This is a genomic window from Streptomyces sp. NPDC006368, assembly GCF_040612535.1.
Taxonomy (GTDB): domain Bacteria; phylum Actinomycetota; class Actinomycetes; order Streptomycetales; family Streptomycetaceae; genus Streptomyces.
Genome location: NZ_JBEXQK010000006.1, coordinates 1 through 56,580, shown reverse-complemented (window position 1 = coordinate 56,580; position 56,580 = coordinate 1). Strand labels below are relative to the sequence as shown.

Genomic DNA, 56,580 nt, shown 5'->3' with positions numbered 1-56,580 from the left:
AACCCGTAGCCGAACGTCCCGCCGTACGGATCGACACCAGCAAGCCGCACCCTGCGCGCATGTACGACTGGTTCCTGGGCGGCAAGGACAACTACCCGGTCGACGAGGAGATGGCCAGGCAGCTCCTCACCATCGACGCGCGCGGACGCGACATGGCGCGGGTCAACCGCGCCTTCATGCACCGGGCCACCCGCTGGCTCGGCGCCCGGGGAGTCCGTCAGTACCTGGACATCGGCACCGGCATCCCGACCGAGCCGAACCTGCACCAGATCGCGCAGGAGGTCGCCCCCGAGTCGCGGATCGTCTACTGCGACAACGACCCCATCGTCCTCGCACACGCCGAGGCGCTGCTGCGCTCCACCCCCGAGGGCGCCACCGAGTACATCCAGGCCGACGCCCGCGAGCCCGAGGTCATCCTCGAACGGGCCGGCAAGGTCCTCGACTTCACCAGGCCCGTCGCCCTGTCCATGCTGGCCCTGCTGCACTTCGTGGACGACGAGGACGGCGCGTACGACCTGCTGCACCGGCTCGTCGAGCGGCTGCCGTCCGGCAGCTACCTCGTCCTCTCCCACGTCACCGGCGACTTCGACCCGGAGGGCGCCGCGAAGGCGCGCGCCATGTACCAGGGACGCGGCCTCACGCTCCGGCCCCGCTCCCGCGAGGAGTTCGCCCGCTTCTTCGACGGCCTGGAGCTCGCCGAGCCCGGGGTCTCCCTCACGGCGGAGTGGAACCCGGAGCTCGGCGAGGCGATCGAGGTGAGCGGCGACGGCCCGATCCCGGGCTACGCCGGCGTGGCCCGCAAGCCGTAGCCGCGCGGCCCGGAGGCCCTAGCGGTCCGCCGGGGGCACCAGCGTGACGAGGAACCTCTTCGCCGCGCCGGTGTTCCCGGCGGCGTCGATCGTCCGGTACTCCACGGTGTGGGTGCCGTACTCCGGTGTCGCGTCGTCCCACGGCACCACGCGCGCGTGGCCCAGCTTTCCGTACACCAGGCCGTCGATCTCCGTGCCGCTCGGCGTGAACCGGAACGGCGCGTCCGCGTCCGTCGGCCAGCCGTAGTACGTGTACCAGCCGTCACCGTCCACCCGGAACTGGGCGACCACGTACCCGTCCTGGTCGTCCCGCGCGGTGAGCCTCATCGTGAACGCGCCGTCGTGGACGTACTCGACGGGACGGCCCGGCCGGTGCACCGTGCGCAGCGGCTTCGACAACTCGTACGAGGCCGAGGCCGGCGTCGCGTCGACCGTCCACCGCAGCTCGCTCCCCGCCCCGGACGCGCCCGCGATCCGGGCGGTCAGCGTGTGCGTGCCGGAGCTCAGCCGCAGCGCCGACAGATCCAGGTCCCGGTCGTTGCCCGGGTTCGCCACGGGGCGGCCGTCCAGCCACCACCGGACGGCGAGCGTCCGGTCGGCCGGGTGCGTGGTGTCCGCGTACACCACCGACCAGGCGCCCACGGGCGCGTCGGTCGCCGTGTGCCCGGTGAAGCGGGCCGCCACGGGCTCCGGCCGCGTGACCACCGACGTGTCGACCGTCCAGGTGACGGTACGGGTCAGGGCGGCCGAGCCGCGCACCGCCGGGTCCCGTACGAACGGCGTCGGATCGGTCACCGTCGCCGTCAGCGTGTGTCTGCCGGGCGCCAGGGGCAGCCGCCGCAGATCGACCGTACGGGCGCCGTCCGCCGACCGCACCGGACGGCCGTCCAGGCGCCATGTCACGGCCAGTTCACCCCCGAGCGGATGGAGGGTGTCCACCCACACCGTCCGGTCGGCACCGATCGGCGCCGTGTGGGGCGTGTGCCCCTGCACCAGGTTCACCTTCGACGCGATGGCCTGGACCATGACCTCGCGCCCCACTTGGTCGAAGGCGTACCCGAGCGTCTTCATGAGGGAGTGCTTGCTGGGCCGCCACACGCCCTTGGTGCTGTACAGCCCGCCCTCGTGCCGTCCGATGACGCCGCCCGACTCGCTCCTCTCACCCAGCCACCGCCACCACTTGGCCCGCCGGTCGCGCATCTGGCGCTCGGTGAGCACGGTGTGGTGCGCGGACGACGGCTCGCCGCCCTCGTACGTGCCGCCGGGGACACCCCGCCCGTAGTAGTCGTACTCGTCCTGCAACCTGCCCAGCGAGTGGCCGATCTCGTGCGGGGTGATGAGCGAGGACAAGGCGTTCCCACCGGACGCGGTGGCGTACGTGCCGCCCGCACCGCCGTAGGTGTCGCTGTGGGCGAGGGCGACGATCTGCCGGTTGGCGGGCGTCGAGCCGGGGACCAGGTCGGCGAGCGCGTTCGCCGCGCCGCTGTCGACGGTGAGCAGCCGCTGCACGCTGCCCGCGTCACAGCCGCCCCAGAAGCCCATGCCGAGCGGGGTGTCGCGGCGCGGCGCGTCCAGGCCCGGGTCGCAGTCCACGCCCGACTCGGGCGACGCGACTTCCACCGCCCACACGTTGATGTACGAGCGGTACGACGCGAACGGCTCGATGCTCCACAGCACGTTGAGGTGCTTGTCGACATCGGCCCGGAACGCGGGCAGTTCCCCGGCGGTGTAGCCGTCGCCCAGCAGGACGAGGTTGAACCGCTTGTCGGCGGGGCCGGTGGTCTGGAGGGGGACGACCGTGGCGGCTTCGGTGACCGAGAGGCGTTCCCCGGCGGTGGCCGGTCCGGCGCCCACCGGGGTGGTGGCGAAGAGGCACGCCGCGCCGATCAGCGCGGCGGCTCTTCGCAGGCGTGTGCCAGGAGAGTGCGTGCCATGAGCAACCATGGAGCCGGAGCGTACGGTGCGCCCAAGGTGCCGTAAAGACAGCCCCGTTGGCCCCGTTGCCTAGGATTTCGCCAAATACGCCAGCCCCGGATGCGCGTCCACGTACGCGTCGAGCAGACGCCGCGCCACCGTGACCGAGTCGACCAGGGGGTGCAGGGCGAACGCCCGTACCGCCGCCGCCCGCGACCCGCCCTCCGCCGCCGTCATCACCTCGCGCTCGACCGCCTTGACCGCCGTCACGAGACCGGCCGCGTGATACGGCAGCGGCGCCACCACCACCGGATGGGCGCCGTTCGCGTCGACGCGGCAGGGCACCTCGATCACCGCGTCCGCGTCCAGCACCGACAGCGTCGTACGGTTGCGGACGTTCAGGATCAGGGTCGCGCGCTCGTCCCGCGCGATGGCGCGCATCAGCGCCAGGGCCACCTTCTCGTAACCGCCCGACTCCAGGTCCTCCTCGGCGCGTTCGCCCACGCCCGCCGCCGCCCGGTTGGCCGCCATGTACGTCGCCTCCCGGTCGGCGAGGGTGGCCCGCCAGCTCCCCAGGGAGGGGGAGCCGTAGAACCCGGCCTGCTGTTCGCGCAGGTACGCGCCCCGGGTCCGCTCCGCCTTCCGGTACGCCTGTACCGCCTCCCGGTTGAAGTAGTAATAGTGCAGGTACTCGTTCGGGATGGCGCCCAGGGACCGCAGCCACTCCGCACCGAAGAGCTTGCCCTCCTCGAAGGAGCCCAGCGCCTCCGGGTCCGCGAGCAGACGCGGCAGCACATCCTGCCCGGCCACCCGCACGCCGCGCAGCCACCCCAGGTGGTTGAGCCCCACGTAGTCGAACCACGCCTCGTCCGGGTCGGCGCCCAGCAGTCGCGCCACGCGCCGGCCGAGGCCCACGGGGGAGTCACAGATGCCGATCACCCGGTCGCCCAGGACCCGGGACATGGCCTCGGTGACCAGGCCCGCCGGGTTGGTGAAGTTGATGACCCACGCGTCCGACGCCACCTCGGCGACGCGGCGGGCGATCGCGTCCGCGACCGGCACGGTCCGCAGCCCGTACGCGATGCCGCCCGCGCCCACCGTCTCCTGCCCCAGCACGCCCTCCGCGAGCGCCACCCGCTCGTCGGCCGCCCGGCCCGCGAGGCCGCCGACGCGAATGGCCGAGAACACGAAGTCGGCACCGCGCAGCGCCTCGTCGAGGTCCGTGGTGGCCGTCACCACGGGTGCGTCCGGCACCCCGGCGGCCTGCTCGCCCAGCACCCGGGTGATCGCCCCGAGCCGGTCCGCGTCCACGTCGTACAGGGCCACCCGGGTGATCCGGCCCTCCGCGCGGTCCCCGAGCAGCGCCCGGTACACCAGCGGCACCCGGAAGCCGCCTCCGCCCAGAATCGTCAGCTTCATGCCTGTCACGCTACGTGCGACCGGGGAGTGTCCTCTCGCCGGCCTTCCGGACCGGCGTGACGCTTGAACCCCCGATGCGAGACGATACGTATCGTCTCGATGGGGAGGGTGCTCTGCGGCCGCCCCGACAGGGTGCTCAGCGCCACCCCGGTCGGCACCGGCGCGCTCAGTGAGGCGCCCTTGGTCCACGCGGATGGCACCCGCACCGGCGTGCGGGACCTGCCGGGCGCCGCCCCGGGGATCCCCGCGGAGTGGGCCCGGCCGGTCGAGGACCGCGGACTCGGGGCGGAACTCGACCGGAGGGTCCGGCACCGGTCCTTGCTGAACGGCGACACCATCCCGTTCGACCCGCGATACCCCCGGGAACTGGAACGCCGCGTCATCGCTCACGCGGGGCGGTACGACACCTCGGGCGCGCACGCCCGGGCCGAGCGGACGGGCAGGGAGCGGACGGGCGCCCTCGCGGGCACCGAAGTCCCCGTGCTCGTGATCGCGGCCCCCGCCGCACCCGCACCATCCGGCTCAGGTGGTGGGAGGAGGCTCGGCGCTCGTGGAGATCCCGGGCATGGGGCACGCCTGCCCCGCGAGGTGCTCACCCCGCTCGCCGAAGCGATCCTCGTCCACACCGCCGCGTCTCAGCCCAGGTCGAGCGCGTTGCGCAGACCCAGCCGGTAACGGGTGCGGTCGTGCCGCTTCAGCGCCTCGATCTCCGGAGCCCGGAACAGGGGCTTCACGGCGCACCGCGCCGCGTCCGAACCGGTGCGATCGAGCAGGGCGTTGACGGCCTGCCGGGCGGAGGCGTTGGCGCCCTCCATCGTCGCGAGGTCGATGTCGACGGCCACGTAATCGCCCGCCAGGAAGAAGTTCGGGATCGCGGTGGCGGCCGACGGGCGATGGTGGAAGGTGCCGACCGGGTGGATCAGCAGCTCGTCCTCGTTCGTGGGATGAGGGGTGCCCAGGCCGTCCACCCCCGGGTCCAGGTACCACGAGTGCAGGGAGCCGTCCTTGAGGGCGGAGTGCCCCGTGTCGTTGAGCGCCGCCTTGAGCTGGGCCCACACCTCGCGGGCCACCTGCTCACGCGTGCACTGCTTCGCGGTCTTCCCGTACAGGATCCCGGGCCTGTCCCACTCCGAGATGTCCACGGACAGGCAGTCCACGGCGACCCCGTCACCGTAGTCGGCGGGGAAGTCCCGGTCGGGCCAGTGCCGGGCCTGGGCGATCGCGGTCAGCGACCAGGGGGAGTCGATGCAGTTGACGTGGCCCTGGACCAGCGGCGGGCGCTCGGTCAGATAGAACTGAATGCCGGTCATCCAGTCCGTCCGGAGCCGGTCGCACCGCGCGAGCTGAGGGTCCGCCGCACGCAGCGCCGCGCCCCAGGTGCGCCGGGCGTGCTCGACCGGGAGCGCGCAGATGTAGTGGTCCGCGGTGACGCGTTCGCGTACGCCGGCTGGGTCCTCGACCACGGCGCCGGTGACACCGCCGTCCGCGTACTCCACCTCGCGCAGGGTCCAGCCGATCCGGAATTCGACGCCCAGGGACCGCAGGTGCGCCTCCCACGGGTCGATCCACGCCTCGTTGGTGGGCGCGTTCAGAACGCGGTCCGGCGGGCCGTCCGCGCCACGGCCGAGGGCGTTGAAGACGAACGCCTCACCGAGCGTGCCGACCGTGCGGGTGCTCGCCTCCTCGGCCTTCGTCGCCACGATGTTGCGGGTGATCCCGATCGCGAGGATCCGCCGGTACGTCTCCGACATCTGCTCGGCGCGCACGAAGTCCCACCAGGGCGTGTGCTCCCACACCTGGTCGCGGCGCTCGTCGCAGCTGGTGAGGAAGACCAGCGCGCGGTTGACGAAGTACGCCGTCTCGTGGGGCGGGAGCCCGGAGGCGGTCTCGACGAGCGAGGTCAGGGCACGGCGGATCTCGTCGAGCGTGAGCCGGGCGGGCTGGTGCCCGGGCCACGGGATGGGCATTCGCAGGTCCTCGCGGCCGGTCCGGGCGAACATCATCTCGCGGGGGGCGACGAGGTTGTCGAAGACGCCGTTGGCGTTGCCGGGGTACGGGATGCGCCGCATCGTGTCCGGCAGGTTGTGGTAGATGCCCGGGATGAACCGGAAGCCGTGCTCGGCGGGCAGCGGTCTGCGCCCGCCCTTCGCGCTTCCGGGTACGTCGAAGCTGCGGGCTTTGCCGCCGAGCGCGCGCCGCTCGTACACGGTCACCCGGAAGCCGCGCTCGGCGAGCTCGTGGGCGGCGGTGAGTCCGGCGACGCCGCCACCGAGGACGGCGACGGAGGTGCCGGACCGCCCCTCGCCGGTGCCGCCCGTGCCGGCGCTTGCCGCGGTGGCGGGCGCGGCCGGCAGGGCGCCCGCCCCGACGGCCCCGGTCACGGCGGCGGCCCCCGCCACGAAGGTGCGTCGCGTCGTACCCGTACGGTGCATGCCCACCCCTTACCCCCGGTAACGGTCACGTCGGTCGCAGGAGCATAGGGCCGCACCGTCCGCCCCCGGAACCGCCCCCGCACGCCCCGCCGCACAATGGCCGGTTTCCGCCCCGCACGTCCCGCTGCCCTGCTCGCCCCGCCGCCCCCGCCGGTCACGCCCCCGGTCACGCCCGCCCGGGTGGGGAAGGGGGTGCCAGCCAGGCGGCGACCGCCTCGGCGATCGGCTGGCCCGTCTCCACCTCCACGAAGCCGAACTGCCCGCCCTGGTTGCACTCCAGGAACCACCACACCCCCTCGGCGTCCTCGGCGAAGTCGAACGCGGCGTACGCCAGACCGGCCAGGTCGGTGTAGTCGCGGACGCCCCGGGCGATCCGCTCCGGCACCTCGGCCGGCTCCCAGAGGCGCCCCGTCTCGCCGTAGCGGCCGTCGACCTGCCCGGGGGCCGACAGCTTCCGCGCCGCGAACAGCCGGCCGCCGACGCAGGTGAGGCGGATGTCGGCGCGCTTGGGGACGTACTGCTGCAGCAGGGTCGGGCCGGCCGCCACCCCGGTGAAGTCCGTGCCGGGATCGAGCAGCGTCGTGGGCAGCGCGACCGGCGGCTCGGCGCGGGGCGGCCCGGAGAGTGACTTGACGACCACCTGGCCGTACTGCGCCGCGAACTCCTCGGCCACCCGGGGGAAGGTCGTGATGACGGTGGGCGGCACGGCGAACCCGCTGTGGTGCGCGAAGCGCAGTTGCCACGGCTTGTGGCGCGCCCGCGCCGCCGGCTGGGGGTGGTTCATCCAGCGCGCGGTGGTCGAGTACAGCATCCCGTACAGCGCCTGCCCGGTCTCGGCGCTCAGCCACGCCGACGGCTCGGGCGCGTGCGCGGCGGGCTCGCCGGGTCTGCGCATCCATATGGAGCTCAGGGCACGGGAACTCACCATGCGCCCCTGCGTGGACAGGAAGCAGTGGAAATCCCCCTTGACGTACTCGGCCGACATGTCCGCTTCACCGGGCAGGTCGGCCGGATCGAGACGCACGAGCGGAACACCGCGCTCATGCAGCTTGCCCACCACCATGTCCGCCGTGATGTCCTGCGGGCTGGTCAGGATCAGTACGGTCATCGGTGCGCCGGCCGGTCAGTCGTCGAAGTGCGTCTGGGAACCGGCCTTGGACGTGGTGGTGCCGGCGGCCAGGAGGACCGCGACATCGGCGATGGCCGGGCGCCCGTCGGGCAGCACGTTCAACTGGAGGGCCGGGTCGTAGGCGTACAGCTCCGCGACGTCGTCCGAAGCCTCCTGCGGGCGCGCGTAGGTCTGCACGAACGGGTGCATGGATTCCCCCTCAACACTTCGTCAACAACAGCGGTCATGTGACAGTACGCAGCCAACGCGTAGGGATCTCACTGCTCGGTGTTGCGACGGGGGCGTGTATGGATCCCCCTACCGATAACTGCCCAACCCGAGCGGCCGGTTCCCGGGAGACGGTCCCTTCCTTCACGCCGCCGCGCCCTCCTTCATACCGCCCGCGCCCGGCCGGGTGGTCGGCCGACCCTCGCTTCGCGGCAGAATGGGGCGCATGTCACGCCGTACCGCCCGCACCTCCCGCCGCGCCCCCCGCCCCGAGCCGGCACCCGCCGTCCGCGCCGACACGCCCTGCCCCTGCGGGCTGGACGCCGTGTACGCCGCCTGCTGCGGGCGGTTCCACGCGGGCCGGGCCCTCGCGCCGACCGCCGAGCTGCTGATGCGCTCCCGCTACAGCGCCTTCGTCGTCCGCGACGAGCCGTATCTGCTGCGCACCTGGGCGGCGCGCACCCGGCCCCGGAGCGTGGACTTCGACCCGGGCACGCGCTGGACCGGGCTGGAGGTGCGGGAGACCACCGACGGGACCCTCTTCCACACGACCGGCACCGTCACCTTCGTCGCCCGCTGCACCCACGGCGGCGAGCCGGGCGCGCTCCACGAGCGCAGCCGGTTCGAGAAGGAGGACGGCGCCTGGGTCTACGTGGACGGGACCTTCACCGAGTGACGATCAGCCCGGGGTTGTAGGCGCCGAGCAGCTTGTTCGCCCTGGCCAGCGTCGCCAGCGCGTGCTCGCGGTCCGCCTGGTCCTCCTGGCACATGGGGAAGCGGAAGCGGTGCACCTCGCGCGCCGCGCACTCGGCGTCGACCTCTGCCTGCAGGATGCCGATCGGCATGCACGACCCGATCAGGGCGGCGACGCGATCGGGGATCGGGACGGGGACGAGGGGCGACGCGGTCACATGAGGTCCTTTACTGCTACTGCTGGGCTGCTTGTGGCAGCCGTCCGGTGCTGTGCTCCCTCCATGAGTAAACAGGACGCGGATCCCGGTTTCCCCGCGGGTTTGTATCTGTGCTGCAACCGTTTTCGCCCCGGAGGCCGCGACGGCCGCGCGATCCCATGATCCGGAACGGCCGGTGCCCGTGGCGCCACGGGGCGTACCGGACCATGCGCCCCATGACCGTCTTTCGCGGTTGAGGGGGAGGCGTCGACGACCGGCATCCCCGGCCGGCCGTAGAACCGGTGATACAGATCGATGACCCGCCTTTCCTACGAACGGCGGACACGCTCATCGGCAGTCGCGCGGCCATCGGCCGGCTCCGGCGTACAGCGCCTCGATGTCCCCGGCCGTGAGGCGACGGCGACGGCAGGCCGCAGGCGGGTCAGCGGGGCTCGCCGTGGGCGCCCCGGACCCGGCGCAGACCCCGCAGGCCGCGCGTGTCACGCAGGTGCAGCGCCCGCAGGACGGCCTCCATCGCGAACCTGGCCTCCGGGTCGGTGAGCCGGCCGCCGAACCGGGCCTCCAGGTTCCGCATCCGGTAACGCACCGTCTGCGGGTGCACATCGAGCAGTTCCCCCATGTGGGCGGCCGTGCCACGGGTGTCCAGCCAGATGCGCAAGGTGTCGATGAGCCGCGACCTGCGGGTCGGGGTGAGGCCCGCGAGCGGCGCGAGCTCGCGCTCGGCGAGCTGGTCGACGAGCGCCGGGTCGGCGAGCAGCCAGAGGGTGACCAGATGGTCGGCGCAGAAGGTCAGCGGGCGGTCCTCGATGACGTCCGCCTCGATGAGGTCGAGGACGCGCCGCGCCCAGCGCAGGGAGTCGGCGGCGGAGGAGGCCGGGACGGTGAGACCGACCGCGGCGCGGGTGGTGGGGAGGGCGGCCCTCAGCATCCGCGCGCGCTTCTCGTCCACCGCTCCGGGGACCAGCAGATGGGGGTGCGGATCGCCCGGGTCGTACAGGAGGTCACCGTCCGCCTCGGAGGCGGACAGCTCCGCGGGGGAGCGCAGCGCGACGAGGGTGACCTGCTCGGGCAGGGGCCAGCCCGTCTGTTCGCACAGCTCCGCGATGGCGGTACGCGGCACGGGGGGCCCCGAGAGGATCAGGTGCAGCAGCCGTCTGCGTAACATCGCCGACTGCCCGTCCGCCTGAGCCCGCACCTCCAAGTACCCCTGGCGGGACAGGGCTTCGAGCTCGTCGACGTACGCGAAGAGCGCGTCGGCGAAGCTCAGCATCAGGGACGGGGAGAAGTTGTAGCGGCGGCCCACCTTCTTGGCACGCCTCAGCGCCACCCGCGCGCCCAGGCGGTACGCGCCCTGGAGGTATTCCAGGCTGCGCCCTTCGTACGCCTCGAACCTGCCGAACCGGCGGCACACCTCGTCGCGCAGCGTCGTGGGCGCGGAGGGTGAGGCTACCCGCTCCGCGAAGGTGGCGATGTTCTGCTCGACGCCGTGCCGCACGGCCGGGCCGTACGGGCCGTTGAGCAGCCGCGCGTACTCCGGGTAGGCCCGGGTGACCTCGATGCCGATCTCCTGGATGAGGCTGGGCAGTTCGGGCCGGATGATGGCGGCGAACTCCGCGGGGAGCGGCCCCAGCGGCTCGCCGGCGTCGGACGGCTGGGTGGTTCTGGGCATGCGGGTGTCCCCTCCTTCTCCGGGCGTCCCGGTGGGGGGTGCGGTTGGGCGCGCATGGGGGGAAGCGCTTCCACGGACGGACAGAGTCGAGCACTTCGTGGGTGCCGAACATAGACCAGGATCCGTTGAACGCGCATCAGTTCGGACGGCCGCCGCACGCGTCCCGCCGATATCTGGCCGAAGCGCGACCATGGCCCCGTCGCGGCGGTGACCGAGAGAGGGGCGAAGGGGCGCGCATGCTCACTTCCGGATAAGAAACCCCGGCGATCTGTTGCGGAGGAGACAAGAAAATACCCGCCGGTAAGCATGCCGGGGAAAACTTACGGGCGAGTATTGCGTGCCCGGTTACTCGCTCGTAGCGTCAATCGCGCAAGGTGCTCGACCTGGTGGCCGTCAGAGATAGGCCCCGCGTTCCGTGAAATGAGCCGCTACCGCTTTCCGTTCCGCGTACGAGCCGCTCGCGCGGGTCGGGAAGCGGTCATCAGGTACGCCCGAATCCCCCAGGAGGGAACAGCCCGTGCGACGAATTACCAGAGCCGCCGCAATTACCGCCACCGCGTTTCTGACCGCTGCCGGAGTGACCGCCACCACCGCCTCGGCCGCTCCGGCCGGTGCGCTGGCCTCGTTCACCGTCAGCAACCCGGCCGCCGACGACGCCTTCACCGCCGCGAACGTCACCGGTGTCAACGCCGTCCTCACCAACGTCACCACCGGCGCGACCATCACCTGTTCCGTGTACGGTGCGGCGGGCACGGCGGTGGACGGTGTCTACGCCACCGGCGCCGGACTGGCCACCATCAACACGGCCACGTTCGGCACCTCCGCCACCAAGTGCAACGGCCCGCTGGGGTCGAAGTGGGTGTCGTCGTCGGTCCAGCCCATGAAGCTCAACGGCGTCACCTACAGCGCCGGCGTCACCAAGGGCACGCTCACCGGCATCAAGGTGAACCTCACCGGCACCAGCCTGCTGGGCACCTGCACGGCCACGATCGAGGGCACCGCAAACACCGGCAGCTACACCAACGGCTCCGGTGTCCTGGAGATCGTGCCGGACGCGACCCCCGCGCTCACCGTGACCAGCGCGGCCGGTGCGTGCGCCGGTCTGATCAGTACCGGGAACAAGGCCAAGTTCGGCGCCAAGTACAAGGTGTCGCCGGTCATCACGGTCACCAGCCCGTAGGCGTTCCACGGGCGTGCCCGCGACGGGTCGTGCGGCCGGGGCCACCGGCCGCACGATCACGCGCGGGCCCGCCCACCACGTCTCGGACGGCAGCGGACGATGTGGGGTGGACCGATGGGACCGATGGGACCGACCGGGTCGGCGGGCCCGATGGGCTCGGTGGGAAACAGCAGTACGGGCGGCAGGCGTGTACGGCGGAGGGTGCCGGCGCGAGCGGCCTCCGTGGGTGCCGCCGTCCTGGTCGCGGGGCTCGTCCCCGGCACGGGCGTCGCGGTGGACGACGGGGCCCGGCCGGTGGAGGCGTCGTTCGCGTACCGGTGCGACCTGCCGGGCGGCCCGCAGCGGGCCGACGTACGGGTCGCGGCCGTGTTTCCCCGGCAGGTCGCGGTGGGACGGCCGGTACGCCCCGCGGACGTGCGGGTCGCGGTACACCTGCCGGCGCGGGCCGTTGCCGAACTGACAGGTCCGGGGGCCGCGAGCACGAGCGGAGCCGTAGGCATGACCGGGCGGGTGACGCAGGGCGACGACACCGCCGAACTGCCCTGGTCCCAGTTGACCGCCGCCGACAGCGCCATCCCGCCCTCGGGCGCGCACACGGTCGAGGCGACCGGCGCGGTGCCGACCGTGACCGCGTCCGCCAGCGGTGTCCTCACCTTCTCGGCCGGGCCCGTCACCCTGGACCTGCTCCTGCGCAAGGCCGACAACACGCCCACCACACCCCCCGGGCTCTCCGTCGGATGCGCGCCCGAGGCGAACCAGGACATGACCATCGCGCGGGTCACCGTCCGGCCCGTCCCCGGTACGGGCGGTCACCCCTCGCCCCCGGCGGTGGACGACCCCTCGGGCGGCACGGACGACGGCAGCGGCGATGGACCGGGCGACGGGGCGGGAGACGGTTCGGGCCACGGCCCCGGCGACGGCGGCGCGCGGCCGGGGCCCGACACGACACCACCGGACCGGGCCGGGAAGGAGCCGGGCCGCACGGCGGGGCGGGCCGACGAATGCGTCGAGAATCCGCCCACACCCCAGGAACCCGTGGCCAGCCACGGATATCTCGCCGGCTACGCCAATGTACGGAAACTCGGCTCCGCCATGTTCGTCAAGGATCCCGGTTTCATGAAGGTGAACATGGCCAAGGCGACCCAGATCTATCAATGCCCCCGGGACGACGGGCTCATTTTCACCATGTACAGCGACGCCACTTTCGACCACAAGGGGAAGCCGCAGTTGCCACCCGCGCGATCGACCTTCCTCACCTTCGGGTTCATGCCGACGACGGCCACCGTGGAACTCACCCTGGACGCCCCCTTGGAGATCGCCACGGGCAGCTACTTCTCACCGGAGGGCCAGTTCTCCGAGGTGACGAAGGCGACCGGAAAGCTATGGGTCCGGCTCTACGACGTCGACGTCAACGGCACCCCGCTGGACGTCGGCCCGGCGTGCCGCACGGCCCGGCCCATGGAACTGACCCTGACCGGCCGGGGCTCGTACGACGCCGAGGGCCGACCGCACGGATACACCGTGGTCACCGGCGGCCCGCTGACCGGCACGGCCACCATCCCGGAGTTCACCGGCTGCGGGGCCACCGAGGACCTGGACCGGCTGTTCACGGCGTCCCTGTCCGGAAGCGGCAACCACACCCGGATGACACAGGGTGTGCTCTGCTCACCCGGCCAGCCCCAGTACTGCCCCGATCCGCCCAAGCCCAAGCCCGAACGTCGCTGAACCGCTCGCCCACCGTGGCGCTGCGGGGGAGGCGGCGAGGTGGCGGGACGGGACGGCGCGTGACACGTGAAGCGTTCCGCCCGCCCCCCCACGGCGCGTACGCATCCGGGAGGTCCCCCCGCCCGGATGCCCCGTCGGGAGCCCGGCGCGCCACCGGCCCCTGCCTGCCGGGCCGGGCTCTCCCAGGGCCTCGCGGCACCGCCCCGGGCCGTGAGGCCTCTGCGAAACGTCCACCGGGCCCGCCGGAATCACGCACCCCGGCGACAAAGCCCAACGGCGGAATTGTCACTCGTTGACAAACCCGCCGGGTAACCGGAGAACCGCTGACGGAACGCTTGTCCGAACCGTCGGAGTGAACGTAACGTGCGCTGCCCGGTGCACTTTTGTCACTTCCTCAGCAAGAGCCGTGTCTGGAGTTGTGGTGGGAACAGAAGTGGTCGTCGAAGGGCTCACCAAATCCTTCGGCAAACAGAACATCTGGCAGGACGTCACCCTCACGCTGCCCGCCGGCGAGGTGAGCGTCATGCTGGGACCGTCCGGTACCGGGAAGACCGTGTTCCTGAAATCCGTCATCGGACTCATCAAGCCCGAGCGCGGCCGGGTCCTCATCGACGGTGTCGACATGGTGAACAGCCCGGAGCGCGACATCTACGAAACCCGCAAGCTGTTCGGCCTGATGTTCCAGGACGGGGCCCTCTTCGGGTCGATGACGCTCTTCGACAACATCGCCTTCCCGCTGCGTGAACACACCCGCAAGAGGGAGTCCGAAATCCGCCGCATCGTCATGGAGCGGATGGACATGGTGGGCCTCATCGGCGCCGAGGGGAAACTGCCCGGCGAGATATCCGGCGGAATGCGCAAGCGCGCCGGCCTGGCCCGTGCTCTGGTCCTCGACCCGCAGATCATCCTCTGCGACGAGCCGGACTCCGGACTCGACCCGGTCCGCACCGCATACCTGTCCCAACTGCTGATAGACCTCAACGCGCAGATCGACGCGACAATGCTGATCGTCACCCACAATCTCGACATCGCCGCGACCGTCCCCGACAACATGGGCATGCTGTTCCGGCGCCGACTCGTCACCTTCGGGCCACGCGAGGTGCTCCTCACCAGCGACGAACCGGTCGTGGCGCAATTCCTCGCCGGACGGCGCGAAGGCCCCATCGGCATGTCGGAGGAGAAGGACGCCGCGACGCTCGCACGGGAACAACGGGCCGCCCTTTCGTACGAGCGGGGCGCCCGCCCGCTCGCCCCGCAGCTCGAACCGTCCCCCGGGCTGCCCACCCGCGCCGCCGCCCTGCGCCGCCGGGAGCGCGTCCTGGGCATGCTGTCCCACCTACCCGACGCCGCCCGGACGGCGATCCTGCAGAGCTACGCCCCGGCGGGCGGCGGTGCCGCCTCATGACGCCGGCCCGTCCGCCCGCCTCCGGCTCCCCTCCCGGTCCCGGGGTCCCTTCCGGTCCCGGAACGCCGTCCGGCTTCTCGCCGCCGCCCGGTCAGGGGGACGGGCCGCCCGCCGCCGTGGGGAGGCCCGCCCGGGAGGAGCCCGCCGCACCGGAGACGCGGAAGCTCACCGTGCCGGTGCCGGAACCCGACACCACGCGGCCCACCGTGCCGGTGCCGGAGCCCGACATCACGCGGGAGCCCACCGTGCCCGCGCCGCCCGCGCGGCTGCTCGCGCCGCTGCGCGAGACCGGGAAGCTGTTCGCGCTCGCCGCCACCGTCTCCCGCGACATCTTCCGCAGGCCCTTCCAATTCCGCGAGTTCGTCGAACAGTTCTGGTTCATCGCGAGCGTCACCATCCTGCCCGCCGCGCTGGTCTCGATCCCGTTCGGCGCGGTCATCGCCCTCCAGGTCGGTTCGCTCACCCAGCAGCTCGGTGCCCAGTCGTTCACCGGCGGTGCCAGTGTTCTCGCTGTCATCCAGCAGGCCAGCCCCCTGATCGTCGCCCTGCTGATCGCCGGCGCGGGCGGCTCCGCCATCTGCGCCGACCTCGGCTCCCGGACGATCCGCGAGGAGCTCGACGCCATGGAGGTCATGGGCGTCTCGCCCGTCCAGCGGCTCGTCGTCCCGCGGGTGCTCGCCACCATGTTCGTCGCCGTACTCCTCAACGGCATGGTCTCCGTCGTCGGCACGCTCGGCGGTTACTTCTTCAACGTGATCATGCAGGACGGCACGCCGGGCGCGTACCTCTCCGGCTTCTCCGCCCTCGCGCAACTCCCCGACCTGTGGATCAGCGAGATCAAGGCGTTGATCTTCGGCTTCCTCGCGGGCATCGTCGCCGCGTACCGCGGCCTGCACCCCCGCGGCGGCCCCAAGGGGGTCGGTGACGCCGTCAACCAGTCCGTCGTCATCACCTTCCTCCTCCTCTTCTTCGTCAACATGGTCCTCACCGCGATCTACCTCCAGATCGTGCCGGCGAAGGGGGCCTGACATGGCCTCCCCGCTCACCTGGCTCGACCGCTCAGGGGACCAGCTCGTCTTCTACGTCAGGGCCCTGGTCTGGGTCCCGCGCACCCTGCGCCGCTATCTCAAGGAGGTACAACGCCTCCTCGCCGAGGTCGCCTTCGGCACCGGCGGCCTCGGTGTCATCGGCGGCACGATCGGCGTGATGATCGCGATGACCCTGTTCACCGGCACCGTCGTCGGCCTCCAGGGGTACGCCGCGCTCAACCAGATCGGCACCTCGGCCTTCACCGGCTTCGTCTCCGCGTACTTCAACACGCGGGAGATAGCCCCATTGGTCGCCGGTCTCGCCCTCTCCGCCACCGTCGGCGCCGGCTTCACCGCCCAGCTCGGCGCGATGCGCATCAACGAGGAGGTCGACGCCCTCGAGGCGATGGGGGTGCGCTCGATGCCGTATCTCGTCACCACCCGCATCATCGCCGGGGTCGTCGCGATCATCCCGCTCTACGCGATCGGGCTGCTCTCCTCGTACGCGGCCTCGCGCGCGGTCACCGTCCTGTTCAACGGGCAGTCGGCGGGCACGTACGACCACTACTTCCGTCTCTTCCTCTCCCCGGACGACGTCCTGCTCTCCATCCTCAAAGTGCTGATCTTCAGCGTGCTGGTGATCCTCGCCCACTGCTACTACGGCTTCCGCGCCGAAGGCGGCCCGGCGGGCGTCGGCGTCGCCGTCGGCCGGTCCGTGCGCAACGCCATCGTGCTCATCAGCGTCACGGACTTCTTCCTCTCGCTCGCCATCTGGGGCGCGACCACGACCGTGAAGGTGGCCGGATGAACCAGCCGACCGTACGCAGACGCCTCGCCGGCGTGGTGTTCCTCCTCGTACCCGTCGTGCTCGTATGGCTGTCGGTCGCCGTGTACGACAAGGAGTTCACGCGCGACGCCACGGTCACCGTCCTCACCGGCAGCGCCGGGAACGAGATGCACCGCGGGGCCGAGGTGAAGGTGCGCGGCGTCGTCGTCGGCGAGGTGCGCGACATCCGCGCCGACGGCACCGGCGCCCGCCTCACCCTGGCCATCCGCCCCGGCCACCTCGACCGCATCCCCGCCGACGTGACCGCCCAGATGCTGCCCACCACCCTCTTCGGCGAACGGTTCGTCGCCCTCGTACCGCCAGCCGCCACCCCGCCTCCCCGGGCCGGGACCCGCACGCTCGCGGCCGGCGCGACCATCCCGCAGGACCGCTCCACCAACGCCGTCGAGCTCGAACAGGTCCTCGACCAGGTGCTGCCGCTGCTCACCGCCGTGAAGCCCGAGAAGCTGTCCGCGACCCTCACCGCCGTCGCCAAGGCGCTCGAAGGGCGCGGCGAACAACTGGGCCGCACCCTCGTCACCCTGGACGCCCACCTGAAGAGACTCAACCCCCACCTGCCCACCCTCAACCGGGACATCGCCCACCTCGTCGAGGTCAGCCGGGTGTACGGCGACGCGGCGCCCGACATCCTCGACGCGCTGAGCGATTTCACCACCACCAGCGGCACCCTCGCCGAGCAGCAGGCACAGCTCGCCGCCCTCTACGGCTCCACCACCGCCACCGCCCAGGACCTCACGGCCTTCCTGCGCGCGAACCGCGGCAACCTCATCCGGCTCTCCGCCGCCTCCCGCCCCACCCTGGAACTCCTCGCCCGCCACGCGTCGTCCTTCCCCTGCACCCTGCGCACCCTCGCCGGGTTCGTCCCCGCGATGGACAAGGCGCTCGGCAAGGGCACCGACGAACCCGGACTGCACGTGAACGTCAGGACGGTCCCGTCCCTCGGCGCGTACGTCCCCGGCAGGGACCGGCCCGAGTACGAGGCGACCGGCCGCGGCCCGCACTGCTACTCCGTGCCGTACACCGGGAAACCCGGGCCGGCCACGGGTCCGAGCGCCCGGCAGCTCGACCGCGGTCTCGGCCTGCCCAACTCCCCCCAGGAGAACCAGCTCGTCAACGAACTGATCGCCCCCGGCCTGCAGACCGCCCCCCAGTCCCTGCCCGACTGGAGCAGCGTCCTGACCGGCCCCCTCTTCCGCGGAGCGGAGGTGACCCTCCAGTGAAGCGCCGTTCCCTCGCCGGACCGCTCACCAAATCCCTCGCCTTCATTCTGGTGACCGTCCTCGCCACCACCGTGCTGGCGTTCTCCATCGCCAACACCGGAGTCGGCGACACCGTCCCGTACAAGGCACGCTTCTCCGACGTCACCGGCCTCGTCGAAGGCGACAGCGTCCGCATCGCCGGAGTGAAGGTCGGCCAGGTCTCCTCGATCGCGGTGGTCGACCGGCGGGTCGCCGAAGTCGGCTTCAGCGTCCGGAAGGGGCGCGCGCTGCCCGCGTCGGCCACCGCGTCGATCAAATACCTCAACATGGTCGGCCAGCGCTACATCGACCTCGACCGGGGCACCGGCCCGGTCGACCGGTCGCTGCCCGCCGGGTCCGTCATCCCACTGGAGCGCACCGCCCCCGCGCTCGACCTCACACAGCTGTTCAACGGCTTCCAGCCGCTCTTCGAGGGACTCTCGCCGAACGAGGTCAACAGCCTGGCCGGCTCCCTGGTCCAAGTGCTGCAGGGAGAGGGCGGCACGGTCGACTCGCTGTTGCGGCACGTCGGGTCGCTCACCGGCACGGTCGCGCGCAAGGACAAGGTCATCGGCGAGGTGATCCGGAACCTCAACACGGTACTGAAGACGGTCAACGACCGTGAGGCGGGCTTCAACGAGCTCGTCGTCACCCTCCAGCAACTGGTCAGCGGCTTCGCCGGGGACCGTGAGCCACTGGGTGAGGCCATCACCGCCATGGGCTCCCTGGCGACCGCCACCGCCGGGCTCCTGGAGGACGGCCGTGCCCCGCTGAAGGAGGACATCAGGCAACTGGGACGGCTGTCCGGGCAGTTGGCCGACAGCACACCGCAGATCGAGAACTTCCTGCGGAAGAGCCCCGCGAAAATGGCGGCCATCGGCCGGCTCACCTCGTACGGGTCCTGGCTCAACCTCTACCTCTGCGAGGCCACGGTCACCGGCGTCACCACCGACGACGGATCGAAGCCGCCCACCGGCATCGCGCTCACCGAACCGAGGTGCCGCACATGAGCATCCGTAGCCGTAGCAGTGGCAGTGGCAGCCGCATACGCGGCGTGCGGTTCACGCCGGTACGGGAACGCAACCCCGTCCTCGTCGGTCTCGTCGGCCTTCTCGTCCTCGCCCTGATCGGCGTCGGCGCGTACAAGGCCGACGCACTGGCCGACACCACCACCTACACCGCCGACTTCACCGAGGCCGCCGGGCTCGACGAGGGCGACGAGGTACGCATCGCCGGCGTCAAGGTCGGTGAGGTGACCGGCGTCCGGCTCGACGGGGCCAAGGTCAGGGTCGGTTTCGAGGTCGACGACGGCACCTGGATCGGCAACGCCAGCACCGCCGCCATCGCCATCAGGACCCTGCTCGGCGAGAAGTACCTCGCGGTCGATCCGCTCGGCACCGCCCCCCAGAACCCCGACAGCCGCATCCCCGCGTCCCGTACCACCGCCCCCTACGACGTCACCCAGGCCTTCACCGGCCTCGGCGAGACCATCAACGCCATCGACACCCGGCAGCTCGCGGCGAGCTTCGACGCGATCTCCGCCACCTTCAGGAACTCCCCGCCCGACGTCCGCAGCGCCGCCGACGGGCTGTCCGCACTCTCGCGGACCGTCTCCTCGCGCGACGCCCAGCTCGCCGAACTCCTCCAAGGCAGCAAGCGGCTGTCCAGGACGCTGGCGACGAAGAAGAGCAGCTTCGAGACGCTCCTGGAGGACGGCAACCTGCTGCTGGGCGAGCTCCAGGCCCGCCGCGACGCCATCCACCAGCTGCTCACCGGCGCCAGGAACCTCGGCACCCAGCTCACCGGGCTGGTCGAGGACAACGACCGGCAGCTCCGGCCCACCCTCGCCGCGCTCGGCAGGGTCACCGCGGTACTGCTGAAGAACCGTCAGAGCCTGGACCGTACCCTCGCACTGGCCGGCCCGTACTACCGGCTCGTCGGCAACACACTGGGCAACGGACGCTGGTTCGACACGTACGTCTGCGGACTCGTCCCCAAGAGCTATCTGAAGCCCGGCACGCCTCCGGCCACCGGCTGCATGCCGCCGAAGCAGGCCGCAACCCCCTCCACGTCCTCAGGCGGTGGTGCCCGATGAACCTCCGACGCATCCTCGGCATCGGCGCCGGGCTCGCCGTCCTCGCGGTCGCGGCCACCTCCGGCGTCCAGGCCATCGACGAGTCGCACACCACCCGGATCACCGCCTACTTCGACCGGGCCACCGGCGTGTACGAAGGGTCCGACCTGCGGATCCTCGGGGTGAAGGTCGGCACCGTCGGATCCATCCGCCCCCAGGGCAAGGAGGTCGAGGTCACCCTCCTGCTCGACGAGGACGTCCCCGTCCCCGCCGACGCCCACGCGGTGCTCGTCGCCCCCAGCATCGTCGCCGACCGGTACATCCAGCTCGCCCCCGCCTACACCGGCGGCCCACGGCTGCGGGAGGGCGCCGTCCTGCCCGCCGCCCGCAACGCCACCCCCCTCGAAGTCGACCAGCTGTACGCCTCCCTCACCCGGCTCAGCGAAGCCCTCGGGCCGAAGGGCGCCAACGCCGAAGGCGCCCTGTCGGACCTGCTGGCCACCGGCGCCGCCAACCTGCGCGGCAACGGCAAGGCCATCGGCGACTCGATCGAGCAGTTCGGCAAGGCCGCCAGAACCCTCGACTCCTCCAGCGGCGACCTCTTCGACACACTCGCCCACCTGCAGACCTTCACCACCATGCTGAAGAACAAGGACACCGAGGTGCGCACGGCCGAGCGGCAACTCGCCACGGTCACGGGCTTCCTCGCCGAGGACAAGGAGAACCTGGCCGCCGCCCTCAAGGAACTCGGTACCGCGCTGGCGCAGGTCAAGACCTTCGTCGAGAAGAACCGCGATGGGCTCAAGAAGAACGTCGACATGCTGGTGCCCCTCACCCGGACGCTGGTCGACCAGCGCGCCTCCCTCGCCGAACTGCTCGACACCGCGCCGCTCGCCGCGGGCAACGCCCTCAAGGCGTACGACCCCGTACACCGCACCCTCAACGGCCGCGCCAACATCAACGAACTGAGCTTCGGCCAAGGCGCCGGGGGCCGGGGTGGGCGAGGTGACGGTGTGGCGGGCGCGGCGGGTGCCCTGTCCGGTCTGACCCCCGTCGAACCGGCCCGCCGGGGCGCCCTGCCCGCCCTCCCCCTGCCCGCCGTCGGCCCCGTCTACGGCACCCCGGAGAAGGGGGCGACCCGGTGAACCGGTCCACCCGCACCACCACCGGTGTGGCCGCGGTTCTCGCCCTGGCCCTCACCGTCGGCGTCACGGCGGGCGTCGCCGGCTGCGACGCACCCGACCTCGAACTGTCCGGTATCGAGCAACTGCCCCTGCCGGGCGGCGCCGACCTCGGCGACGACGCGTACGAGGTGACCGCGGAGTTCGCGGACGTCCTCAGCCTCGTACCGAACTCCGCGGTCAAGGTCAACGACGTGGCCGTCGGCCGCGTCACCAGGATCGACCTGACCGGCGGCGCGTGGTCGGCCACGGTCACCCTGCGCGTCAACGGCGGCGTACGGCTGCCGGCCAACGCCTACGCGCACCTCGAACAGTCCAGCCTGCTCGGCGAGAAGTACATCCAGCTCTCCGCCCCCACCCGGCCCAGGGGCACCCTCGCCGACGGCGCCCGCATCCCGATCAGCCGCACCAACCGCAACCCCGAGGTCGAAGAGGTCTTCGGGGCCCTGTCCATGCTGCTCAACGGCGGCGGCGTCAACCAGATCAAGACCATCACCACCGAACTCGGCACGGCGCTGCGCGGCAACGAGACCGAAGTCCGCTCCCTGCTCACACGGATCAACACCCTCGTCACCAGCCTCGACAGCAACAAGGCAAACATCACCGCCGCCCTCGACGGCGTCAATCGCCTCTCCGCCACCCTCGCCACCCGCAAACAGGACGTCGGCAAGGTCCTCACCGGACTCAGCCCGGGCCTCAAGGTCCTGGAGCGGCAACGCGCCTCGCTGCTCACCATGCTCAGCGCCCTCGACACCCTCTCCGGCGTCGCCGTCGACACCGTCAACCGGAGCAAGGCCGACCTCGTGGCCGACCTCAAGGCGCTCGGCCCCACCCTGCGGGCCCTCGCCGACTCCGGCAAGGCACTGCCCGACTCGCTCCAGGTGCTGCTCACCTACCCCTTCACGGACGAGGTGCTGCGCGGCGTCAAGGGCGACTACCTCAACGTCTACCTGGACGTCACCGCCGTCCCCGGCACCCAGGTCATTGCGCCGCTGGTCCCGCCCGAGGACAGCGAGCCGCCATCCACCGCCGAGCTCCCCCTGCCCCTGCCCCTGCCGTCGGCCGGGAGGAACTGATGCTGACCCTCGCCACCCGGCTGAAGAACGTCGCCTTCCTGATCATCGGCGTTCTCGTCCTCGGCTTCATCGGCGTACGGTACGCCGACCTCGGCCGGTACGTCGGCCTGCGCGACTACTACACCGTACGCGTCCAACTCGACGGCACCGGCGGCCTGTTCCCCCACTCCAACGTCACCTACCGGGGCGTCTCCGTCGGCCGCGTCGGCCCCATCGACCTCACCGACGAGGGAGTCGAGGCCGAGCTGCGCATCAAGGAGTCCGCGCCGCCCATCCCCGCCGACCTCCAGGCCGTCGTCGCGAACCTGTCGGCCGTCGGCGAGCAGTACATCGACCTGAGACCGGCCGGTAGCGACGGTCCCTACCTGCGCGAGGGCACAGTCATCCCGCGCGCCGACACCCGCACACCCGAGCCCGTCACGACCGTGCTGACCGGGATCGGCGACCTCGCCTCCTCGATCGACCTCGAGGCCCTGCGCACGGTCGTCGACGAGCTCGGTACGGCGCTGAACGGCCGCGGCGACGACCTCCAGACGTTGCTGGACAGCGGCGACGACTTCGTGCGCGCCGCCGACAAGGCGCTGCCGGTCAACACCCGGCTGATGACCGACGCCGAGACGGTCCTGCGCGCCCAGGCCGAGGAGGGCGACGCCCTGAGGTCCTTCGCGGGCGGCGCCCAGCGGCTCGCCGCCGAGCTGAAGGGCTCCGACACCGACCTGCGCCGGCTCATCGCCGCCACCCCCGGGGCCGCGGGCCAGGTCAGCGCGCTGCTGAGGGACCTCGACCCGTCCTTCGGAGTCGTCCTGGCCAACCTCCTCACGACCTCCGAGGTGGCCGTCACGAGACAGCGCGGCATGGAGGAGTTCCTCGTGACGATGCCGGCGGTCGCCGCCGCCGGCTCCACCGCGGTGACCACCCGGGGCGTCAACCTCGGCATGTCGGTGACCTTCTTCGCGCCGCTGCCCTGCACCTCCGGATACGGCGGGACCACCTACCGCAACGGCCTCGACCTCTCCAGCCCGCCCGCCCTCAACACCCGCGCCCGCTGCACGGCCGCCCCCTCCAGCGGGGTCAACGTCCGCGGCTCCGCCAACGCGCCGCGCGGCGGACCCGTTCCGGACCCCGCCCGGCCCGGCGACGCCACGCTCCCGGGCGCACTGGCCCTGCCGGACGCCCCCGGCGCGCCCATCGGGATGGACGACCTGCTGGGTTTGGAGCGGCGCCGGGGGGAGGGGCGATGAGCCGAATGAGGGGCCCGTACGGCTGGTGGGCGGCCGTCCTCGTCGCGGCGCTGCTGTGCGGCGGAGCCGGGTGGACGTACGCGCGCGCCGCGGGCGACGAGAACCGCGCGTACGCCGAGGAGCGCGACACCGCACTCACGGCCGGGCGGCAGCACGTCGCCCGCCTCAGCGGCCTCGACGCGTCGCGCGCCGAGGAGGGCCTGCGCGCGTGGCTCGACGCGTCGGCCGGAGAGCTCCGTGCGGAGCTGAAGAAGGAGAAGCCCCGGACGGACGTGTCCGCGCGCGCCACCGTCACGGACGCCGCCCTCACCGCACTCGACACCCGCGCCGGGACCGCCGAACTCATCGCGACCGTACGGGTGGAGATCACCCCCGGGCCCGACCGGGCCGACGGGTCGCCGAGGACGGAACGCAAGCGCCTCGAGGCCACGCTCGCCCGCACCCCGGACGGCTGGAAGGTCACAGCACTCACCGCGGTCCCGACCGCCGGAGCCTGAGAGGAGGACGAGCGACGGTGAGCACGAGCGAAGACGTCACCCCGCTACCGGCGCCGCGTGTGTCGCCGGAGAACCCCCCGCCGCGTCCACCGGACCCACGGGACGGGCCGGTGTCTCCGGATCCACCGGACCGGCCGGAGTCCCCGGAGTCCCCGGAGTCCCCGGACCCCCGGGGTCGACCAGGCCCACCGGGCCCGCGGCCGGGGTGGCCGGGGGCGCGCGTGACGGCGGGCGTGCTGGCCACGCTCCTGCTGCTCACCGGTGGCTGGTTCCTCTGGCGCACGCAGGAGTTGACCGGGGGGCAGGCCACCACGAACCGCGCACTCGCCGACACCGAGGCCACCTCACGGGTCGTCGGCGACGTCAGTGGCGCGCTCGGCCGCGTCTTCTCGTACACCCCGCGGGACACGGCCACCCCACGGCAGGCGGCACGACAGCTGCTCGCCGGGAAGGCGGCACGCCAGTACGAGACGCTCTTCGCACAGGTGGAGCAGCGGGCGGCGGAGCAACGGCTGACGCTCACCACGCATGTGGTGCGCGCCGGGGTCACCCGGCTCACCGCCCGCGACGCCCACGTCCTCGTCTTTCTCGACCAGGTGGCGGAGCGCACCGGTAAGCCACCCACGACGACCGCCGCGCAGCTGTCCGTCACCGCCCAACTGCGGGACGGGCGCTGGCGGATCGTCGACATCACGTCCCGATGAACCGAGCAACCGATGAACCGAGCAACCGACGAGCCCGATGAACCGATGAGTCCGATGAACCCGAGGGGGCAGGCCGCACCCATGGCACAGAGCTCGCGACGCATGACACGAAACCCGCTCCTGAGCGTGGCGGCGGCCCTGGCCCTGCTCGCCGCCGGCGGCGCGGGCTGGAGCGGCTGGTCGTGGTACGCCGCCGCGCACGACGACTCCGCCGCGTACGCCACGACGCGGGACCAGGTGCTCGCCGCCGGGGAACAGGCCGTGCAGAACATGAACACCCTCGACCACCGGGACCTGCGCCGGGGACTCGACACCTGGCAGGACTCGGCCACCGGCGAGCTGTCCGAGCAACTGGCGCAGGGGCGTGCCCGGTTCGAAGAGCAGATCCGGCAGGCGAAGACGGTGACCAGCGCGAAGGTGCTGTCCGGCGCGGTGACCGAACTGGACACCCGCGCCGGGCGGGCGCGCGTGATGGTCGCCCTGCGGGTCACGGTGACGCCCGCCAAGGGCAAGCCCGCCGCGAAGGAGAGCCGCATGCTCGGCGAGCTCACCCGCACCCCCGAGGGCTGGAAACTCAGCGCCCTCGGCCAGGCACCCGTCGGGAACACCGCGGCCGACTGAGAGGAGCCCCGCAGATGTCGACGACCCGACACCTGGTCAACCGGCGACGACGGCTGGCATCGGCCGACACCGCCCGGCGAACGGCGCCCGCACCCGAGCAGAGCCCACCGCACGGCCGCAGGCCCGTGCGGCACCGCCCCGCACCACCACCGCAGCCGTCACCGCCCTCACGGCGTTCGCCGCACCGCGACGGGCTCAGTCTGCCGGCGGTCCTGGGCGTCCTCACCGTGCTGCTGGGCGGTTTCGCCGCGTGGGCGGTCGGCGAGGCGGCCGCCCTGCGCGACGACCCCGCCGTACGGAACACCGCCCTCACCGAGGTCGCGCGCACCAGCGAGGTCAAGGGTCGCGTCACCAAGGCGGTCGGCGAGCTCTTCTCGTACGACTACGCCTCGCCCGGCGCGGCCGACAAGGCGGCGAAGCGACACCTCACGGGCAAGGCGGTCGAGCAGCACCGGCGGATGCTGGCACCGGTACGCGACCAGGGCGCGCGGCAGAAGCTCGTGCTCACCACCACCGTCACGGAGAGCGGTGTGGAGCGGCTCCACGGCGACCGGGCGCGGGTGCTCGTCTACGCCGACCAGAGCAACACCCGTACGGCCGCGAAGAAGGCCGGTACGACGTACGGCGCCGCCATGTTCGCCGTGGAGGCCGTACGCGTGGACGGAAGCTGGCGGATCGCCGCCATCGACACCCTGGGGGTGACCTCATGACGGCCAGGAACAGGGCGAGGAGCGGGACCGGGAGCACGGCCGGGACCGGGAGCACGGCCGGGGCCGGGACCGGGGCCGGCACGGGACGCCTCGCGCGGATCACGACCGGCCGCCGCCTGCGGCGCGGGGTCGGCGGGACCGCCACGGCCGTCGCCGCGATGGCCGCGCTCACCGCCTCGCAGGCTCCCGGGCTCGTCCCCCCACCGGACCCCGCCGGGGACCGGCAGCCGGCGCGGCGTGCCTCGGCGGCACCGCCGAGCGACGACGCCTACCACACCGAACTGCCGCCTCTGGTCTCACCCGTGAGCCCGGGGGCGCCCGAAGTCCCCCCGCCTCCGTCACCCGCCGTTCCCGCCCCGCCCGTGGCCGTGCGGATGGCCCAGGCCGGAATCCCGGCGACCGTGCTGGCCGCGTACCGCCGGGCCGAGGCAGCCGTCGCCCGCACCGACCCGGGGTGCCGGTTGCCGTGGCAGCTGCTCGCCGCGATCGGCAAGGTCGAGTCGGGACAGGCGCGCGGCGGGCGGGTGGACGCCCGGGGCACCACGCTCTCCCCGATCCTCGGCCCGGTGCTCGACGGCAACGGGTTCGCGCGCATCATGGACACCGACGGCGGCGCGTACGACGGGGACCGGGGCTACGACCGGGCGGTCGGCCCGATGCAGTTCATCCCCTCCACCTGGGCCCGCTGGGGTGCGGACGGCAACGGCGACGGGCGCCGCGACCCCGGCAACATCCACGACGCGGCGCTGGCCGCCGGGCGCTACCTGTGCGCGGGGGAGCGGACGCTCACCGTCAAGGCCGACCTCGACCGGGCGATCCTGAGTTACAACCACTCCGACGCGTATCTGCGCACCGTCCTCGCCTGGCTCGCCTTCTACCAGCGAGGCGCGCACCCGGTGCCGGACGGGTCGGGCGTGCTTCCGGCGAGCCCCGGCGCGGGCAGCGCGGACACCGGCAAGGGAACGGACACGGGCCAGGGCGCGGGCGCGGGTGCGAAACCGTCGCCCCGCCCCGGTGGAGGCGGCGGCATCGTGGTGGGCCCGCAGCCGTCCGGCAGCCCGAAACCCTCGCCGGTCCCGCGCCCCCCGAGCCGCCCGTCCCCGTCGGCGCCCCCCTCCCGGCCCACATCCCCACCGCCCTCGCCGTCCCCGACACCGTCCCCGACACCGAGCACCTCCCCGACGCCGGCCCCCTCGCCCTCCCCGTCCACGCCCCCCGGCACACCGAGTCCGACGCCGACCCCGTCCGACCCGTCCCCGACTCCGCCGGCGCCCACCTGCCCGGCACCGACGCCCACGCCCACCGCCACCCCCACGGACTCCCCGCCCCCTGCCCCCGGCCCACCCGGCACCTCCTGCTCAGCCGTCGCCCCCTGAACCGCCCGACAGCACCTCGCCGAGGTCGTACGACACGGGCTCCTCCAGCTGGGCGTAACCGCAGCTCTCCGGCGTGCGGTCCGGCCGCCAGCGCCGGAACTGCGCCGTGTGCCGGAAGCGGTCACCCTCCATGTGGTCGTAGCCGACCTCGCACACCCGCTCGGGCCGCAGCGGCACCCAGGACAGGTCCTTCTTGCCCGACCAGCGGCTCGGAGCGCCGGGCAGGCGGGCGCTCTCATGCGCGGCCTCGTCCGACCAGGCCGCCCAGGGGTGACCGTCGGGGGAGTCCATGCGCAGCGGCTCCAGCTCGTCGACGAGTTCCGCGCGCCGCCTGGCGGTGAACGCGGCGCACACCCCGACATGCTGGAGGGCGCCCCGGTCGTCGTACAGACCGAGCAACAGGGAGCCGACGACCTGCCCGGTCTTGTGGAAGCGGTAGCCGGCCACCACGACATCGGCGGTCCGCTCGTGCTTGATCTTGTACATCAGCCGGGCGTCGGGCCGGTACGGCAGGTTCGGGGGCTTGGCGATCACACCGTCGAGTCCCGCCCCCTCGTACTGTTCGAACCAGCGCTGCGCCACCTCGATGTCGGTGGTGGACGGCGCCAGATGCACCGGGGCGTCCACGCCCTGAAGGACCTCGCTCAGCGTGGCCCGGCGCCGGGACAGCGGCGTGTCCATCAGGGACTCGTCACCGAGGGCCAGCAGGTCGAAGGCGATGAAGCGGGCGGGCGTCCGCTCGGCGAGCGTCTTCACACGGGACGCGGCGGGGTGGATGCGCTCGGTGAGCCGGTCGAAGTCCAGCCGTCCCTCGTGGGCGATCACGATCTCCCCATCGACGACACAGCGCTCCGGCAGGCGCTCCAGGAGAGCGGTGACCAGCTCGGGAAAGTACCGGGTCAGCGGCTTGCCGGTGCGACTGCCGATCACCAGCTCGGAGCCGTCCCGGTGGACGATCGCGCGGAAGCCGTCCCACTTGGCCTCGTAGTGCATGCCGGGCGGGATCATCTTCACGGACTTGGCCAGCATCGGTTTGACGGGTGGCATCACCGGCAGATCCATGGCCCGATTCTGCACTGAATCATCCGTCAGTGCCCAGATATGGCCGATATGCGAGGTTCATTCCTGCGCCCTACTGTGGCGCGTATGGGAAACGCGGTGGAGCTGGAGGCCGGCGGTCGTACCGTACGCCTGTCCAACCCGGACAAGATCTACTTCCCGGAGCGGGGCTTCACGAAGCTGGACGTGGCGCGTTACTTCCTCGCCGTGCGGGACGGGATCGTCCGTGCCCTGCGCGACCGGCCCACCACCCTGGAGCGCTTCGTCGACGGCGTCGAGGGTGAGTCCTTCTTCCAGAAGCGCGCGCCCAAGAACCTGCCCGACTGGATTCCCACCGCCCACATCACCTTCCCCAGCGGTCGCTTCGCCGACGAGATCCGGCCCACCGAGATCGCCACCGTCCTCTGGGCCGCCAACCTCGGCACGCTCACCTTCCACCCCTGGCCGGTACGGGGCGACCGCACCGACCACCCCGACGAACTGCGCGTCGACCTGGACCCGCAACCCGGCACCGGGTTCCCCGAGGCCGTGCGCGCCGCGCACGAGCTGCGGGCCGTTCTCGACGAGTACGGCCTGCGGGGCTGGCTCAAGACCTCCGGCGGCCGGGGCCTCCACGTCTTCGTGCCGATCGAGCCCCGCTGGGAGTTCACCGGTGTGCGCCGCGCAGCCATCGCGCTCGGCCGCGAACTGGAACGGCGCATGCCCGGCCGGGTCACCACCGCGTGGTGGAAGGAGGAGCGGGGCGAGAAGATTTTCTTCGACTACAACCAGACGGCCCGCGACCGGACGATCGCCTCCGCCTACTCCATCCGCCCCAAGCCGCACGCCCCGGTCTCCGCGCCCCTGCTGTGGGAAGAGCTCGACGACGTCGACCCGCGCGATTTCGACCTGGCCACCATGCCCGTGCGGTACGCCGACCACGGCGACGTCCACGCGGACATGGACGACCACGCCTTCTCGCTGGACAGCCTGCTGGAGCTGGCCGCCAAGGACGAGCGGGACCACGGCATGGCCGACCTGCCGTACCCGCCGGACTACCCCAAGATGCCGGGTGAGCCCAAGCGGGTACAGCCGAGCCGAGCCAAACGCACCGACTGATCCGGGTCACATCCGATCCCGGACCACATCCGATCCGGACCGCAGCCGATCCGGAGTACCGCCCGATCCGGGCTACAGCTCCTTGATCCGGATGTCGCGGTAGGAGATCACGTCCGTCGTCCCGTGGACCTGGAGCCCGACGTAACCGGTGGCGTACCGCCGGCCGTCCGTGCCCGGGTCATCGGCGCGCGGCGGGGTGAACTCCTGGCCGCCGGTGTTGTCGAACTCGTTGATCAGGACGCCGTTGCGGAAGACCGAGTAGTGCTGGCCCTCCACCCGGATCTCGTAGTCGTTCCAGGTCCCCTTCGGGGTGACGCCCGCGCCGCCCAGACCCACCCGGTCGAACCCGTACACCGAACCGGTCTTGTACATGTCGCCGTCGGGCCGGTCCAGCACCTGTATCTCGTGCCCGTACTTGATGGCGACCCACTCCGGCCTCGGCTCCTCCGGGTGCTGGTGGACGTAGGGGAAGCGGACGAAGACACCGGAGTTGGCGTTGCCCGTGCCGGGGGCGTCGTCCCGCCACTGGAGCTTGAGCGAGAAGTCGCCGTACTGCCGCTGCGGGAACCACAGCATGCCCATCCCGGGGACCGTGGCGCTGCTGGTCATCGAGCCGTCGCCGTTCAGCGCGAACCTGCCGCCGCCCACGTGCTGCCACTTCGCGAAGGTGTCGGCCGAGCCGTCGAACAGGGTGCGGTAGCCGGAGGTCCGGCCGGGCTTGCCGATGCCGGAATCCCGGGCCGCCCGGTAGATCTTCCTGTGCTCCCTCGCGTCGATCACCCCCTCGGCGAGCAGCTTGTCCAGGACCGCGTCCACGTGCTTGAGGAACAGCGCGTGCGACGACCAGTCCTTCTCGTCCTCGATCAGCTCGTTGATCGTGCAGCGTCCGCGTGTCATCCGGTTCGGTACGCCGCTGTCGGCGGTGCCGACGATCACGGTGAGCCGCTCGTCGTACTCGGGGCAGTGGGGCGCCGGGACCCCGCCGCCCTCCGCCACGTCGAAGCCGGCCTGCCCGGCCGCCGAGGTGTTGCCGGCCTTGTCCGTGGCCCGGTGCAGCACGGTGTGGTGGCCCACCCGGTCGACGACGACGGGCGCCGTGTACGCGAGGTACGGCCCGCCGTCCAGCGAGTACTCGACCTTGTCCACGCCCGAGTCGGCGTCCGTCGCCGTGACGGTCACCGTGGCTCTGCCGATGTACGCGCCGTCCGAGTTCTTCTCGCCCGTCACCGCCGCCGCCGTCTCGGGTGGCGTCCTGTCCTGGGTGGGCGGGGCGACCACCGTGAACCGCACGGACTTCTCGGTCGCCACGTTCCCGGCCCGGTCCGTGGCCCGGTAGCGCACGGTGTGGGTGCCCACCTCGTGGACCATCACCGGCGCGGTGTACGCCTGCCACGCGCCGTCCGCCCCGGCCGCGTACTGGATCGTGTTCACGCCCGAGCCGGCGTCGGAGGCGGTGACGGTGACCGTCGCCATCCCCACGTACCGGCCCTGCCCGTCCTTCTCGCCGCTCACGGTCGCGGACGTCTCCGGCGGCGTCCTGTCGTCCGTCGGCGGGGTGACCACGGTGAAGTCCACCGCCTTCTCCGCGGCTGTGTTGCCCGCCTTGTCGGTGGCCCGGTACCGGATCCGGTGGGTGCCCACCTCGTGGACCATCACGGGTGCGGTGTACGTCTGCCAGGTGCCGTCCGCCCCGAGCGCGTACTGGATCCGGTCCACGCCCGAGCCGGTGTCGGTCGCCGACACGGTGACGTTGGCATGCCCGATGTACGCGCCGTCGGCGTTCTTCTCACCCTCGACCTCCGCCGACGTCTCCGGCGCGGTGGTGTCCTCCCCGCCGCCCGCCTCGGTGACCGTGAGGATGCCCTGCATGGAGCCGTGGCCGGGGATCGTGCAGTGGAAGCGGTACCGGCCGGGCGTCAAGGTCACCTGGGCGGTATGCCTGCCGCCCTGGTCGTCGCCGGGGTTGGCCAGGATGTTCAGCTGGACGTCGTTGTTGTACTCGGGGTCGGACACGTCGAAGGTCAGCGTGTGCGGCATGCCCGTGGTGTTGCCGGTGGCCGCGCTGTTCTCGAAGACGATCGTCGTCGGCCCCGCGACCGCGGTGGCCGGGAAGGTCAGATACCGGTCGATGGGATCACCCGCGGTCCACGTCAGCACCTGCTCCGCCGCGCGCGTCCCGTTGTCCGGGCGCCCGTACGCCGCGGTCGACGTCAACCCGAGCACCATCAGCAGGGCGGCCGACAGAGCCGTCCAGATCCGTGGAGAAGGTCTCACTGTACGGCCGCCTTCCTCGCGAGAGCGTCGGCGGCGGGCGTCGCCTCACCACCGTGGTACGTCACGCGCCACAGCGCGGACTTGGCGTCGGAGGTGAAGAAGCCGCGACCGTAGTCCAGGACGTACAGCGAACCGTCCGGCGCGAACTTCCAGTCCATCAGATTGCGGATGCCGTTCGCCCCGACCGGGATGATCCTCTTCAGCGACTCGGCGTGCACCGGCAGACCGCCCTTGCCGACCGTGCGCGGGTCCATCAGCACGGCGTGGCGCGGCTGGTCGCCGTCGTAGAAGTCACCGACGAACCACTTGCCGTCCCAGTACGACGGCCACTTCACCGTGCTGGTGCTCGTCGCGTCGTGGCGGTACACCGGGCCGTTCATGGTCGCCTGGCCGCCGCCCTTCAGCCACGGCAGCAGCAGCTTCTGCTCCTCCGTCCGGTAACTGGGGACACCGTTGGCGTCACGCGGATAGTCCACGCCACCGCCCTGCGGCGAGTACCAGATCGAATTCGGCGTCACCGGCGGCAGGTTCACCAGGCCGTCGTTGTTCGGTGACTCGTTCCTGGGCGCGGCGCAGTCGTACCAGCCGAGCGGCTTGCCCGGGTCGGGCAGATTGCGGTCCCGGTACGGCTGGTTGTTGCCCATGCAGTACGGCCAGCCGTGGTTGCCCGCCTTGGTGATCGCGGAGAACGTGTCGTACTTGGCCGGGCCCCAGGTGGTGGACGGCGCTCCGGCGTCGGGGCCCACCCACCCCGCGTACAGGATGTCCGTCGTCCTGTCGACGAAGATGCGAGCCGGGTTGCGCACCCCCATCACGTAGATCTCACCGCGTGTCTTGCCGCCGCCCTCGTCCGGCTCCCTGCCGGTGAAGAGATTGCCCTCGGGGAGGGTGTACGTACCGTCGTCCTCGGGGTGGATCCGCAGGATCTTGCCGTTGAGGTTGTTGGTGTTGCCGGAGGTGCGGCGCGCGTCGGCGAAGGAGACACCCTTGAAGTCGGGCTCCGGGTTGTTGCCGGAGTAGCCAGAACTGAAACCGCTGGAGTTGTTGTCACCGGTGGCGATGTACAGGTTGCCCCGGGAGTCCCAGGCCATGCCACCGCCCGCGTGGCAGCAACTGTGGATCTGCACCGGCCACTTCAGCAGGACCTTTTCACTCGCGGGGTCCAGCGTGTTGGTGGCCAGGTCGAGCGTGAAGCGGGAGACGTACCGCTCCGCCATATGGGTGTCGCGGTTGATTCTGGAGTGCGGTGTGTAGTGCAGGTACACCCAGCCGTTGGACAGGAAGCCGGGGTCGACCTCGATCCCGAGGAGCCCTTCCTCGTTCTTGGTGAGCTCATCACCCCCGCCCTTGTTGCCGAAGACCGTGAGCGCGCCCGCGAGCTGGACTTTCCCGGTCCTCGGGTCGTAGACGTGGATCTCGCCCCGGCCCTTGCCGATGTCGGGGTCGTTCCAGTCGGTGACCACGGGCTGGGAGGAGTCGGCGCCGCCGCGCCCGATGTAGAGGATGCGGCCGTCCGGCGCGGCGACCAGGCCGTGCGGCTCGCCGATCTGGTCGTTGCGGCCCGGCTGGTTGGGTTGGGTCAGACGCTCGCTCTTGTAGTTGGCGTCGATGGTGGCCTTGCAGTCGGCGCGCGAGAGCCGCGTCGTCCACAACAGGGCGCCGAGCAGGTGCTCCCGGAAGTCGGTCTCCGCGAACGACTCCGCCGTACCGCCCATGCCGGTGTAGAAGGAGCGGCCACCGTCGTAGTCTCGGCACCAGGAGACGGGGTGGTCCCAGCCGTTGGCACTCGGGCCGGGCCGGTACGTGCTCTCCCTGACGCGCGCCACGGTGTGCACGGAACCGGACGGGTTGACCTTCCAGTTGAACCACTTGTCGGGGCGCTTCCAGTGCAGCGGAAGCCGCTGGGTGGCCGGGTGCTGCCGGTCACCGACCTCGACGGTCGCGCGCTGCACGGTGCCGGGGCTGTCGGCGGTCGGCCGGGCCCCGACCAGACCGGTGAACCAGTCCGAGTACGGCTCGGTGCGGGCCGCGTCATGGATGCCGAGGAAGCCGCCCCCCGCCTCCATGTACGCCTCCAGGCCGGCCTCCTGCTCGGGGTCGAGCACATCGCCACCGCCCGTCAGGAACGCGACGGCGTTGTAGCGGCCCAGTCTGGTGGCGTCGGTGAACACGGAGGCGTCGTCCGTGGCCTCCGTACGGAACCGCTGCGCGGCCGGGCCCGACCGGCCGATCGTCTCGATCGCAGCGATCCCGGCGTCGACGGCCGGCGACTCGGCGGTGGCCGAGGCGTGGAACACCAGCACCCGGACATTGGCTCCGCCCGGTGGAGACTGAATGGACAACGTTGTCCGAGGCTCACCCGGATTCGGTTCGGCGGTGGCGGCCGTACCGCCCAGCAGAGAAGCAGTCAGGGCGCTCGCGGCCATGGCCACGGCCGCACCACGGCGTGTTCTTGACCAGTGATGTGGTGCACGGTGCATGTGTTCCCACCCCTCTGTGGTCACAGCAAACGACGATGAAGCTAGACCTCTTTCCGCGACACGCCAATAGCCTGACATCAATCGTGCGAACTTTGTCCCGGCTGTGGAAAAACGAATCTGCCCCGGCTACGGTGTGGCCGTTCCCGGGGACGGGTCTCCTGCGTCCCGTCAGTCTCCGCACCTCACTGGGGAGTTCGGCATGGACAGACGGAGCTTCAACCGGCGTCTCCTGGCATCGGGCGCGGCTGCGACGACCGGCCTGACATCGTTATCCCTGGTGTCCGCGCCGGACGCGGTCTCGGCCGAGACGACCCCGAGGACCGCCCCGGCGGGCGGTCAGGTGCGCCATCTCAAGCTGTACGCGGAGAGGCTGGCGGACGGCCAGATGGGCTACGGCCTGGAGAAGGGCAAGGCCACGATCCCCGGGCCGCTGATCGAGCTGAACGAAGGGGACACCCTTCACATCGAGTTCGAGAACACCATGGACGTCCCCGCCAGCCTCCACGTCCACGGCGTCGACTACGACACCGCCAGCGACGGCACGAAGCTGAACCGCAGCCATGTCGAACCCGGCGGCACCCGCACGTACACCTGGCGCACCCACACCCCGGGCCGCCGCAAGGACGGCACCTGGCGGGCCGGCAGCGCGGGCTACTGGCACTACCACGACCATGTCGTCGGCACCGACCACGGCACCGGTGGCATCCGCAAGGGCCTCTACGGCCCGGTCGTCGTCCGGCGACAGGGTGACATCCTGCCCGACAAGCAGTTCACGATCGTCTTCAACGACATGACGATCAACAACAGGCCGGGGCACCAGAGCCCGAACTTCCAGGCCACCGTGGGCCAGCGCGTCGAGATCATCATGATCACGCACGGCGAGTACTACCACACCTTCCATATGCACGGTCACCGCTGGGCGGACAACCGCACCGGCATGCTGACCGGCCCGGACGACCCCAGCCCCGTCATCGACAACAAGATCACCGGACCGGCCGACTCCTTCGGCTTCCAGATCATCGCGGGCGAACTCGTCGGCGCCGGCGCCTGGATGTACCACTGCCACGTCCAGAGCCACTCGGACATGGGGATGGCCGGCCTGTTCCTGGTGGCCAAACCGGACGGCACGATCCCGGGCTACGAACCGCACCATCCGGCGGAGCCGCACACGCACTGACGCGACGCCGTACGGTCAGCAGCCGGCGCGCCGAGCACCTCCCAGCCCTTTCCCTCATGCCGCGGGTACAGGCGTGACCCACGGCAGACCCTCCGGTGCCGGAAGGAACGGTCCCATCCGCGCGGAGGAGCCGCCCGTGCGCGAGGGGCTCCGGTCACGGACGACGTCAGACGGCAGTGGGTGAGTGCTCCCACAGGCCGTCCCCGGTGCCGCTCCAGCGGCGTGGGCCCGCGCCGCTGGAGCGGATCACCCGAGTGGATGCCTTCGCCCACGTGCCCCACCCACAGGCCGCCCGTGGTGCGGGCTGTCCTGGTGCGGCCGTCCGGTGCCGGCCGCAGACTCGGGACCATGCTGAGCACCCATCTCCTCAACGGAGCCCCGAACTGGCTCGACCTCGGCACGCCCGACATCGAGGGAGCGGAATCCTTCTACGGCACCCTGTTCGGCTGGCGGCTCGAATCCGCCGGGCCGGAGCGCGAGGGCTTCGGCGTGTTCCGGCTGGACGACAGGACCGTCGCGGGAACCATGACGACCCCGTCCGGCGACTGGCCCCCGGCGTGGACCATCCATTTCCGCACACCCGACGCCGACGCCACCGCGCGGGCGGTACGGGTGGGCGGCGGCACCGTCCGGGTCGAACCGGTGGACGTCTTCGACTTCGGCCGGATGGCCGTCTTCACCGATCCCGCCGGTGCCGGCTTCGCCGTCTGGCAACCCGGCACCTACCAGGGCCTCGACGTGCTCAACGAACCGGGCACGCTGTGCTGGACGGAGCTCCACACGCCGGACGTGCCCGCCGCCATGGCCTTCTACGGCTCCCTCCTCGGCATCGAGTCGGCCTCCGTGCCGCTGCCCGGAGGCGCCGGCGCGTACCTTCTGCTCACCCCGGCCGGCCGCAGCGACGCCTCCTTCGGAGGAGCCGTACCGCACGCCCCGGACGCGCACTGGCTGCCCTACTTCGAGGTCCCGGACACGGACGCGACGGCGACCCGCACCGAACAACTCGGCGGAACGGTCCCCTTCCCCCCGGCCAACCTCACCGGCATCGGCCGCATCGCCCAGCTCACCGACCCGTACGGCGCCCGCTTCGCGGTCATCACGAGCGCCGCGCCGACGGAGGGCTGACCCCTTGCCGATCACATCGAGGAGGCCCATGCTTACGAGGAGCGATCGACGAACAGTACGTTGATCGTTCGTTGACGTCTCATTTATCCGGCGCGGGCAGTGTGTTCGGCATGCCGATCAACACCCACGTCCTGACCGCGACCGACCGAGAGCTCTCCTGGCAGGAGACCGCCCTCTGCGCCCAGACGAGCCCGGACTTCTTCTTCCCGGACCCGGGCTCCTCCACCCGCGAGGCAAAGCGCCTCTGCGCGGCGTGCGAGGGTCGTGAGGCGTGCCTGGAATACGCCCTCACGCACGACGAAAGGTTCGGCGTCTGGGGCGGCCTCTCGGAGCAGGAACGGCACGATCTGAAGCGGGGCAGCCGCTGAGGCTCACGTCCGCCGCACCTTCCCGCCCTTGACGAGGTCGGCCCGCTCCGCGAGCACGTCCTCCTCGGGCCCCCCGTCCGGCACGTTGCCGCCCAGTTCCTCGGGCACGACGCGCACGGGGAAGTGCCCTCCGACGGGCGACACGACACCCCCGAAGCGGGGATCCCCGGCGAACCAGATCATGCCGGGTTGAGGGTTTTGCTTGCGGGCGAGTTCCACGGAGAAGGGCGTGATGCGCAGGACTGGTGCGTAGTGCTCGCTGAAGCGGATCCGGATCACAGCCGACTGTTCCATTGACCGCGGAGGATACGAGCACGGATATGCGCGCCAGGGATAGGTGCGCAGGATCTGCTTGACTCGCCCGGTACGTCGAAGCGCGATGAACGTGAGAGGTAGCACAAAGGGGTAGAAGAGCGCGCACAAGATGGTGAGGCCAATGGACCTCGACACGACACAGGCGTAGCAGGATGCCATCGTCAGAAGGATTACGAAGCAGAACCAAAGCCGGCGCTTGGTCACGAGGTGAGCATGGCCTCGTCTTGATGGCGCGTGATCGTATGCCCTCTTCAGTAGATGTGCCGAAGTCGAGTCCGACGTCACGTGAGGAACTCCAGGATGCGTGAGGTGGGCGCTGTTCCCGTGAATTCGGAAACCGGTGCGGGGGCCGTGAATGAGAACGTGTGGGCAACGGCTTCAAGGATGTCCGTGTACGCGTCGGCGTAGTGGGTAGCAGCGCTGGTCAAGTCGGCGACAATGACGTGAGAGCCACAGGGATACGGCATTGCGAGCCGAGCCTGAAACACCTTGGTTGATGCCGGTGAGGGACGGGTACTCTGTGCCTCCGTGAGCGGCGGGGTGAAGATCCCAGCGACCATGGCTGCCGAAACGCCGGTAGGCAGCGCAAGAGTTGTGGAGCGCTTGGCCTCCCAGAGAGGGGATTTGGCGAGTGTGATTCCCGCACGCGCAGCGGCCACCGTCGGGGAGGGGCCTGCTGTGCGGATGGTGGACAGCGAGAAGAGTGAGGCACATGCCCCCTCCGCGTCATCCGGGTGCAGGCCGAGAGCGAGATAGGCGCACCCTTTGCCGAGGAGAGTGTCCACGGCCCCCGCCAGCACTTGCGTATCGCCGAGCAAACTGTCCGCCTCAGGAGTTCCCTCGAGCAGCGGCAGAACGCATTCGGAGACGATGCGTGTCAGCGCCTCCTGCGAGACGTTCTGGAAGGAGTGGAATCCAGGTGGCAACCGGAACCAGACTGGTGGGGTGCTGTCGTTTGAGTCCATTAAGCCTCCCTGCGGCTGTCATCATGAGAGCGATGCCCACACATGGGCGACCCTTGCTGCTGATGTCGGAGCGTCGTCGATTACGGCACGGGTGCCATCGACTGCGGTAGTCGAGTTCGAGAACGTGTCGTCATCGTTGAGTGATGTGTAGTGGCTGCCGGCGGTCACGGCGCCTGTCGCGGGAACGCCGTACTTCACGCCGCTTCTGACAGCTGGATGTGCTTCTTGAAGCGCCCACGCGGACAGGGGATTCTCGACCTGGCGCAGTTCATCGAGGGAGCTTTTTGAGGCGCTGGCCAACTCCCGTGCACCAGCTCCCAAATCCGCGAGCGTCGCGGAACCGGTGATGGTGGAAGCGGCACGAACCGACTTGGCTCCTTGCGCCAAGGCAGCTACACCCGGGACGGATCCAAGCGTGTCGCCCGTGAGTGTGACGGCGTTATTCCAGAAATCGGCATCGAACTTACCTTTGGTGAAGCCGTCCCTCAGTGAGGTGCGGACCTTGCTGTCCGCTAGGTGCAGTGCAAGGGCGCCCATGCTCGCTCCGGTGGCCAAGATCATGACAGCGAGGCCGACCGGCGGAAAGGCGACTCCGATTACGAGGCTTACGAACCCCAGGATCGCGGATACGTCTGACAACACGTCTCCCAGGTCCTCCTCGATCCACTTGAGCGCCTTGCTCAGCGCCCCCGGTTCCTTCGGGGCCAGTTTGTCCGTCGCCTCGTTGAGGGCCTTCGCGATGCCGCTCGCCTCTGTGCGGTGGGTCTCCTCCAGTTCGCGGGCGAGGCGGCGGACATGGGCCAGGGCGTCGCGGGCTTCGGTGAGGGCGTCCGCCGCCGAGGTGAGGGCGGACGCCGAGGCGTCGGCGCGGGCCGTGGTCGACGCGTACGACGACTCCGCGGCGCGCAGCCGCTTCGCGCAGAGCCCCGCCTGGGTTTCGTAGCGGCGCGCCGTCGCCTGGTAGTCCACCAGAGCGTCGTGCCACGCGCCCAGGCGGCCCGCGGCCTTGGTCAGGGAACGGTGCGCGTTGCGCAGGTAGCGCGGCAGGTCGCCGTCCAGGGCCTCGCGGAAGGCGTCCGCGGCCTCGCCCTTCCAGTAGGAGCTCTCGGTCAGAAGCTGGTCGACCAGGCGGTGGGCGGTGCCGAGGGCGGTCGCCGAGGACGCCAGCCTCGTCCGGAGCGCGGCGATCTCCGTGGGGCTGCCCGGTGCCGGGTCCCAGCCCAGGTGGGGGAACGTGGTGTCAGCCACGCTGCTCCACCACCCGGAACGCCGACTCGATCGCGCGACCCAGCTGCACGTACCCCGCGTGGCTCAGTCGCACCCCGTCGTGGATGGCTTTGATCCGGTCGCCCAGCTGTTCCGCCCCGTACTTCCAGCGGTCCTGGAAACCGTCGCACGCCTCGTCCAGTTCGCGTGTGCCGAGCTGGTCGGCCCGGACGTGTTCCAGCGCGCGTCTGGCCTCCGTGAGGGACGTCATCGATTCGCCCAGCGCACGGGAGAAGCGGCCCAACCGGTCGGATTCCACGCGGAGATCAGGGTCCATGGCGGACCACCCTGGCAGATCCCCGGCAAAGCACGGAAAACGCCGTACCTCTCCCGGGTGGTGATCGTTCTGATCACTTGCGCGTGGGGCGGGATCGGTGCGCATTCGGCGATAACGAGCCGGCCGCATTCGGTCGCGGGTCGGAGCGGACCGGCCCTGATGACGCTCCGCGATGGCGCTGAGCCCCTCGTTACTAGCCGGTTCCCCCAGGCCCTCGGCCTACGCAGCCCGGCTTCCCGGCGCCCGCGCCGTCACCCTCGTAGTCGACCGGGAACCGGACCGAGAAACGGGCGAGGCCGGGCAGCTGCCCGACCTCGCACCGCACCGCACCACTCATGATCCGCCCGCCCGGCGAGCCGGACCACTACGACACCGGATGGATCACCGATGAGCACTCCAGGCCCCGGCGGCGCCGCCCGCGTCCGAGCGACCCGCTCGTGCGCGACGAGCAGGGGGCGCCGGCCACCGGGGTCGTCCTCAGGAACGGGCGCGTCAGTCGCCCGCGCGCGCCGCCAGCCGGGCCTTGCGCGCCGCGAGCTTCTCGTCGAACTTGCTCGCCTCCGCGTCGAGGCCGCCCATGTACAGGCCGAGCTCCTCCTGGGCCTTCAGGCCCTCCGGGCCGAGGCCGTCGATCTCCAGCACCTTCAGGAAGCGCAGCACCGGCTGCAGCACGTCGTCGTGGTGGATGCGCAGGTTGTAGATCTCGCCGATCGCCATCTGCGCGGCCGCCCGCTCGAAGCCCGGCATGCCGTGTCCGGGCATCCGGAAGTTGACGACCACGTCCCGCACCGCCTGCATGGTGAGGTCCGGCGCGAGCTCGAAGGCCGCGCCCAGCAGGTTCCGGTAGAACACCATGTGGAGGTTCTCGTCGGTGGCGATGCGCGCCAGCATCCGGTCGCAGACCGGGTCACCCGACTGGTGGCCGGTGTTGCGGTGCGAGATGCGGGTCGCCAGCTCCTGGAAGGCGACGTACGCGACCGAGTGCAGCATCGAGTGCCGGTTGTCAGACTCGAAGCCCTCGCTCATGTGGACCATCCGGAACTGTTCCAGCTTGTCCGGGTCCACCGCGCGCGAGGCGAGCAGGTAGTCGCGCATCACGATGCCGTGGCGGCCCTCCTCGGCGGTCCAGCGGTGCACCCAGGTGCCCCACGCGCCGTCCCGGCCGAAGAGGGTGGCGATCTCGTGGTGGTAGCTGGGGAGGTTGTCCTCGGTGAGGAGGTTCACCACGAGGGCGATCTTGCCGATGTCGGTGACCTTGGACTGCTGCGGCTCCCACGCCTCGCCGTCCTCGAAGAGGCCGGGGAAGTTACGGGCGTCGGACCACGGCACGTACTCGTGCGGCATCCAGTCCTTGACGACCTTGAGATGGCGGTTGAGCTCCTTCTCGACCACCTCTTCCAAGGCGTACAGCAGCCGGGCGTCGGTCCACGCGTCCGAACTGCCGAGGTGGGGAGAGGTGAGGGTCATACGGATGCTCCTGGGGACGGGGCTGGGGACGTGATGTACCTACGGCTTCGTAGGTTACGAGACCGTAGGTTAAGCGCGTCGTAAGCCCGAGCCAAGCCCGGGTCGGTGGATGGGGGGTTACGTTCCGTTATGCGCGCAGGTCGCGGCGGAGGCCAGAGAGGCATCTCACGCGCCTCTCGGCCCTCTCGGAACGCGCTCAGGTCCACCACGATGGGCGTATACCCCGGATCCGCGAACCACTCCGCCACTCGATGGGCCCGCGGACTTCGCGGATTCGCCGGCCGGCGCCGGACGTGGGGCGCCGGCGCCGCCGTCCGCTAGAGATCGGCCAGGACCTCCTCCGCCGTCGTCGGGCGCAGCTCGCCGTCCAGCAGCAGCCACCGCGTGATGCCGATCGACTCCAGGAACGGCACATCGTGGCTCGCCACGATCAGCGCACCCTCGTACGCGTCCAGCGCCTCCGTCAGTTTCCGTACGCTCGCCACGTCGAGGTTGTTCGTCGGCTCGTCCAGCATCAGCAGCTGCGGCGCCGGCTCGGCCAGCAGCAGAGCGGCGAGTGCCGCCCGGAACCTCTCGCCTCCCGACAGCGTCCCGGCGGGCTGATCGGCCCGCGCGCCCTTGAAGAGGAACCGCGCCAGCCGGGCCCGGACACGGTTGTTGGTGGCGTCGGGGGCGAACCGTGCGACGTTCTCCACGACGCTGAGGTCGTCGTCGAGGACGTCCAGCCGCTGCGGCAGGAAACGCAGCGGAACGTGCGCCACCGCCTCACCCGCCACCGGCTCCAGGTCCCCGGCGATCGTGCGCAGCAGCGTCGTCTTGCCGGCGCCGTTGCGCCCGACGAGCGCGATCCGCTCCGGACCGCGCAGCTCCAGCTCGCCGCCGACCCGTGCCCCGTACCGCAGCTCCAGGTCCCGCAACAGCAGCACGCCCCGGCCCGGCGGGACGGTGGTGTGCGGCAGCTCGACACGGATCTCGTCGTCGTCCCGTACGGCCTCCACCGCCTCGTCCAGCCGTTCTTTCGCCTCGGTGAGCTTCTGGGTGTGCATGATGCGGTGCTTTCCGGCCGACTCCTGGGCCGCCCGTTTGCGCGCGTTCATCACGACCCGCGGCTCGCGCTTGCTGTCGTACATCTTCTGCCCGTACCGCTTGCGCCGCGCCAGCTTCACGTGCGCGTCGGCCAGTTCGCGCTTCTGACGCTGTACGTCGGCCTCGGCAACGCGCACCATGCGCTCGGCGGCCTCCTGCTCGGTGGCGACCGCTTCCTCGTACGCCGAGTAGGCGCCGCCGTACCAGGTCACCTCCCCGTCGCGCAGGTCGGCGATCCGGTCGACCAGTTCCAGCAATTCACGGTCGTGGCTGACCACGACCAGGACGCCGGGCCAGGACTCGACGGCGGCGTACAGGCGGCGGCGCGCGTACAGGTCGAGGTTGTTCGTCGGTTCGTCGAGCAGCAGCACCTCGGGACGGGCCAGCAGCAGGGCGGCCAGCCGCAGCAGCACGCATTCACCGCCCGACACCTCGCCGATGGTGCGGTCGAGGCCGATGTGGCCGAGCCCGAGCTGGTCGAGCGTGGCGTGGGCGCGCTCCTCGACGTCCCAGTCGTCACCGATGGCGGTGAAGTGCTCCTCGCTCGCGTCCCCCGCCTCGATGGCGTGCAGCGCGGCGCGTGTGCGCGCGATGCCCAGGGCCTGGTCGACGCGGAGCGCGGTGTCGAGCGCGGCGTTCTGCGGGAGGTAACCGACCTCACCGGCGACGCGCACGGTGCCGTCGGCCGGGGTGAGCTCTCCGGCGATCAGCTTGAGCAGGGTCGACTTGCCCGAGCCGTTGAGGCCGATCAGGCCGGTCCTGCCGGGGCCGACGGCCAGCTGGAAGCCGTCCAGTACCTCGGTGCCGTCGGGCCACGAGAAGGACAGGTCGGTGCAGGTGATGAAGGTGGGGAAGGTAGACATACGGGTCTCCCTGTTGCGTGAGAAACGGCAAGGGGCAACGGGTGAGACACCGCGGGCGGTGGCGGTTGCTGTCGCGGGACGGCTCGTACGCCGAGGTCGCACACATCAGTGCGCACACCGCCGAACGCGGTGATGCGGCACGGTGTCTCAAGACCTCAGACGAGCAACGTCCTTCTCCGATCGACGACAACAAGGGCCGCCGAGGAAGCTACGCCAGGACCGCTTTGGAGGGCAACGGGTTTTCCCGTGACGCCCGGTTCAGCGGGCGTCGCGCAGCAGTTCGGCCAGATCCCGGTCGAGGTCCAGGAACCGGTGCTCGCAGCCGGCCGGTACGAGGTGCTGGGCGCGCTGGAGGAAGCGGCGCACCTCGGACGTGCGTACGTGCACCATCGCGACGCCCTCCGGGGCGTGGAACTCCACCACCGTACGGTCGTAGCCGAAGGGGCGTACGCGCACGTCGCCGACGCCGGCCGGCTCGTCCATGCCCGCCGTGAGCAGCTCCCGCGAGAACGCCCAGGCCACCTCGACGCCCTCCAGGGCCGCCTGGGCCGGGAAGGCCATCTGTACGGCGAAGGGATCCCGGCGGTCGTAGCGCAGGGTCGCCGGGACGGATTCCATGCGGGGCGCGGACGCGACCAGGCGGGCCCGCACGGCCTGCTCGATGACGGTGGACAAGGCCTGCTCCCTCACGCGCGGCTTGGGGGTACGTCTCTTACACCGGTAAGGACGATGTTTTCGGCCAGGGCGTGCATTGACGGGTGGGGTGACCTGTGTCACCGTCCGGCGCCATGACGTCCATGGGGAAGACGAGACGAACGGTGGCCCTGGCGCTCGGGTTGAGTGGTGTGGCGCTGGCGGCAGCGTTTACCGGGCCGCCCGCTCACGCGGCGGCCGAGCCCACCGGTGCTCCCGCCTGGCAGCTGAAGGAGACGGGCACGGAGGTGCGGTTCCGGGGCCTCGCGGCGGTCAGCCGCACCGGCGCGTGGGTGGCCGGCTCCGAGGGCACGGTGCTGCGCACGGTGGACGGCGGACGCAGTTGGCGCGACGTGTCGCCGCCGGCGGCGGAGGGTCTGGAGTTCCGCGATGTCGAGGCGTTCGACACCCGCCGCGCCGTGGTGCTGGCCATCGGCGAGGGCGAGGCGTCCAGGATCTTCCGTACCGAGGACGGCGGGGCCACCTGGACCGAGACGTTCCGCAACACCGACCCCCGGGCCTTCTACGACTGCGTCACCTTCCTCGACAGCCGGTACGGCCTCGCCATGAGCGACCCGGTCGACGGAGCCTTCCGCATTCTCTCCACCCGGGACGGCGGCCGGTCATGGCACGTGCTGCCGAGTGCCGGCATGCCGGCCGCGCTGCCCGGTGAGGCGGGTTTCGCGGCGAGCGGCCAGTGCCTGGTCGGCTCCGGGCCGAAGGACGTCTGGCTGGCCACCGGCGGCGGCGCCACCGCGCGTGTGCTTCACTCCGCGGACCGGGGCGTGACCTGGACCGTCGCCGACTCGACCCTCCCGGCCGGCGACCCCGCGCGGGGTGTCTTCGCGCTCGCCTTCCGCGATCGCACGCACGGCATCGCGGTCGGCGGCGACTACCGGACGGGACAGTCGTCACCGCGGGCCGCCGCGGTCAGCCGTGACGGCGGGCGCGGCTGGCGGCAGGCGTACACCCCGCCGCCCGCGTACCGCTCGGGAGTGGCCTGGCTGCCGCACAGCGGGTTCGCGGCCCTCGCCGTCGGTCCGACCGGCACGGACCTGACGACGGACGGCGGGCGTACGTGGCGGACGGTCGACTCCGGTTCGTACGACACCGTCGGCTGCGCGCCCGACTTCGGATGCTGGGCCTCGGGCGAGAAGGGGCGGGTGGCACGGCTGGAGCACTGACGTGGAGAACGCCGATGACGTCGGGGCCCGGCCGCCGGGGCGACGTCGAGCCGGACCCGCCGCCTGGACGACCGGCGGCAGACAGGGCGGCCGGGCGTACGGGGGCGGGCACGGTGACCGGCGAGGGTGCCCATGACGGGTGCCGCGCCGGTGCATGGTGCGGCTCCTCGGACGAGGGCCGCGCCCGGACCGCGCCGTCCGGCGGTACTCAGGCGAGCGGCTGCTGGCGGTACGCGGCGAGCTCGGGCGCGGTCTTCGTCGCCGTGAACTCGGTGACGCGGTACGCGCACACCCCGCCGGTGACGAACGGATCGGCCTCCGTGATCTTCTCGATCCGCGCGCGGTCGTCACCGACGGCGAGGATCACGCCACCGTCGCGCGGGTTCTTGCGCCCGGAGGCGATGAAGACTCCCGACGCGTAGTGCTCGTCGAGCCAGGCGACATGGGCCTCCATCAGCGCGTCGGCGCGCTCGACGGGCCCGGTGTAGGTCAATTCCAGTACGAACATGCGCGCCAGGCTACCGGCCGCCACTGACAGTCCCCGCGTCCCGGTCCTCGCCCGGCAACCCCCGGCCCCAGCCCGGCAACCCCCGGCCCCGACGCCGTCCCGCGCGGCGGTCGTAAGGTGACGTCACTATGACGATCATCGAAACGCCCGCCGACTGGCCGGCCGACGAGACCGGGGCACGGGCCGTCCAGGACCAGCTGCGGAACCGCGTCATCCTCGACGAGCCGGGCCCGCCCCCCGGCACCGGCCTGGTCACCGGCGTCGACGTCGCCTACGACGACGAACGTGACCTCGTCGCCGCCGCGGCCGTCGTCCTGGACGCCCGGACACTCACCGTCGTCGAGGAGGCCACCGCTGTCGGGCGGGTGTCCTTCCCGTACGTCCCCGGCCTGCTGGCCTTCCGCGAGATCCCGGCCGTCCTGGCGGCCCTGGACGCCCTGACCTCCGCCCCGGGGGTGGTGGTGTGCGACGGCTACGGCCAGGCCCATCCGCGCCGGTTCGGGCTGGCGAGCCACCTCGGCGTCCTCACCGGCCTGCCCGTGCTCGGTGTCGCCAAGAACCCGTTCACCTTCACCTACGAGCAGCCGGCCCCGGAGCGCGGCGCGTCCAGCCCGCTGCTCGCGGACGGCGAGGAGGTCGGCCGGGCGCTGCGCACCCAGGACGGCGTCAAGCCGGTCTTCGTCTCGGCCGGCCACCGCGTCACGCTCGACGCCGCCTGCGCCCACACCCTCCACCTGGCCCCTCGTTACCGCATCCCCGAGACCACCCGCCACGCCGACGCGCTGTGCCGGCGCGCCCTCAAAGAGGCGACGGCGTGACGGGCCACCGATCCGTCCGCGCGCTGCTGCTGCCCGTACGTCCCCGGCGAGGGCTCAGCGCGCGTCGGCCACCCGGAAGACGATGCCGCCCGCCCGCAGCCGCTCCAGGAGCGCGTCGCCCATCGCGACGGCCGTGGTGACCTGGCCGGCGGTCTTCGGCAGGGGGTCGAAAGCGAGGCACAGCGCCGACTCGGCGAGCATCTTCGCCGTCTCGTCGTAGCCCGGGTCGCCGCCCGACACCTCCGTGAACACCCGGCGCCCGCCGCCCTCGCCGACGAACCGCACCGAGAACCAGCTGCGCGCCCGGCGCCCTGCGTCCGGCCCGCGCCCCGGTTCGTAAGTCTCCATCAACCACCGGCGCACGGCGGGCAACTGGGCCAGCGCGACGCCCGCGCCGAAGGCCGCGGCACCACCCAGCGCCATCGACAGGGTCTTGACGGCCGCGTAGTGCCGGTAGCGGAAGTCCGGCCCGTACGCGGGCAGGGCCGCCGCCGACCGCCGCACGATCCGCGGGTCGAGCGTCGGCAGGGGCAGCGCCCACGCGCCGGTCTCCCGGCTGAAGCGGGGGCCGCCCAGCGGGGCACGCGCCCGCCGCCCCACCAGCCGGGGCTCGTGCAGCCGCCGCTCGTGGGCCGCCCGCAGCATCTGGCGCCCGCGTCCCATGGCGGTGAGGGCGGAGGCGAACGTTCCCCCCGAGAAGAAGGCGTTGGTACGCACGAAGCCGTCGACGCGCAGCGGCACCTCCGTGGGGAGTTGGCGCACCGTGAAGTACACGCCCAGGTCGTGCGGCACCGAGTCGAAGCCGCAGGCGTGCACGATCCGCGCGCCCGTCTCACGGGCCCGCGCGTCATGCCGGACGTACATCAGGTCCGCGAACTCCGGCTCCCCGGACAGGTCGACATAGTCCGTGCCGGCCTCGGCGCAGGCGGCCACCAGCGGCTCGCCGTACCAGATGTAGGGCCCGACCGTGGTCGCCACGACCCGGGTGGACTCGGCCAGCGCGCGCATCGAGTCCGGGTCGGAGGCATCGGCCCGCACCAGCGGCACATCGGCGCACGCCGGGTCCACGGCGGTGAGCCGCTCACGCAGCCGCTCCAGCTTGTCCAGGCTGCGCCCGGCGAGCGCCCACCGGCAGGTCGCGGGCGCGTGTGCGGCCAGGTAGCGGGCGGTCAGCTCCCCGACGAAGCCGGTGGCCCCGAAGAGTACGACGTCATACGCCCGTTCCCTGCCGTCCTGTCCGTCCATCCAGCCCTCCACCGTCCCAGGAAGCCCGCACTCGCACACCCGTACGCGGAAGCCCGTGCGGCGCTGTTGTCGGAGGCAGAGGCTAGCGTGCGGCGTCCGCGCTCCTCGCGGGGTGGCCCGCATCGGAGGTCGCTCCGGTCGCGGGCATCGGCCCGATACGCCCATGCCGTGACCGTGCCGTGACTCACAAGCGCGTCGGCGGACGCCCGGGCCGGGTGTCCGCACCCCGTGGCGCCCGGCCGACATGGGAAGCTCCGGTTGTCCACAGGGGTTGTGCGCGGTGGAACGCGTTCTTAGCATCATTGCTGTTACAGCAGTTGTGTCACATCGTGCTGGGGGTTTGATGACAGCGACAGGGAACGGCCCGCTCGCCGGGGTGCGGGTGGTCGAGCTGGCGGGCATCGGCCCCGGTCCGTTCGCCGCCATGCTCCTCGCCGACCTGGGCGCCGATGTCGTACGGATCGACCGGCCCGGCGGCGCGGGGCTGGCGATCGACCCGGCGTACGACCTCACCAACCGCAACAAGCGCTCCGTCCTCATCGACCTCAAGGGCGACGGCGGACCGGAACAGGTTCTCGATCTCGTCGAGCGCGCCGACATCCTCATCGAGGGCTACCGCCCCGGTGTCGCCGAGCGGCTGGGCGTCGGGCCCGAGCCGTGTCTGGCCCGCAACCCGAAGCTGGTGTACGGGCGGATGACCGGCTGGGGCCAGGACGGGCCGCTCGCCCAGCGGGCCGGCCATGACATCGGGTACATCGCCGTCACCGGCACCCTTTCCATGATCGGCAAGCCGGACGAGCCGCCGACCGTGCCCGCCAACCTCGTCGGCGACTACGCGGGCGGCTCGCTCTACCTCGTCGTCGGCGTCCTGGCCGCGCTCCACCACGCTCGCGTCGAGGGCGGCGGCGGCCAGGTCGTCGACGCGGCGATCACCGACGGGGCCGCCCACCTCGCCACGATGATCCACGGCATGATGGCCGCCGGAGGCTGGCAGGACCGGCGCGGCGCCAACCTCCTGGACGGCGGCTGTCCCTTCTACGGCACCTACGAGACCGCCGACGGCCACTCCATGGCGGTCGGCGCGCTGGAGCAGCGGTTCTACGACGAGTTCATCGCACTCCTCGGCATCGAGGACACGGTCCCCGCCCGCAAGGACTTCGCCCGCTGGGACGAGCTGCGCACCGCTGTGGCCCGGCGGTTCAAGGAGAAGACCCGCGCCGAATGGACGGCCGTCTTCGAGGACTCGGACGCCTGTGTCGCCCCGGTCCTGTCCCTGCGCGAGGCACCCGCACACCCGCACCTCGCCGCCCGCGGCACCTTCGTCGAGTACGACGGCATCACCCAGCCGGCACCCGCGCCCCGCTTCTCCGCCACCCCCGGCGCCGTGCACCGCCCGCCCGCCCGGCCGGGGGCACACACCGACGACGTCGCCCGCGACTGGGGCGTACCGAGCATCCGTACCGCCGAGACCAGGAGGCCCCGTTGAAGCGCCGGATCTTCAGCGCCGAGCACGACGCGTTCCGCGAGACCGTCCGCACCTTCCTGGCCAAGGAGGTCCTCCCGCACTACGAACAGTGGGAGAAGGACGGCATCGTCTCGCGCGAGGCGTGGCTCGCGGCCGGCCGGCAGGGCCTGCTGGGCCTCGCCGTCCCCGAGGAGTACGGCGGCGGCGGAAACCCCGACTTCCGCTACAGCGCCGTCCTCGCCGAGGAGTTCACCCGCGCGGGCACCCCCGGGTTCGCGATCGGCCTGCACAACGACATCATCGGCCCCTATCTCACCGGGCTGGCCACCGACGAGCAGAAGCGGCGCTGGCTCCCCGGCTTCTGCACCGGCGAGACCATCACCGCCATCGCCATGACCGAACCGGGCGCAGGGTCCGACCTCCAGGGCATCCGCACCACCGCCGAGGACAAGGGCGACCACTGGCTGCTCAACGGATCCAAGACGTTCATCTCCAACGGCATCCTCGCCGACCTGGTCGTCGTCGTCGCCAGGACCACCCCGGAGGGCGGCGCGCACGGACTGTCCCTCCTCGTCGTCGAACGCGGAGCGGAAGGCTTCGAACGGGGCCGCAACCTCGACAAGATCGGCCAGAAGTCCCAGGACACCGCCGAGCTGTTCTTCCACGACGTACGCGTCCCCAAGGACAACCTCCTCGGCGAGCTCAACGGCGCCTTCATCCACCTGATGACCAATCTCGCGCAGGAACGGATGGCCATAGCGGTCGCGGGCATCGCCGGCGCGGAGCACCTGCTGGAGATCACCACCCGGTACGTCAAGGAGCGTGAGGCATTCGGCCGACCGCTCTCCAAGCTCCAGCACATCCGGTTCGAGATCGCGGAGATGGCCACCGAATGCGCCGTCACCCGCGCCTTCCTCGACCGCTGCGTCGTCGACCACGCGAACGGCGAACTGGACGCCGTCCACGCCTCGATGGCCAAGTGGTGGGCCACCGAGCTCCAGAAACGGGTCGCCGACCGCTGTCTGCAGCTGCACGGGGGATACGGCTACATGGCCGAGTACCCGGTGGCCAGGGCCTTCACCGACGGCCGCATCCAGACCATCTACGGCGGCACGACCGAGATCATGAAGGAAATCGTCGGCCGGTCCCTGCTCGACCAACCCTCCCGAAAGGCCTGACCAGTGAGCACCGAAGCGTACGTGTACGACGCGATCCGCACCCCGCGCGGGCGCGGCAAGGCCAACGGCGCCCTCCACGGCACCAAGCCGATCGACCTGGTGGTGGGTCTCATCCACGAGCTCCGCGGCCGCTTCCCGGGCCTCGACCCGGCCGCCATCGACGACATCGTGCTCGGGGTCGTCGGCCCGGTCGGCGATCAGGGCTCCGACATCGCCCGGATCGCCGCCATCGCCGCAGGGCTGCCCGACACCGTCGCCGGCGTCCAGGAGAACCGCTTCTGTGCCTCCGGCCTGGAAGCCGTCAACATGGCGGCGATGAAGGTCCGCTCCGGCTGGGAGGACCTCGTCCTGGCGGGCGGCGTGGAGTCCATGTCCCGGGTCCCGATGGCCTCCGACGGTGGTGCCTGGTTCGCCGACCCGATGACCAACTTCGAGACCGGCTTCGTCCCCCAGGGCATCGGCGCCGACCTCATCGCCACCATCGAGGGCTACTCCCGCCGCGACGTCGACGAGTACGCGGCGCTCTCGCAGGAGAGGGCCGCCACGGCCTGGAAGGAGGGCCGCTTCGACCGGTCCGTCGTGCCCGTCAGGGACCGCCACAGCGGACTCGTCGTCCTCGACCACGACGAGCACATGCGGCCCGGCACCACCGCCGACACGCTCGCCTCCCTCAAGCCGTCCTTCGCGGGCATCGGCGAGATGGGCGGTTTTGACGCCGTCGCGCTGCAGAAGTACCACTGGATCGAGAAGATCGACCACGTCCACCACGCCGGCAACTCCTCCGGCATCGTCGACGGCGCCGCGCTCGTCGCCATCGGCAACAAGGAGGTCGGCGAGCGGTACGGGCTGACGCCCCGCGCCCGGATCGTCGCCGCCGCCGTCTCCGGTTCCGAGCCGACCATCATGCTCACCGGCCCCGCGCCCGCCACCCGCAAGGCACTCGCCAGGGCGGGCCTGACCATCGACGACATCGACCTGGTCGAGATCAACGAGGCGTTCGCCGGTGTCGTGCTGCGCTTCCTCAAGGACACGGGGCTCCCCCTGGACAAGGTCAACGTCAACGGCGGCGCCATCGCCATGGGCCACCCCCTCGGCGCCACCGGCGCGATGATCCTCGGCACCCTCGTCGACGAACTGGAGCGCCAGGACAAGCGCTACGGCCTCGCCACGCTGTGCGTCGGCGGCGGCATGGGCATCGCCACCGTCGTCGAGCGTCTCTGACCGTCCCGTCCGCACCCCGTTACGGAGAAGCAGCAATGAACGAGAGCACCACCATCCGCTGGGAACAGGACGAGACCGGCGTCGTCACCCTCGTCATGGACGACCCCAACCAGTCGGCCAACACGATGAACCAGGCCTTCAAGGACTCCATCGCGGCGATCGCCGACCGCGCGGAGGCCGAGAAGGACTCCATCCGCGGCATCATCTTCACCTCCGCCAAGAAGACCTTCTTCGCAGGCGGAGACCTCAAGGACATGATCAAGGCGGGTCCCGAGGACGCCCAGCGGGTCTTCGAGGCGGCCATGGGCATCAAACGCTCCCTGCGCCGCATCGAAACCCTCGGCAAGCCGGTCGTCGCCGCGATCAACGGCGCCGCGCTCGGCGGCGGCTACGAGATCGCGCTCGCCGGCCACCACCGGATCGCCCTCGACGCGCCCGGCTCCAAGATCGGCCTGCCCGAGGTCACCCTCGGCCTGCTGCCCGGAGGCGGCGGCGTCGCCCGCACCGTACGGCTCATGGGGATCGCGGACGCACTGCTGAAGGTGCTGCTCCAGGGCACCCAGTACACGCCGCGGCGAGCCCTGGAGAACGGTCTGGTCCACGAACTGGCCACCACCCCCGAGGACATGCTCGCGAAGGCACGCGCGTTCATCGACGCGCACCCCGAGTCCCACCAGCCCTGGGACCTCCCCGGCTACCGGATCCCCGGGGGTACGCCCTCCAACCCGAAGTTCGCCGCCAACCTGCCCGCCTTCCCCGCCAACCTGAAGAAGCAGCTGGGCGGCGCCCCCTACCCCGCGCCGCGCAACATCCTCGCGGCGGCCGTCGAAGGCTCGCAGGTCGACTTCGAGACCGCGCTGACCATCGAGTCGCGGTACTTCACCGAGCTGGTCACCGGCCAGACCGCCAAGAACATGATCCAGGCGTTCTTCTTCGACCTCCAGGCGGTCAACTCCGGGGCCGGCCGACCCCAGGGCATCGAACCGCGCACCGTCCGCAAGGTCGCCGTCCTCGGCGCGGGGATGATGGGCGCGGGCATCGCCTACTCCTGCGCCAGGGCCGGCATCGAGGTCGTCCTCAAGGACGTGTCGGCCGAGGCGGCCGAGAAGGGCAAGGCCTACTCCGCCAAGCTCCTCGACAAGGCGCTGTCCCGGGGCCGTACGACCGAGGCCGAGCGGGACGAACTGCTCGCCCGGATCACCCCGACCGCCGACCCGGCCGACCTCGCGGGCTGCGACGCCGTCATCGAGGCAGTCTTCGAGGACACGGCGCTCAAGCACAAGGTCTTCCAGGAGATCCAGGACATCGTCGCGCCGGACGCGCTGCTGTGCTCCAACACCTCCACCCTGCCCATCACCCTCCTGGCGGAGGGCGTCGAGCGCCCGGCCGACTTCATCGGCCTGCACTTCTTCTCGCCGGTGGACAAGATGCCGCTCGTCGAGATCATCAAGGGTGAGCGGACGGGTGACGAGGCCGTGGCCCGCGCCTTCGACCTGGTGCGCCTGATCAGGAAGACGCCGATCGTCGTCAATGACTCGCGTGGGTTCTTCACCTCACGCGTCATCGGCCAGTTCATCAACGAGGGCGTCGCCATGATCGGCGAGGGCGTGGAGCCCGCGTCGATCGAGCAGGCGGCGGCACAGGCCGGCTACCCGGCGAAGGTGCTGTCGCTGATGGACGAGCTGACGCTCACCCTCCCGCGCAGGATCCGCGACGAGACGCGGCGGGCCGTCGAGGAAGCGGGCGGCACCTGGCCCGAGCACCCGGCGGACGCGGTGATCGACCGGATGGTCGACGAGTTCGGCCGCACGGGTCGCAGCGGCGGCGCGGGCTTCTACGACTACGACGCGGAGGGCGGGCGGACCGGCCTGTGGCCCGGGCTGCGGGAGCACTTCGGCAGGGCGGACGGCGCAGTTCCCTCCGGAACCCTTCCCTCCGGGACCGTGCCTTTCGAGGACATGCGGGAGCGGATGCTCTTCTCGGAGGCGCTGGACACGGTCCGCTGCCTGGAGGAGGGCGTGCTGACGTCCGTCGCCGACGCCAACATCGGCTCCATCATGGGCATCGGCTTCCCGGCCTGGACCGGCGGCGTCCTCCAGTACATCAACGGGTACGAGGGCGGCCTGCCCGGCTTCGTGGCACGCGCCCGCGAGCTGGCCGAGCGGTACGGCGAGCGGTTCCAGCCGCCGGCGCTGCTGGTCGAGAAGGCGGAGCGGGGCGAGACGTTCACCGACTGATGCCGTCCGGTTCGCCACCGGGGCGGCCGTCGTCCACGCGACGGTCGTCCCGGTGGCGGCCGAGCGCCCGGCCGTAGCGGCGGGAGATCTCCGGCATCAGCGATTCCCCGTCCGCCGGCCGGGCGAGTCCGAACACGTATCCCGGGAAGTCGAGTTCGCGCTGCACCGCCCAGATCTCACCATGGTCGTCGGGCGGGAACAGCTGCCCGGGATCGCCCACGGCGACCCAGCCGATCGGCACGGTCGTCCCCTCGGCGAGGACCGTCCGCAGATGCACCACGGCATTGATGCGGACCTCCGAACGGGCACCGACACGCGCGCCGTTGAAGACGCGGCAGCCGGCGGCCAGGAACACGTCGTCGGCCGCATCACACCCGACGAGATACGCACCGGGCCCCACGAGCACGTGCCGGCCCAGCCGCACCGGGTCCCGGCGCGTGCCGCGCAGGACCGCGTTCTCCATCACGATGCAGCCCTCGCCGAGCTCGACGGGCCCGCCCTCGGCGGTCAGGACCGCGCCGAACAGGACGCGACAGCCGGGACCCACCCGCACGTCGCCGCTGAGGGTGGCGTTCGGCGCGACATAGGCGGTGGGATCGACCGTGGGCGTGAGCCCTTGGTGCTGGAACAGCATGGCCATGGCCCGCATCGTGCCACCATCCGGCTCACTCCGCCCGGAAGGCGACGCGCAGCTCCTCCTTGAGCGACCGCTGGAACGCGGTGACCAGTGCCTGCACCACGAGCGGCTGCATATGGGCCGAGAGCGACTTCATCGCCGCCACGTGCTCGGGATCCGCCTCCCGCTCACGGTACGGGCCCCACACCTCGTCCCGGAACAGCCGCGTCAGCTCCTGGGCCGCCGAACGGGTGTGCTCCACCAGCACCGTGCGCGCCGCCAGGATCGTCTCGTGCTCGATCGGCACGTCCAGCAGCTGCACACCGAGCCGCAGCAGCCCCGGGTCCACCCGGAAGACGTCCGGGTCGTCGGTGCGGGCCAGCACGTCCATCGCGGCGAGCCGGTCCAGATCCTCTTCGCTGAGCGTCCGACCGGCGCGTCGCTCCAGCTCCGCCAGGGGCGCGTCCTCCGCCGAATCCGGCGCCCAGGTCGCCACCAGGGCCCGGTGGATGGCCAGATCGTGCGCGCTCAGATCGGGCGGCAGCTGCTCCAGGTACCGTTCGATCGCGGCCAGCGTCATGCCCTGGTGCTGCAGCTCCTCGATGAGCGCCAGCCGCAACAGGTGTTCAGGCCCGTAATGGCCGACCCTCCGCGGCCCGATCACCGGCGGCGGCAGCAGTCCACGGGTGCTGTAGAACCGGATCGTGCGCACGGTGACACCGGCCCGGGCGGCCAGCTCGTCGACGGTGAGCGCCGGCTGCTGCTCCTCGGTCTCGGTCGCCATGGCGGGGCCTCACTTCCGGTGGTGCGGGGCGGTCGTGCTGCGGGACAATCGGTGCAACAGTATTGCTGTCTCACCAGTGATGTGAAAGGCCGGACTAAACTGCCGCCCGGCGGGCGGTTCGCCGGCCTCTGGGGTGGCGGCACCGTTCCCGAGTGGCGGGGCCGCGGCCTCTACCGCGCCCTGGTCGCCCGCCGTGCCCGCGTCGCGGCCGAACGGGGCTACCGCTACCTCCGGGTCGACGCGTCCGACATGAGCCGCCCGATCCTGGCGCGCCTCGGCTTCACGCAGCTCTCGACGACCACGCCGTACGTCCACGAGCCATGACGTCCGCGCCGGGCCACTCGGGCCCCCTCCGGGGCTGCCGGGGCGCCGCGCCCCGGGCCGCGTCTACGAGCCGTGGGTGCCCAGGACGGGGAAGTGGTGGTGCAGCGCCCGGTGCGGGTCCGCGTCCGGCGCGTGCCCGTGGTCGATGTGCACGGTGACGCCCGCCAACCGGGGCACGTCGTGCAGCAGGGCGTGCTCCGCCGCGACCGCCACCGCGTGCGCCTGGACCACCGTCAGCGTCGGGTCCACCACGACCGACGTCTCGGCACGCAGCGCGTGGCCCAGCCACCGCATCCGGACGGCGCCCACGCCCCGTACGCCCTCGACATGGGAGAGCACATGCTCGGCGCGGTCCACCAGCGCGGGGTCCACGGCGTCCATCAGCCGGTGCCAGACCTCCCGGGCGGCACCCCGGAGCACCACCAGGATCGCGGCCGTGATGACCAGGCCGATCAGCGGGTCGGCCCACCACCACCCCAGCGCCCCGCCGCCCGCGCCCAGCAGCACCGCGAGCGAGGTGAACCCGTCCGTGCGGGCATGCAGCCCGTCGGCGACCAGGGCGGCGGACCCGATGCGCCTGCCCGTCCGGACCCGGGCCCTGGCCACCCACTCGTTACCCACGAAGCCCACGAGACCGGCCGCCGCGACGGCCGGCAGATGGCTGACCTCCTGCGGCTCCAGCAGCCGCCGCACCGCCTCGTAACCGGCGAAGGCGGCCGAAGCGGCGATCACCACCACCACGAACACGCCCGCCAGATCCTCGGCGCGCCCGTAGCCGTAGGTGTAGCGGCGGGTGGCGGCCCGCCGCCCCAGCACGAACGCGAGCGCGAGCGGCAGGGCCGTCAGCGCGTCGGTGGCGTTGTGGACGGTGTCACCGAGCAGGGCCACCGAGCCCGACAGCGCCGCGATGACCGCCTGGACGACGGTCGTCGCGGCGAGCACGGCGAACGAGAACCAGAGCGTGCGCAGCCCCTCCGCCGACCCTTCGAGCGCCGCGTCGATCCGCTCGTGGTGGTGATGGTGGTGGTGTCCATGACCGGTCATGGACCCACCATGGCAGCCGAACCGCCCTGCGGCCACTGCCGAAGATCGGA

Annotated in this window: 51 protein-coding genes and 1 pseudogene (1 of these 52 only partly in view); 30 read left to right on the top strand and 22 right to left on the bottom strand. The window is 71.6% G+C overall.

The window, feature by feature from the left end:
- Positions 1-809: the 3' portion of an SAM-dependent methyltransferase gene (locus ABZZ38_RS07370; RefSeq protein WP_356736685.1), read on the top strand. Its footprint begins 13 nt before the window's first position; the window shows 809 of its 822 coding nt (coding positions 14-822); its start codon lies off the left edge, out of view; the stop codon is at positions 807-809.
- An 18-nt stretch (positions 810-827) separates the two neighbouring features.
- Here the strand turns inward: ABZZ38_RS07370 and ABZZ38_RS07365 are convergent, their stop codons facing one another.
- Together ABZZ38_RS07365 and ABZZ38_RS07360 are read right to left on the bottom strand one after the other, a co-directional pair.
- A complete protein-coding gene (locus ABZZ38_RS07365; protein ID WP_356736683.1) occupies positions 828-2,753 on the bottom strand; it encodes a M64 family metallopeptidase in 1,926 nt (641 codons plus the stop codon).
- Positions 2,754-2,813: 60 nt separating this feature from the next.
- Complete coding sequence (locus tag ABZZ38_RS07360) at positions 2,814-4,142, bottom strand: 6-phospho-beta-glucosidase (RefSeq protein ID WP_356736681.1); 1,329 nt, start codon at positions 4,140-4,142, stop codon at positions 2,814-2,816.
- A gap of 99 nt (positions 4,143-4,241) precedes the next feature.
- Between ABZZ38_RS07360 and ABZZ38_RS07355 the strand changes: the two genes are divergently transcribed.
- A complete protein-coding gene (locus tag ABZZ38_RS07355; protein ID WP_356736679.1) occupies positions 4,242-4,817 on the top strand; it encodes a hypothetical protein in 576 nt (191 codons plus the stop codon).
- Here the strand turns inward: ABZZ38_RS07355 and ABZZ38_RS07350 are convergent.
- The 3 genes from ABZZ38_RS07350 to tgmA all read right to left on the bottom strand — a co-directional run bounded on the left by ABZZ38_RS07350 (position 4,778) and on the right by tgmA (position 7,892).
- Positions 4,778-6,574, bottom strand: coding sequence for an FAD-dependent oxidoreductase (locus ABZZ38_RS07350; protein ID WP_356736677.1), 1,797 nt, complete (start codon positions 6,572-6,574; stop codon positions 4,778-4,780). The two genes, ABZZ38_RS07355 and ABZZ38_RS07350, sit on opposite strands and share 40 nt — an antisense overlap.
- A gap of 166 nt (positions 6,575-6,740) precedes the next feature.
- Positions 6,741-7,682, bottom strand: a complete 942-nt coding sequence (tgmB, locus tag ABZZ38_RS07345) for an ATP-grasp ribosomal peptide maturase (RefSeq protein ID WP_356736675.1) — start codon at positions 7,680-7,682, stop codon at positions 6,741-6,743.
- A gap of 15 nt (positions 7,683-7,697) precedes the next feature.
- Complete coding sequence (tgmA, locus tag ABZZ38_RS07340) at positions 7,698-7,892, bottom strand: putative ATP-grasp-modified RiPP (protein WP_356736673.1); 195 nt, start codon at positions 7,890-7,892, stop codon at positions 7,698-7,700.
- Between the two features lie 244 nt (positions 7,893-8,136).
- Here tgmA and ABZZ38_RS07335 point away from each other — a divergent pair, with 244 nt between their 5' ends.
- Positions 8,137-8,586, top strand: coding sequence for a YchJ family protein (locus ABZZ38_RS07335; RefSeq protein WP_356736672.1), 450 nt, complete (start codon positions 8,137-8,139; stop codon positions 8,584-8,586).
- Here the strand turns inward: ABZZ38_RS07335 and ABZZ38_RS07330 are convergent.
- The gene (locus ABZZ38_RS07330) at positions 8,576-8,821 is read right to left on the bottom strand and encodes a hypothetical protein (protein ID WP_356736670.1); all 246 of its coding nucleotides are present in this window, start codon (positions 8,819-8,821) and stop codon (positions 8,576-8,578) included. The two genes, ABZZ38_RS07335 and ABZZ38_RS07330, sit on opposite strands and share 11 nt — an antisense overlap.
- Positions 8,822-9,242: 421 nt before the next feature.
- Entirely contained in the window at positions 9,243-10,490 is a 1,248-nt protein-coding gene (locus tag ABZZ38_RS07325) for a helix-turn-helix domain-containing protein (RefSeq protein ID WP_356736668.1), read from the bottom strand.
- Between the two features lie 577 nt (positions 10,491-11,067).
- On the opposite strand from ABZZ38_RS07325, the gene ABZZ38_RS07320 reads away from it, so the two are divergent.
- The 16 genes from ABZZ38_RS07320 to ABZZ38_RS07245 all read left to right on the top strand — a co-directional run bounded on the left by ABZZ38_RS07320 (position 11,068) and on the right by ABZZ38_RS07245 (position 27,393).
- Complete coding sequence (locus tag ABZZ38_RS07320) at positions 11,068-11,670, top strand: hypothetical protein (RefSeq protein ID WP_356736666.1); 603 nt, start codon at positions 11,068-11,070, stop codon at positions 11,668-11,670.
- A 222-nt stretch (positions 11,671-11,892) separates the two neighbouring features.
- Complete coding sequence (locus ABZZ38_RS07315; protein ID WP_356736664.1) at positions 11,893-13,395, top strand: DUF6801 domain-containing protein; 1,503 nt, start codon at positions 11,893-11,895, stop codon at positions 13,393-13,395.
- A gap of 421 nt (positions 13,396-13,816) precedes the next feature.
- The gene (locus tag ABZZ38_RS07310) at positions 13,817-14,800 is read left to right on the top strand and encodes an ATP-binding cassette domain-containing protein (RefSeq protein ID WP_356736662.1); all 984 of its coding nucleotides are present in this window, start codon (positions 13,817-13,819) and stop codon (positions 14,798-14,800) included.
- Positions 14,801-15,006: 206 nt separating this feature from the next.
- Entirely contained in the window at positions 15,007-15,828 is an 822-nt protein-coding gene (locus tag ABZZ38_RS07305; protein WP_356736930.1) for an ABC transporter permease, read from the top strand.
- A gap of 1 nt (position 15,829) precedes the next feature.
- Complete coding sequence (locus tag ABZZ38_RS07300) at positions 15,830-16,636, top strand: ABC transporter permease (protein WP_356736660.1); 807 nt, start codon at positions 15,830-15,832, stop codon at positions 16,634-16,636.
- Positions 16,633-17,895 (top strand): MCE family protein, encoded by a 1,263-nt coding sequence (locus ABZZ38_RS07295; protein ID WP_356736658.1) that lies wholly within the window; start codon positions 16,633-16,635, stop codon positions 17,893-17,895. The genes ABZZ38_RS07300 and ABZZ38_RS07295 overlap by 4 nt, the downstream gene beginning before the upstream one ends.
- Entirely contained in the window at positions 17,892-18,923 is a 1,032-nt protein-coding gene (locus tag ABZZ38_RS07290; RefSeq protein WP_356736656.1) for an MCE family protein, read from the top strand. Before ABZZ38_RS07295 ends, ABZZ38_RS07290 begins: the two co-directional genes overlap by 4 nt.
- 44 nt (positions 18,924-18,967) lie before the next feature.
- Positions 18,968-20,008, top strand: a complete 1,041-nt coding sequence (locus ABZZ38_RS07285; RefSeq protein WP_356736928.1) for an MCE family protein — start codon at positions 18,968-18,970, stop codon at positions 20,006-20,008.
- A complete protein-coding gene (locus ABZZ38_RS07280) occupies positions 20,005-21,132 on the top strand; it encodes an MCE family protein (RefSeq protein ID WP_356736654.1) in 1,128 nt (375 codons plus the stop codon). The genes ABZZ38_RS07285 and ABZZ38_RS07280 overlap by 4 nt, the downstream gene beginning before the upstream one ends.
- On the top strand, positions 21,129-22,244 hold the full coding sequence (locus tag ABZZ38_RS07275; protein ID WP_356736652.1) for an MCE family protein: 1,116 nt from the start codon (positions 21,129-21,131) through the stop codon (positions 22,242-22,244). Before ABZZ38_RS07280 ends, ABZZ38_RS07275 begins: the two co-directional genes overlap by 4 nt.
- Positions 22,244-23,485 carry an MlaD family protein gene (locus tag ABZZ38_RS07270; protein ID WP_356736650.1) on the top strand — a complete coding sequence of 414 codons (1,242 nt, stop codon included), beginning with the start codon at positions 22,244-22,246 and terminating at the stop codon, positions 23,483-23,485. The genes ABZZ38_RS07275 and ABZZ38_RS07270 overlap by 1 nt, the downstream gene beginning before the upstream one ends.
- Positions 23,482-23,982: a hypothetical protein gene (locus ABZZ38_RS07265; protein WP_356736648.1), complete on the top strand. Its 501-nt coding sequence runs from the start codon at positions 23,482-23,484 to the stop codon at positions 23,980-23,982. Before ABZZ38_RS07270 ends, ABZZ38_RS07265 begins: the two co-directional genes overlap by 4 nt.
- Positions 23,983-24,203: 221 nt before the next feature.
- Positions 24,204-24,686 (top strand): hypothetical protein, encoded by a 483-nt coding sequence (locus ABZZ38_RS07260; RefSeq protein ID WP_356736646.1) that lies wholly within the window; start codon positions 24,204-24,206, stop codon positions 24,684-24,686.
- Positions 24,687-24,788: 102 nt separating this feature from the next.
- Positions 24,789-25,307 carry a nuclear transport factor 2 family protein gene (locus tag ABZZ38_RS07255; protein ID WP_356736644.1) on the top strand — a complete coding sequence of 173 codons (519 nt, stop codon included), beginning with the start codon at positions 24,789-24,791 and terminating at the stop codon, positions 25,305-25,307.
- A 14-nt stretch (positions 25,308-25,321) separates the two neighbouring features.
- A complete protein-coding gene (locus ABZZ38_RS07250) occupies positions 25,322-26,017 on the top strand; it encodes a hypothetical protein (RefSeq protein WP_356736642.1) in 696 nt (231 codons plus the stop codon).
- Between the two features lie 98 nt (positions 26,018-26,115).
- On the top strand, positions 26,116-27,393 hold the full coding sequence (locus ABZZ38_RS07245; RefSeq protein ID WP_356736926.1) for a lytic transglycosylase domain-containing protein: 1,278 nt from the start codon (positions 26,116-26,118) through the stop codon (positions 27,391-27,393).
- Here ABZZ38_RS07245 and ABZZ38_RS07240 read toward each other — a convergent pair.
- Positions 27,376-28,455 carry an ATP-dependent DNA ligase gene (locus ABZZ38_RS07240; RefSeq protein WP_356736640.1) on the bottom strand — a complete coding sequence of 360 codons (1,080 nt, stop codon included), beginning with the start codon at positions 28,453-28,455 and terminating at the stop codon, positions 27,376-27,378. The two genes, ABZZ38_RS07245 and ABZZ38_RS07240, sit on opposite strands and share 18 nt — an antisense overlap.
- 84 nt (positions 28,456-28,539) lie before the next feature.
- Here ABZZ38_RS07240 and ligD point away from each other — a divergent pair, with 84 nt between their 5' ends.
- Positions 28,540-29,550, top strand: a complete 1,011-nt coding sequence (ligD, locus tag ABZZ38_RS07235; protein ID WP_356736638.1) for a non-homologous end-joining DNA ligase — start codon at positions 28,540-28,542, stop codon at positions 29,548-29,550.
- 72 nt (positions 29,551-29,622) lie between these two features.
- Here ligD and ABZZ38_RS07230 read toward each other — a convergent pair whose 3' ends face one another.
- Both ABZZ38_RS07230 and ABZZ38_RS07225 read right to left on the bottom strand, forming a co-directional pair.
- Complete coding sequence (locus ABZZ38_RS07230; RefSeq protein WP_356736924.1) at positions 29,623-31,776, bottom strand: family 16 glycoside hydrolase; 2,154 nt, start codon at positions 31,774-31,776, stop codon at positions 29,623-29,625.
- Positions 31,777-31,820: 44 nt separating this feature from the next.
- Positions 31,821-34,304, bottom strand: a complete 2,484-nt coding sequence (locus ABZZ38_RS07225) for a ThuA domain-containing protein (RefSeq protein ID WP_356736636.1) — start codon at positions 34,302-34,304, stop codon at positions 31,821-31,823.
- Between the two features lie 199 nt (positions 34,305-34,503).
- Here ABZZ38_RS07225 and ABZZ38_RS07220 point away from each other — a divergent pair, with 199 nt between their 5' ends.
- The 3 genes from ABZZ38_RS07220 (at position 34,504) to ABZZ38_RS07210 (ending at position 36,974) form a co-directional block, all read left to right on the top strand.
- The gene (locus ABZZ38_RS07220; RefSeq protein WP_356736634.1) at positions 34,504-35,481 is read left to right on the top strand and encodes a multicopper oxidase domain-containing protein; all 978 of its coding nucleotides are present in this window, start codon (positions 34,504-34,506) and stop codon (positions 35,479-35,481) included.
- A 348-nt stretch (positions 35,482-35,829) separates the two neighbouring features.
- Positions 35,830-36,606 (top strand): VOC family protein, encoded by a 777-nt coding sequence (locus ABZZ38_RS07215; RefSeq protein WP_356736632.1) that lies wholly within the window; start codon positions 35,830-35,832, stop codon positions 36,604-36,606.
- Positions 36,607-36,716: 110 nt separating this feature from the next.
- Entirely contained in the window at positions 36,717-36,974 is a 258-nt protein-coding gene (locus ABZZ38_RS07210) for a WhiB family transcriptional regulator (protein ID WP_356736630.1), read from the top strand.
- Between the two features lie 3 nt (positions 36,975-36,977).
- Here the strand turns inward: ABZZ38_RS07210 and ABZZ38_RS07205 are convergent, their stop codons facing one another.
- From ABZZ38_RS07205 to ABZZ38_RS07175, 7 genes are all read right to left on the bottom strand, one after another.
- Positions 36,978-37,268: a hypothetical protein gene (locus tag ABZZ38_RS07205; protein ID WP_356736629.1), complete on the bottom strand. Its 291-nt coding sequence runs from the start codon at positions 37,266-37,268 to the stop codon at positions 36,978-36,980.
- A 302-nt stretch (positions 37,269-37,570) separates the two neighbouring features.
- A complete protein-coding gene (locus ABZZ38_RS07200) occupies positions 37,571-38,254 on the bottom strand; it encodes a hypothetical protein (RefSeq protein WP_356736628.1) in 684 nt (227 codons plus the stop codon).
- 21 nt (positions 38,255-38,275) lie between these two features.
- A complete protein-coding gene (locus ABZZ38_RS07195; protein ID WP_356736627.1) occupies positions 38,276-39,502 on the bottom strand; it encodes a putative T7SS-secreted protein in 1,227 nt (408 codons plus the stop codon).
- Complete coding sequence (locus tag ABZZ38_RS07190; RefSeq protein ID WP_356736626.1) at positions 39,495-39,797, bottom strand: hypothetical protein; 303 nt, start codon at positions 39,795-39,797, stop codon at positions 39,495-39,497. Before ABZZ38_RS07190 ends, ABZZ38_RS07195 begins: the two co-directional genes overlap by 8 nt.
- Positions 39,798-40,289: 492 nt before the next feature.
- Positions 40,290-41,264, bottom strand: a complete 975-nt coding sequence (locus ABZZ38_RS07185) for an acyl-ACP desaturase (protein ID WP_356736625.1) — start codon at positions 41,262-41,264, stop codon at positions 40,290-40,292.
- A gap of 317 nt (positions 41,265-41,581) precedes the next feature.
- Positions 41,582-43,213, bottom strand: coding sequence for an ABC-F family ATP-binding cassette domain-containing protein (locus tag ABZZ38_RS07180; RefSeq protein WP_356736624.1), 1,632 nt, complete (start codon positions 43,211-43,213; stop codon positions 41,582-41,584).
- A gap of 258 nt (positions 43,214-43,471) precedes the next feature.
- Positions 43,472-43,888 carry an SsgA family sporulation/cell division regulator gene (locus ABZZ38_RS07175; RefSeq protein ID WP_356736623.1) on the bottom strand — a complete coding sequence of 139 codons (417 nt, stop codon included), beginning with the start codon at positions 43,886-43,888 and terminating at the stop codon, positions 43,472-43,474.
- 113 nt (positions 43,889-44,001) lie between these two features.
- Here ABZZ38_RS07175 and ABZZ38_RS07170 point away from each other — a divergent pair, with 113 nt between their 5' ends.
- The gene (locus tag ABZZ38_RS07170) at positions 44,002-45,090 is read left to right on the top strand and encodes an oxidoreductase (protein WP_356736622.1); all 1,089 of its coding nucleotides are present in this window, start codon (positions 44,002-44,004) and stop codon (positions 45,088-45,090) included.
- A 208-nt stretch (positions 45,091-45,298) separates the two neighbouring features.
- Here the strand turns inward: ABZZ38_RS07170 and ABZZ38_RS07165 are convergent, their stop codons facing one another.
- Positions 45,299-45,598, bottom strand: a complete 300-nt coding sequence (locus ABZZ38_RS07165) for a YciI family protein (protein ID WP_356736621.1) — start codon at positions 45,596-45,598, stop codon at positions 45,299-45,301.
- A 128-nt stretch (positions 45,599-45,726) separates the two neighbouring features.
- Between ABZZ38_RS07165 and ABZZ38_RS07160 the strand changes: the two genes are divergently transcribed.
- Positions 45,727-46,416, top strand: a complete 690-nt coding sequence (locus ABZZ38_RS07160; RefSeq protein ID WP_356736620.1) for an endonuclease V — start codon at positions 45,727-45,729, stop codon at positions 46,414-46,416.
- A gap of 54 nt (positions 46,417-46,470) precedes the next feature.
- Here ABZZ38_RS07160 and ABZZ38_RS07155 read toward each other — a convergent pair whose 3' ends face one another.
- On the bottom strand, positions 46,471-47,661 hold the full coding sequence (locus ABZZ38_RS07155) for a saccharopine dehydrogenase NADP-binding domain-containing protein (RefSeq protein WP_356736619.1): 1,191 nt from the start codon (positions 47,659-47,661) through the stop codon (positions 46,471-46,473).
- A 343-nt stretch (positions 47,662-48,004) separates the two neighbouring features.
- Here ABZZ38_RS07155 and ABZZ38_RS07150 point away from each other — a divergent pair, with 343 nt between their 5' ends.
- The 4 genes from ABZZ38_RS07150 to ABZZ38_RS07135 are packed head-to-tail and all read left to right on the top strand — an operon-like array spanning position 48,005 to position 53,762.
- Positions 48,005-49,147, top strand: a complete 1,143-nt coding sequence (locus ABZZ38_RS07150) for a CaiB/BaiF CoA-transferase family protein (RefSeq protein ID WP_356736618.1) — start codon at positions 48,005-48,007, stop codon at positions 49,145-49,147.
- Positions 49,144-50,304 carry an acyl-CoA dehydrogenase family protein gene (locus tag ABZZ38_RS07145; protein WP_356736617.1) on the top strand — a complete coding sequence of 387 codons (1,161 nt, stop codon included), beginning with the start codon at positions 49,144-49,146 and terminating at the stop codon, positions 50,302-50,304. Before ABZZ38_RS07150 ends, ABZZ38_RS07145 begins: the two co-directional genes overlap by 4 nt.
- Before the next feature lie 3 nt (positions 50,305-50,307).
- On the top strand, positions 50,308-51,525 hold the full coding sequence (locus ABZZ38_RS07140; protein ID WP_356736615.1) for an acetyl-CoA C-acetyltransferase: 1,218 nt from the start codon (positions 50,308-50,310) through the stop codon (positions 51,523-51,525).
- 35 nt (positions 51,526-51,560) lie between these two features.
- Positions 51,561-53,762, top strand: coding sequence for a 3-hydroxyacyl-CoA dehydrogenase NAD-binding domain-containing protein (locus tag ABZZ38_RS07135; protein WP_356736613.1), 2,202 nt, complete (start codon positions 51,561-51,563; stop codon positions 53,760-53,762).
- Here the strand turns inward: ABZZ38_RS07135 and ABZZ38_RS07130 are convergent.
- Complete coding sequence (locus ABZZ38_RS07130; protein ID WP_356736611.1) at positions 53,752-54,402, bottom strand: gamma carbonic anhydrase family protein; 651 nt, start codon at positions 54,400-54,402, stop codon at positions 53,752-53,754. The genes ABZZ38_RS07135 and ABZZ38_RS07130 overlap by 11 nt on opposite strands.
- A gap of 25 nt (positions 54,403-54,427) precedes the next feature.
- Positions 54,428-55,162: a MerR family transcriptional regulator gene (locus tag ABZZ38_RS07125; protein ID WP_356736609.1), complete on the bottom strand. Its 735-nt coding sequence runs from the start codon at positions 55,160-55,162 to the stop codon at positions 54,428-54,430.
- Between the two features lie 90 nt (positions 55,163-55,252).
- Here ABZZ38_RS07125 and ABZZ38_RS07120 point away from each other — a divergent pair.
- Positions 55,253-55,486: pseudogene (locus ABZZ38_RS07120) on the top strand (GNAT family N-acetyltransferase); the annotation flags it as partial.
- Between the two features lie 63 nt (positions 55,487-55,549).
- Here the strand turns inward: ABZZ38_RS07120 and ABZZ38_RS07115 are convergent.
- A complete protein-coding gene (locus ABZZ38_RS07115; RefSeq protein ID WP_356736607.1) occupies positions 55,550-56,530 on the bottom strand; it encodes a cation diffusion facilitator family transporter in 981 nt (326 codons plus the stop codon).
- Positions 56,531-56,580: the final 50 nt, after the last annotated feature.

Coding starts and splice junctions, on each gene's coding strand:
- ligD (WP_356736638.1), top strand. CDS start 28,540: ATGGGAAACGCGGTGGAGCTGGAGGCCGGCGGTCGTACCGTACGCCTG.
- ABZZ38_RS07225 (WP_356736636.1), bottom strand. CDS start 34,304: ATGCACCGTGCACCACATCACTGGTCAAGAACACGCCGTGGTGCGGCC.
- ABZZ38_RS07280 (WP_356736654.1), top strand. CDS start 20,005: ATGAACCTCCGACGCATCCTCGGCATCGGCGCCGGGCTCGCCGTCCTC.
- ABZZ38_RS07190 (WP_356736626.1), bottom strand. CDS start 39,797: ATGGACCCTGATCTCCGCGTGGAATCCGACCGGTTGGGCCGCTTCTCC.
- ABZZ38_RS07265 (WP_356736648.1), top strand. CDS start 23,482: ATGAGCCGAATGAGGGGCCCGTACGGCTGGTGGGCGGCCGTCCTCGTC.
- ABZZ38_RS07240 (WP_356736640.1), bottom strand. CDS start 28,455: ATGGATCTGCCGGTGATGCCACCCGTCAAACCGATGCTGGCCAAGTCC.
- ABZZ38_RS07355 (WP_356736679.1), top strand. CDS start 4,242: ATGGGGAGGGTGCTCTGCGGCCGCCCCGACAGGGTGCTCAGCGCCACC.
- ABZZ38_RS07350 (WP_356736677.1), bottom strand. CDS start 6,574: ATGCACCGTACGGGTACGACGCGACGCACCTTCGTGGCGGGGGCCGCC.
- tgmA (WP_356736673.1), bottom strand. CDS start 7,892: ATGCACCCGTTCGTGCAGACCTACGCGCGCCCGCAGGAGGCTTCGGAC.
- ABZZ38_RS07255 (WP_356736644.1), top strand. CDS start 24,789: ATGACACGAAACCCGCTCCTGAGCGTGGCGGCGGCCCTGGCCCTGCTC.
- ABZZ38_RS07125 (WP_356736609.1), bottom strand. CDS start 55,162: ATGGCGACCGAGACCGAGGAGCAGCAGCCGGCGCTCACCGTCGACGAG.
- ABZZ38_RS07160 (WP_356736620.1), top strand. CDS start 45,727: ATGACGATCATCGAAACGCCCGCCGACTGGCCGGCCGACGAGACCGGG.
- ABZZ38_RS07200 (WP_356736628.1), bottom strand. CDS start 38,254: ATGGACTCAAACGACAGCACCCCACCAGTCTGGTTCCGGTTGCCACCT.
- ABZZ38_RS07300 (WP_356736660.1), top strand. CDS start 15,830: ATGGCCTCCCCGCTCACCTGGCTCGACCGCTCAGGGGACCAGCTCGTC.
- ABZZ38_RS07335 (WP_356736672.1), top strand. CDS start 8,137: ATGTCACGCCGTACCGCCCGCACCTCCCGCCGCGCCCCCCGCCCCGAG.
- ABZZ38_RS07365 (WP_356736683.1), bottom strand. CDS start 2,753: ATGGTTGCTCATGGCACGCACTCTCCTGGCACACGCCTGCGAAGAGCC.
- ABZZ38_RS07155 (WP_356736619.1), bottom strand. CDS start 47,661: ATGGACGGACAGGACGGCAGGGAACGGGCGTATGACGTCGTACTCTTC.
- ABZZ38_RS07135 (WP_356736613.1), top strand. CDS start 51,561: ATGAACGAGAGCACCACCATCCGCTGGGAACAGGACGAGACCGGCGTC.
- ABZZ38_RS07115 (WP_356736607.1), bottom strand. CDS start 56,530: ATGACCGGTCATGGACACCACCACCATCACCACCACGAGCGGATCGAC.
- ABZZ38_RS07180 (WP_356736624.1), bottom strand. CDS start 43,213: ATGTCTACCTTCCCCACCTTCATCACCTGCACCGACCTGTCCTTCTCG.
- ABZZ38_RS07250 (WP_356736642.1), top strand. CDS start 25,322: ATGTCGACGACCCGACACCTGGTCAACCGGCGACGACGGCTGGCATCG.
- ABZZ38_RS07165 (WP_356736621.1), bottom strand. CDS start 45,598: ATGTTCGTACTGGAATTGACCTACACCGGGCCCGTCGAGCGCGCCGAC.
- ABZZ38_RS07230 (WP_356736924.1), bottom strand. CDS start 31,776: ATGGTGCTCGGGTTGACGTCGACCGCGGCGTACGGGCGCCCGGACAAC.
- ABZZ38_RS07215 (WP_356736632.1), top strand. CDS start 35,830: ATGCTGAGCACCCATCTCCTCAACGGAGCCCCGAACTGGCTCGACCTC.
- ABZZ38_RS07130 (WP_356736611.1), bottom strand. CDS start 54,402: ATGGCCATGCTGTTCCAGCACCAAGGGCTCACGCCCACGGTCGATCCC.
- ABZZ38_RS07325 (WP_356736668.1), bottom strand. CDS start 10,490: ATGCCCAGAACCACCCAGCCGTCCGACGCCGGCGAGCCGCTGGGGCCG.
- ABZZ38_RS07220 (WP_356736634.1), top strand. CDS start 34,504: ATGGACAGACGGAGCTTCAACCGGCGTCTCCTGGCATCGGGCGCGGCT.
- ABZZ38_RS07170 (WP_356736622.1), top strand. CDS start 44,002: ATGACGTCCATGGGGAAGACGAGACGAACGGTGGCCCTGGCGCTCGGG.
- ABZZ38_RS07150 (WP_356736618.1), top strand. CDS start 48,005: ATGACAGCGACAGGGAACGGCCCGCTCGCCGGGGTGCGGGTGGTCGAG.
- ABZZ38_RS07205 (WP_356736629.1), bottom strand. CDS start 37,268: ATGGAACAGTCGGCTGTGATCCGGATCCGCTTCAGCGAGCACTACGCA.
- ABZZ38_RS07295 (WP_356736658.1), top strand. CDS start 16,633: ATGAACCAGCCGACCGTACGCAGACGCCTCGCCGGCGTGGTGTTCCTC.
- ABZZ38_RS07210 (WP_356736630.1), top strand. CDS start 36,717: ATGCCGATCAACACCCACGTCCTGACCGCGACCGACCGAGAGCTCTCC.
- ABZZ38_RS07270 (WP_356736650.1), top strand. CDS start 22,244: ATGCTGACCCTCGCCACCCGGCTGAAGAACGTCGCCTTCCTGATCATC.
- tgmB (WP_356736675.1), bottom strand. CDS start 7,682: ATGACCGTACTGATCCTGACCAGCCCGCAGGACATCACGGCGGACATG.
- ABZZ38_RS07360 (WP_356736681.1), bottom strand. CDS start 4,142: ATGAAGCTGACGATTCTGGGCGGAGGCGGCTTCCGGGTGCCGCTGGTG.
- ABZZ38_RS07185 (WP_356736625.1), bottom strand. CDS start 41,264: ATGACCCTCACCTCTCCCCACCTCGGCAGTTCGGACGCGTGGACCGAC.